This is a genomic window from Pseudomonas sp. BF-R-24 (genome assembly GCF_019947335.1).
Taxonomy (GTDB): Bacteria; Pseudomonadota; Gammaproteobacteria; order Pseudomonadales; family Pseudomonadaceae; genus Aquipseudomonas; species Aquipseudomonas jessenii.
In genome coordinates, this window is the sequence record NZ_JAGYGG010000045.1 from 1 (window position 1) to 41,492 (window position 41,492).

At 58.9% G+C, this 41,492-nt stretch carries 41 protein-coding genes and 1 tRNA gene; 12 read left to right on the forward strand and 30 right to left on the reverse strand.

Annotated elements, in window-relative coordinates; all coding sequences use genetic code 11:
* Positions 1-107: 107 nt before the first annotated feature.
* From nadA to KGA98_RS25015, 18 genes are all read right to left on the reverse strand, one after another.
* Positions 108-1,166 (reverse strand): quinolinate synthase NadA, encoded by a 1,059-nt coding sequence (gene nadA / locus KGA98_RS24930; protein ID WP_007995624.1) that lies wholly within the window; start codon positions 1,164-1,166, stop codon positions 108-110.
* Between the two features lie 270 nt (positions 1,167-1,436).
* A tRNA-Lys gene (locus tag KGA98_RS24935) sits at positions 1,437-1,512 on the reverse strand.
* Positions 1,513-1,575: 63 nt separating this feature from the next.
* Positions 1,576-2,268 carry a 7-cyano-7-deazaguanine synthase QueC gene (gene queC / locus KGA98_RS24940; protein ID WP_090457445.1) on the reverse strand — a complete coding sequence of 231 codons (693 nt, stop codon included), beginning with the start codon at positions 2,266-2,268 and terminating at the stop codon, positions 1,576-1,578.
* Between the two features lies 1 nt (position 2,269).
* Positions 2,270-2,917 (reverse strand): 7-carboxy-7-deazaguanine synthase QueE, encoded by a 648-nt coding sequence (queE, locus tag KGA98_RS24945; protein ID WP_007995628.1) that lies wholly within the window; start codon positions 2,915-2,917, stop codon positions 2,270-2,272.
* 166 nt (positions 2,918-3,083) lie between these two features.
* Positions 3,084-3,917 (reverse strand): tol-pal system protein YbgF, encoded by an 834-nt coding sequence (gene ybgF / locus KGA98_RS24950; RefSeq protein WP_223504277.1) that lies wholly within the window; start codon positions 3,915-3,917, stop codon positions 3,084-3,086.
* Positions 3,918-3,923: 6 nt separating this feature from the next.
* Positions 3,924-4,421 carry a peptidoglycan-associated lipoprotein Pal gene (gene pal / locus KGA98_RS24955; protein ID WP_003178634.1) on the reverse strand — a complete coding sequence of 166 codons (498 nt, stop codon included), beginning with the start codon at positions 4,419-4,421 and terminating at the stop codon, positions 3,924-3,926.
* A 52-nt stretch (positions 4,422-4,473) separates the two neighbouring features.
* Complete coding sequence (tolB, locus tag KGA98_RS24960) at positions 4,474-5,754, reverse strand: Tol-Pal system beta propeller repeat protein TolB (protein WP_167362903.1); 1,281 nt, start codon at positions 5,752-5,754, stop codon at positions 4,474-4,476.
* Positions 5,755-5,771: 17 nt separating this feature from the next.
* Positions 5,772-6,851, reverse strand: coding sequence for a cell envelope integrity protein TolA (gene tolA / locus KGA98_RS24965; protein WP_056726036.1), 1,080 nt, complete (start codon positions 6,849-6,851; stop codon positions 5,772-5,774).
* Complete coding sequence (gene tolR, locus KGA98_RS24970; protein ID WP_162135951.1) at positions 6,851-7,303, reverse strand: protein TolR; 453 nt, start codon at positions 7,301-7,303, stop codon at positions 6,851-6,853. The genes tolA and tolR overlap by 1 nt, the downstream gene beginning before the upstream one ends.
* A 23-nt stretch (positions 7,304-7,326) precedes the next feature.
* Positions 7,327-8,022, reverse strand: a complete 696-nt coding sequence (gene tolQ, locus KGA98_RS24975; protein ID WP_007897030.1) for a protein TolQ — start codon at positions 8,020-8,022, stop codon at positions 7,327-7,329.
* A complete protein-coding gene (gene ybgC, locus KGA98_RS24980; RefSeq protein ID WP_057713518.1) occupies positions 8,012-8,479 on the reverse strand; it encodes a tol-pal system-associated acyl-CoA thioesterase in 468 nt (155 codons plus the stop codon). The genes tolQ and ybgC overlap by 11 nt, the downstream gene beginning before the upstream one ends.
* A gap of 127 nt (positions 8,480-8,606) precedes the next feature.
* Entirely contained in the window at positions 8,607-9,668 is a 1,062-nt protein-coding gene (gene ruvB, locus KGA98_RS24985) for a Holliday junction branch migration DNA helicase RuvB (protein ID WP_057713517.1), read from the reverse strand.
* Positions 9,669-10,277 (reverse strand): Holliday junction branch migration protein RuvA, encoded by a 609-nt coding sequence (ruvA, locus tag KGA98_RS24990; protein WP_008052450.1) that lies wholly within the window; start codon positions 10,275-10,277, stop codon positions 9,669-9,671.
* Positions 10,278-10,390: 113 nt separating this feature from the next.
* Positions 10,391-10,915, reverse strand: a complete 525-nt coding sequence (gene ruvC, locus KGA98_RS24995) for a crossover junction endodeoxyribonuclease RuvC (RefSeq protein ID WP_008015799.1) — start codon at positions 10,913-10,915, stop codon at positions 10,391-10,393.
* Positions 10,916-11,073: 158 nt separating this feature from the next.
* On the reverse strand, positions 11,074-11,820 hold the full coding sequence (locus tag KGA98_RS25000; protein ID WP_007995641.1) for a YebC/PmpR family DNA-binding transcriptional regulator: 747 nt from the start codon (positions 11,818-11,820) through the stop codon (positions 11,074-11,076).
* A gap of 129 nt (positions 11,821-11,949) precedes the next feature.
* Complete coding sequence (gene aspS / locus KGA98_RS25005) at positions 11,950-13,725, reverse strand: aspartate--tRNA ligase (RefSeq protein WP_007995642.1); 1,776 nt, start codon at positions 13,723-13,725, stop codon at positions 11,950-11,952.
* 118 nt (positions 13,726-13,843) lie between these two features.
* Positions 13,844-14,065, reverse strand: coding sequence for an FmdB family zinc ribbon protein (locus tag KGA98_RS25010; RefSeq protein ID WP_032829812.1), 222 nt, complete (start codon positions 14,063-14,065; stop codon positions 13,844-13,846).
* Positions 14,066-14,201: 136 nt separating this feature from the next.
* Positions 14,202-14,537 carry a ribbon-helix-helix domain-containing protein gene (locus KGA98_RS25015; RefSeq protein WP_090457447.1) on the reverse strand — a complete coding sequence of 112 codons (336 nt, stop codon included), beginning with the start codon at positions 14,535-14,537 and terminating at the stop codon, positions 14,202-14,204.
* A 513-nt stretch (positions 14,538-15,050) separates the two neighbouring features.
* On the opposite strand from KGA98_RS25015, the gene KGA98_RS28590 reads away from it, so the two are divergent.
* The gene (locus KGA98_RS28590) at positions 15,051-15,653 is read left to right on the forward strand and encodes a cold-shock protein (RefSeq protein ID WP_317849046.1); all 603 of its coding nucleotides are present in this window, start codon (positions 15,051-15,053) and stop codon (positions 15,651-15,653) included.
* Positions 15,654-15,717: 64 nt separating this feature from the next.
* Here the strand turns inward: KGA98_RS28590 and KGA98_RS25025 are convergent, their stop codons facing one another.
* The gene (locus KGA98_RS25025; RefSeq protein WP_008052459.1) at positions 15,718-15,924 is read right to left on the reverse strand and encodes a SlyX family protein; all 207 of its coding nucleotides are present in this window, start codon (positions 15,922-15,924) and stop codon (positions 15,718-15,720) included.
* A 3-nt stretch (positions 15,925-15,927) separates the two neighbouring features.
* Entirely contained in the window at positions 15,928-16,353 is a 426-nt protein-coding gene (locus KGA98_RS25030) for an HIT domain-containing protein (RefSeq protein ID WP_223504300.1), read from the reverse strand.
* Positions 16,354-17,261: 908 nt separating this feature from the next.
* On the opposite strand from KGA98_RS25030, the gene KGA98_RS25035 reads away from it, so the two are divergent.
* Positions 17,262-18,608, forward strand: a complete 1,347-nt coding sequence (locus KGA98_RS25035) for an OprD family porin (protein WP_150813304.1) — start codon at positions 17,262-17,264, stop codon at positions 18,606-18,608.
* A gap of 144 nt (positions 18,609-18,752) precedes the next feature.
* On the opposite strand, the gene KGA98_RS25040 is transcribed toward KGA98_RS25035, so the two are convergent.
* Complete coding sequence (locus KGA98_RS25040) at positions 18,753-19,595, reverse strand: mechanosensitive ion channel family protein (protein WP_154909418.1); 843 nt, start codon at positions 19,593-19,595, stop codon at positions 18,753-18,755.
* 136 nt (positions 19,596-19,731) lie between these two features.
* A complete protein-coding gene (locus KGA98_RS25045) occupies positions 19,732-20,217 on the reverse strand; it encodes a YajQ family cyclic di-GMP-binding protein (RefSeq protein WP_007990750.1) in 486 nt (161 codons plus the stop codon).
* Positions 20,218-20,352: 135 nt separating this feature from the next.
* Between KGA98_RS25045 and KGA98_RS25050 the strand changes: the two genes are divergently transcribed.
* The 3 genes from KGA98_RS25050 to KGA98_RS25060 are packed head-to-tail and all read left to right on the forward strand — an operon-like array spanning position 20,353 to position 23,936.
* Positions 20,353-21,270: a putative 2-dehydropantoate 2-reductase gene (locus KGA98_RS25050; protein ID WP_223504279.1), complete on the forward strand. Its 918-nt coding sequence runs from the start codon at positions 20,353-20,355 to the stop codon at positions 21,268-21,270.
* A gap of 45 nt (positions 21,271-21,315) precedes the next feature.
* Positions 21,316-23,352 carry a sensor histidine kinase gene (locus KGA98_RS25055; RefSeq protein ID WP_218494504.1) on the forward strand — a complete coding sequence of 679 codons (2,037 nt, stop codon included), beginning with the start codon at positions 21,316-21,318 and terminating at the stop codon, positions 23,350-23,352.
* 2 nt (positions 23,353-23,354) lie between these two features.
* A complete protein-coding gene (locus tag KGA98_RS25060) occupies positions 23,355-23,936 on the forward strand; it encodes a cob(I)yrinic acid a,c-diamide adenosyltransferase (protein ID WP_223504282.1) in 582 nt (193 codons plus the stop codon).
* Positions 23,937-24,071: 135 nt separating this feature from the next.
* Here the strand turns inward: KGA98_RS25060 and KGA98_RS25065 are convergent, their stop codons facing one another.
* From KGA98_RS25065 to secA, 4 genes are all read right to left on the reverse strand, one after another.
* Positions 24,072-25,016, reverse strand: a complete 945-nt coding sequence (locus tag KGA98_RS25065; protein WP_223504284.1) for a Nudix family hydrolase — start codon at positions 25,014-25,016, stop codon at positions 24,072-24,074.
* Entirely contained in the window at positions 25,013-25,645 is a 633-nt protein-coding gene (locus KGA98_RS25070) for a glutathione S-transferase family protein (RefSeq protein ID WP_223504287.1), read from the reverse strand. Before KGA98_RS25070 ends, KGA98_RS25065 begins: the two co-directional genes overlap by 4 nt.
* A gap of 179 nt (positions 25,646-25,824) precedes the next feature.
* Complete coding sequence (gene argJ / locus KGA98_RS25075) at positions 25,825-27,042, reverse strand: bifunctional glutamate N-acetyltransferase/amino-acid acetyltransferase ArgJ (protein ID WP_056726069.1); 1,218 nt, start codon at positions 27,040-27,042, stop codon at positions 25,825-25,827.
* A 120-nt stretch (positions 27,043-27,162) separates the two neighbouring features.
* Positions 27,163-29,898 (reverse strand): preprotein translocase subunit SecA, encoded by a 2,736-nt coding sequence (gene secA / locus KGA98_RS25080; RefSeq protein WP_057713507.1) that lies wholly within the window; start codon positions 29,896-29,898, stop codon positions 27,163-27,165.
* Between the two features lie 307 nt (positions 29,899-30,205).
* On the opposite strand from secA, the gene KGA98_RS25085 reads away from it, so the two are divergent.
* A complete protein-coding gene (locus KGA98_RS25085; protein ID WP_154860429.1) occupies positions 30,206-30,661 on the forward strand; it encodes a DUF721 domain-containing protein in 456 nt (151 codons plus the stop codon).
* A gap of 121 nt (positions 30,662-30,782) precedes the next feature.
* Here the strand turns inward: KGA98_RS25085 and KGA98_RS25090 are convergent, their stop codons facing one another.
* Complete coding sequence (locus KGA98_RS25090) at positions 30,783-32,261, reverse strand: helicase HerA-like domain-containing protein (RefSeq protein WP_223504290.1); 1,479 nt, start codon at positions 32,259-32,261, stop codon at positions 30,783-30,785.
* 188 nt (positions 32,262-32,449) lie between these two features.
* Here KGA98_RS25090 and KGA98_RS25095 point away from each other — a divergent pair, with 188 nt between their 5' ends.
* The 4 genes from KGA98_RS25095 to KGA98_RS25110 all read left to right on the forward strand — a co-directional run bounded on the left by KGA98_RS25095 (position 32,450) and on the right by KGA98_RS25110 (position 37,422).
* Positions 32,450-34,339 carry a methyl-accepting chemotaxis protein gene (locus KGA98_RS25095; RefSeq protein ID WP_223504292.1) on the forward strand — a complete coding sequence of 630 codons (1,890 nt, stop codon included), beginning with the start codon at positions 32,450-32,452 and terminating at the stop codon, positions 34,337-34,339.
* Between the two features lie 209 nt (positions 34,340-34,548).
* Positions 34,549-35,661, forward strand: a complete 1,113-nt coding sequence (locus KGA98_RS25100) for a glycosyltransferase family 4 protein (RefSeq protein ID WP_057713504.1) — start codon at positions 34,549-34,551, stop codon at positions 35,659-35,661.
* Positions 35,654-36,430: a DUF2334 domain-containing protein gene (locus KGA98_RS25105; protein ID WP_223504294.1), complete on the forward strand. Its 777-nt coding sequence runs from the start codon at positions 35,654-35,656 to the stop codon at positions 36,428-36,430. The genes KGA98_RS25100 and KGA98_RS25105 overlap by 8 nt, the downstream gene beginning before the upstream one ends.
* On the forward strand, positions 36,427-37,422 hold the full coding sequence (locus KGA98_RS25110; RefSeq protein WP_154909431.1) for a YbhN family protein: 996 nt from the start codon (positions 36,427-36,429) through the stop codon (positions 37,420-37,422). The genes KGA98_RS25105 and KGA98_RS25110 overlap by 4 nt, the downstream gene beginning before the upstream one ends.
* On the opposite strand, the gene KGA98_RS25115 is transcribed toward KGA98_RS25110, so the two are convergent.
* Positions 37,409-37,585, reverse strand: coding sequence for a hypothetical protein (locus KGA98_RS25115; RefSeq protein WP_173677941.1), 177 nt, complete (start codon positions 37,583-37,585; stop codon positions 37,409-37,411). The genes KGA98_RS25110 and KGA98_RS25115 overlap by 14 nt on opposite strands.
* An 86-nt stretch (positions 37,586-37,671) precedes the next feature.
* On the reverse strand, positions 37,672-38,520 hold the full coding sequence (purU, locus tag KGA98_RS25120) for a formyltetrahydrofolate deformylase (RefSeq protein WP_057713501.1): 849 nt from the start codon (positions 38,518-38,520) through the stop codon (positions 37,672-37,674).
* Positions 38,521-38,856: 336 nt separating this feature from the next.
* Here purU and mvaT point away from each other — a divergent pair, with 336 nt between their 5' ends.
* Positions 38,857-39,234, forward strand: a complete 378-nt coding sequence (gene mvaT, locus KGA98_RS25125; RefSeq protein WP_007933316.1) for a histone-like nucleoid-structuring protein MvaT — start codon at positions 38,857-38,859, stop codon at positions 39,232-39,234.
* A gap of 99 nt (positions 39,235-39,333) precedes the next feature.
* On the opposite strand, the gene sbcB is transcribed toward mvaT, so the two are convergent.
* Positions 39,334-40,764: an exodeoxyribonuclease I gene (gene sbcB / locus KGA98_RS25130; RefSeq protein ID WP_223504296.1), complete on the reverse strand. Its 1,431-nt coding sequence runs from the start codon at positions 40,762-40,764 to the stop codon at positions 39,334-39,336.
* 200 nt (positions 40,765-40,964) lie between these two features.
* Between sbcB and KGA98_RS25135 the strand changes: the two genes are divergently transcribed.
* A partial coding sequence (locus KGA98_RS25135) for an RDD family protein (protein WP_223504298.1) occupies positions 40,965-41,492 on the forward strand: 528 nt, incomplete at its 3' end.

A 41,492-nucleotide genomic window follows, 5' to 3' on the forward strand; every position in this document is an offset into this window, starting at 1 on the left:
GGCTTGCTCGCGAAGGCGTGGTGTCAGCTGATATCAATGCTGCCTGACACTACGCCTTCGCGAGCAAGCCCGCTCCCACAGTTTTTGCTACCAGCTGACAGATGATCTCAGGCGTTACCGGCCAGCTTCATCCGCGCCGCCTGGGTGAAATCGAGCATGCGCTTGAGCGGCCGAATCGCCTGCGGGATCAGTGCCGGATCGACAAAGATCTCGTTCGCCCCTTCCTTCAACGCCTTGAGCGTGCGCTCAAGGGTGTTCATGGCCATCCACGGGCAATGTGCACAACTGCGGCACGCCGCGCCGTTACCCGCCGTTGGGGCTTCGATAAAGACCTTGTCCGGGCACAACTGCTGCATCTTGTAGAAAATGCCGCGGTCGGTCGCAACGATCAGTGTCTTGTTCGGCAGGCTCTGTGCCGCCGCGATCAACTGACTGGTGGAGCCCACGGCGTCCGCCAACTCGATCACCGAGGTCGGCGACTCCGGGTGCACCAGAATCGCCGCATCCGGGTACAGCGCCTTCATGTCTTCAAGCTGCTTGGACTTGAACTCTTCGTGAACGATGCAGGCACCGTCCCACAGCAGCATGTCGGCACCGGTCTGGCGCTGGATGTAGGTCCCCAGGTGCTTGTCCGGGCCCCAGATGATGGTCTCGCCGTTGTCCATCAGGCTTTCGACGATCTCCAGCGCACAGCTTGAAGTCACCACCCAATCCGCTCGGGCCTTTACCGCAGCCGAAGTGTTGGCGTACACCACCACCGTGCGCTCCGGGTGTTGATCGCAGAACGCAGAAAATTCGTCCACAGGGCAACCCAGGTCGAGCGAACAGGTTGCTTCGAGCGTCGGCATCAGCACGCGTTTTTCCGGGTTGAGGATCTTGGCAGTCTCACCCATGAACTTCACGCCGGCGACGACCACGGTCTTGGCCGGATGGGCGTTGCCGAAACGGGCCATTTCCAGCGAGTCGGAAACACAACCGCCTGTCTCTTCGGCCAGCGCCTGAATGACAGGGTCACAATAGAAGTGGGCCACCAGCACCGCGTCCTGAGCCTTGAGCTCGGCAGCGATGGCAGCACGGTAATAAGCCTCTTCATCGGCAGTCAGCGGCTTGGGCTGTTTGGCGTCGAGGTGGGCTTGAACCAGAAGGCGTTCGGAAATTTGCGTCATGTTCGCAAGACCTGCAGGCGCATTCGCGCGAAAGTCGAGTATACACCCGGCTCCGGACCCTACGGGGTACCGCCGGGAAAGTGAGTATTCATCAGGCACGGACAGCGTTGAAGCTGCGCAAGGCTACAGAATATCCGATGGATGCAAAAGGTGATTCTGATCTGCGTCATGGGCAGCAGCCCGCAACGAGGCGGACCTGAATCGCGGGCAAAAAAAAATCCGGAAATCCTCACTTGCGTGGGCCTTCCGGATTTTCTAAACCGCCAAAAATGGTGGGTCGTGTGGGATTCGAACCTACGACCAATTGGTTAAAAGCCAACTGCTCTACCAACTGAGCTAACGACCCGCTGTGTGGTGGCGCGTATAATACTGATTTTTAAGGACTATTCAACACCTATTTTGAAATAAATCAAAAATAAGGGGTTGGATCGCTGATTCCGGCCGCTGCAAAGCCTTCCGCACGCAGTCGGCAGCTGTCGCACTTGCCGCACGCACGGCCTTCATCGTCGGCCTGATAGCAGGAAACGGTCAGCCCGTAGTTCACGCCAAGCTTCACGCCCGCCTGGACGATCTGCGCCTTGCTGAGGTTTTGCAGCGGTGCCTGAATACGGAAGCCATTGCCTTCAACACCGGCTTTGGTTGCCAGGTTGGCCATGCGCTCGAACGACTCGATGAACTCGGGACGGCAGTCCGGGTAACCGGAGTAATCCACGGCGTTGACACCGATGAAGATGTCCCGTGCGCCGAGTACTTCTGCCCAGCCCAGGGCCAGGGACAGGAACACCGTGTTACGCGCAGGCACGTAAGTCACGGGAATGCCTTCACCGAGCTCCTCTGGAATATCGATGCTGCTGTCGGTCAGGGCCGAGCCGCCCATGCCGTTCAGGTTCAGGCCGATCACCTTGTGCTCGACCACACCCAGGTCCCGCGCCACACGCTCGGCGGCGTACAGTTCGGCGTGAGAGCGCTGGCCGTAGTCGAAGCTCATGGTGTAGCAGCTGTAGCCTTCGGCGCGCGCCATGGCCACGACGGTCGCCGAGTCCAGGCCACCGGACAGCAGGATGACCGCACGTTTTTCAGCAGTATTGAGTTGTTCAGTCATTTCAGCGCCCCGGCTCGTCATTCCATAGATATTTATGCAGCTGCAATTGCAAACGCACTGGCAGGTTGTCCGCCACCACCCAGTCCGCCAGATCCCGGGCATTGAGATCATGGTGACTTGGCGAGAACAGGACTTCACCGGCGCGCTGGTCCAGACCGTACTGGATCAGCTTGGAAACAGACCAGTCATAGTCCTCTCGCGAACAGATGACAAACTTCACCTGATCGTTGGGCGTGAGCAGCTCAATGTTTTCGTAGCGGTTGCGGTGCGCTTCCTTCGAACCCGGGGTTTTCAGGTCGACAACGCGACTGACCCGGGAATCTACTGCCGAGATATCGATGGAGCCACTGGTTTCCAGTGACACTTCGTAACCGGCGTCACACAAGCGCTTAAGCAAGGGAATGGCGTTGGGCTGTGCCAGGGGCTCGCCGCCCGTGACGCAGACGTAACGCGGGCGAAACCCTGCGACCTGCTCGAGGATGTCGTCGAGCGTGCGAATGGTCCCGCCGGTGAACGCGTAGGCACTGTCGCAGTATTGGCAACGCAGAGGGCAACCGGTCAGGCGCACAAAAACAGTGGGCAGGCCGGCAGTCCGCGTTTCACCCTGCAACGAGTAGAAAACTTCGGTGATTCTCAATGTGTCTTGCATAGTCGCCACGGGCGTAACAGCTAAACAGGCTGTCCGCCTCCGTCAGGCACTTGAAGGAACCCCGGCAAAGCGCAGGCCCCCAAAAGCGTGTTTCATAAAAAGGGCGTGAATTCTAACGAAAAAACCCGCGACAAGCGCGGGTTTCTTTGAAACGGGTCAAGCAGGCTTACATTTTTTGCAGATCGCGCTGGGCCAACTGAGCGGCGGAAGTGCCCGGATATTGGGAAACCACCTGCTGCAGAATGCCTTTGACTCGGTCGGTATGCCCCAAGCGGCGCTCTACATCAGCGAGCTTGTACAGCGAGTCCGGCACTTTGGCGTGCTTGGGGTACAACTGCGAAACCTTGGCAAATGCCTGACCTGCGCCTTGCAGATCGCCTTTGGCCAGGTTCACTTCGCCCAACCAGTATTGGGCGTTGCCCGCGTACTGGCTGTTCGGGTATTTGCGCAGGAATGCGGCAAAAGCCTGACTGGCCTTGTCGAAATCCTTGGCTTTGATCAGGTCGAAGGCAGCATCGTAGTAGAGCTTTTCCTTCGCCGGATCCGCCGGTTCGCTACCTGCGGCCGGTGTCTGGGCGGCAGCTGCCCCTGCACCTGCTGCTGCACCGGGGACGTTCAAATCGCCACCGGTGGAAGAATTTTCAGGAGTCGCGGCTGGTGCAACGCCGGTTCCTATGCGCCGATCAAGATCCTGATATCGCTCCAGGTTTTCCTGCTTCATGCGCGCTACATCATTTTGCAGAACTTCAATCGCACCTTGCTGGCGTTCAATCTGTTGCTGCATTGATTGCAGTTGGTTGAACAGCTCGCCCTGTGCCGAGACAGGGGCCGAAACCCCTCCCCCGGCATAGGCGCCGTTCGTACCGTAACCTGCAGGCGGATAACTGCTCCCGCTATTGTTATAGCCGGAGTCGTTATCGACCACAGGAACCGCAGCCCACACCGCAAGCGGCGCGAGGCTGAGAGCCAGAACAGTTACAGCACGACGGCACGTTCGCATGACGAATTACTTACGCAGTTCGACGCGACGGTTTTGAGCCCAGGACTGCTCGTCGTTGCCGGTAGCAACTGGACGCTCTTCGCCGTAGGAAACCAGTTCCAGCTGAGCTGGGGAAACACCTTGCAGTACCAGGTAGCGCTGAACGGCTTTCGCACGACGCTCGCCCAGTGCCATGTTGTACTCACGAGTACCACGTTCGTCGGTGTTGCCTTCCAGAACAACGCGAGCGCCGTTTGCTTTCAGGTCTTTGGCGTGAACGTCCAGAGCGCGCATGGCTTCTGGCTTCAGGTCCGAGCTGTCGTATTCGAAGTAGAAAGTGGTGATAGCGCGCAGAGCAGCTTCTTCGCTCAGGGAGCCGTCAACTGCACCAGTGTTTGCGCCGTAACCAGCGTTTGGATCTACCGCGCCTTCACCGGCATTGTCGCCGCCTTTGGACGAGCAACCTACAGCTACAGCCATGGCCAGTGCCAGCGCAGCAAATTTACCAAACTTCAGCATTTCCATCGTGAAACTCCTAATGAACCCCAGTGTGTTAAGTACAACGTATAGCGCCGCGTCAGTTCAGGTAAGGGGACCAGGAAGGTTCTCTGACTTCGCCTTGTGCGGTAGGAAGCGGGAGCCTTACGCGTCCATTGATGGACACGAGCATCAAGACTCCCCGGCCCTGCTGGCGGGTGGCGTAGATTACCATGGTGCCGTTGGGCGCGACAGTAGGCGACTCGTCCAGAGTGCTATCAGTGAGGATTTTTACACTACCGCGCTGCAAATCCTGGGCCGCCACCTTGAAATTGGTGAAGCCATCCTGACGGTGAATCATGACAAGCGTCTTTTCATCAGCCGACAGTTTAGGGTTGGCGTTGTAGTTACCGACGAAAGTCACGCGTTCGGCACCGCCACCACCGGCACTGGTCTTGTAGATCTGCGGTTTGCCGCCACGGTCGGAAGTGAAGTAGATGGTCGAGCCATCCTTGCCCCAGAACGGTTCGGTGTTGATGCCAGGACCGTTGGTGACGCGGCTGATCTGACGCGAACCCAGGTTCATCACATAGATGTCCGGGTTGCCGTCTTTCGACAGTACGAACGCCAGGCGATTGCCATCCGGCGACCAGGCTGGCGCACCGTTCAGGCCTTCGAAGTTGGTGATCTGCTCACGGCGACCGGTGTCGATGTTCTGCATGAAGATGCGTGGACGCTTCTGCTCGAAGGAGACATAAGCGATGCGCTTGCCATCCGGTGCGAAACGCGGCGACAGGATCGGCTCGCGCGACTGCAGCAGGGTCACGGCGCGAGCACCGTCGTAGTCCGAACGTTGCAGGGTGTAGCGAGTGTTGTTCTCGGAGAAACGCTCGGCCGTTACGTACAGCAGGCGAGTCGAGAAGGCACCCTTGATACCCGTGAGTTTTTCGAACGACTGGTCGGAGATGTAGTGCGCCATGTCGCGCAACTGATCGACGCCGCCGGACACGCTGCCGGTCAGCACTTGCTGCTCGGTGGCCACGTTGAACAGTGCGTATTGCACCTGCAGGCGACCGCCCGCCGGCACAATGCTGCCGACCATGACGTACTGGGCGCCCAGTGCCTTGAAGTCACGGAAGATGATTTCGCTGGCCTGGCTCGGCTGGCTGATCATGTTCTGCTTTGGAAGCGGCGAGTAGTAACCCGAATTGCGCAGGTCGTTACCAATGATTTCCGCCATGTCGTCCGGCAGCACGCTACCGCCCTGGAAGCCGAACGGCACGACTGCGATCGGGGTCGCCCGATCGCTGCCGCTGGTAACCAGAATGTTTTTCTCATCTGCCATCGCCATCCCTGCCATGCAGCAGATAACGACCAGCATTCCTCGAAGAAGGTTTCTCACAAGGCTAGATCCTCAGGTGTGAATGTCATCTTGAATGAACGATACGGAGCGAAATCACTCGGCTTCATTCCCTGCATTTCTGTCAAACGTCCAATATTCTTCACCGCTGCAACAGCCGATGCGTCAAACGGACCGTCGCCACTGGACTTGGACACGCTGACCGAAGTCACCGTACCGTCCGGCAACATGCCGATTTGCAACACGACCGTCATGCCTTTGCGTGCTGAAGGTGGACGAGCCCAGCCTTCCGCTGCACGCGCACGAATCAGGTCATCGAAACTGCCGGCGACTTCGTCGCCCTGCTCATCGGCCAAGGCCTGCTGACGCTGCGGCGTGTCTGAAAGCAAATCTGCCAGGGCCTGGGCCTTTTTGTCTTCGGCGGATTTACGTGCCGCGTCCTGCGATTTCTTCTTCGCAGCATCGGCAGCAGCTTTCTTCTTCGCTTCCTCGGCGACTTTCTTCTTCGCCTCTTCAGCTTCAGCTTTCTTCTTGGCGTCTTCCGCGGCTTTCTTCTTCGCGTCTTCGACGATCTTTTTCTTGGCTTCTTCAGCGGCCGCTTTCTTGGCCTCTTCTTCAGCAGCCTTCTTGGCTTCTTCTTCAGCTTTCTTCTTGGCTATATCAGCCAATTGTTTCTCTTCTGCCTTCTTGGCTTCCGCGGTTTTCTTCGCATCGTCGGCTTTCTTGGCTTCATCAGCCTTTTTCGCCTCGTCCGCTTTCTTCGCCTCGTCGGCCTTCTTGGCTTCTTCGGCCTTTTGAGCCGCCTCTTCTTTCTTTTGTTCCGCAGCCTTCACCGCTTCCTGCTCGACCTTTTTCTGTTCCATCTGCTCGACTTCGGTCTGACGCGCAGCAGATTTCTGCGCCTCACCGGCAATCTTCTGATTGGTCTGGGTGGTGGCCCGACTTTTCGATTTCAGCTGGTACAAGGTCGCCTGGACAATCGGCTTGGCCGGCGGCAGTTCCGGGGTAAAGGCAAAGCTGACGAACAGCATGCCGAACACCAGCACGTGCAAGCCAATCGCCCAGACACTAGGCCAGAAGTAGCTTTCCGAGGCGGACGGCTCTCGCTGTTGCTGCATCAGGGCGCCTCGGTAATCAAGCCAACATTACCGACCCCGGCTTTCTGCAACCCGCCCATGGCGCCCATTACGGAACCGTAATCGACACTCTTGTCGCCGCGAATGAAGACCTGGGTACGCTTGCCGCCTTCGTTGCCGACGCGAATGATCTTGGTCACCGCGTCAGTCATCTGCGGCAGGGTCATGGCCCGATCCTGCTGTTTTTCGGTGTCGACTTCGCTACCAAGGTTCCAGTAGTAGGTCTTGTCGGATTTGATGGAAATGGTCAGGACCTGGGTGTTGTTGTCCTGCGGCAAGGCTTCGCTGGAAACCTTGGGCAGATCAACTTTCACGCCCTGATTGAGCATCGGCGCGGTCACCATGAAGATGACCAGCAGCACCAACATCACGTCGATGTAAGGCACCACGTTCATCTCGGCGACCGGCTTGCGCTTTTTGCGAGCTCGAGCGATTAAAGCCATTGGAAATTACCTGCTTATTCTTCGCTGGTGTGCACTTTGCGGTGCAGGATCGCCTGGAACTCGTCGGCGAAGGTGTAGTAGCGGCCCAGCAGGGTTTCACTGCGCGCAGCAAAACGGTTGTAAGCGATAACGGCTGGAATGGCAGCGAACAGACCGATCGCGGTGGCAATCAGTGCTTCGGCGATACCCGGGGCCACAGTGGCCAGGGTCGCTTGCTGGGCGGTCGCCAGACCGCGGAAGGAGTTCATGATCCCCCAGACGGTACCGAACAGACCGATGTACGGGCTGACGGAACCAACGGTGGCCAGGAAGGGCAGGCTCTGCTCAAGCTTTTCTTCTTCGCGGGAAATGGCAACGCGCATGGCACGCGCCACGCCTTCCATGACCGCTTCCGGGTCAACGCCTGACTGCTGGCGCAGACGGGAGAATTCCTTGAAACCGGCACGGAAGATTTGTTCGACACCCGAGTCGGGGTCCGGATTGCTGCCGGCCTGACGGTACAGCTTGGACAGGTCGATACCCGACCAGAAGCGCTCTTCAAAGCTCTCCAGGGCACGTCGACCGGCGCGCAGCAGGTTGCTGCGCTGAAAGATCATGATCCACGAGGTCACCGATGCGGCTACCAGGATCAGCATTACCAGTTGCACCACGATACTGGCATTGCTGACCAGGCTCCACATGGAGGAATGGTCGACGACGTTAGCTTCCACGCTTTATCTCCTGCTTTGAGTGTGTACCCGCGCCGCTCACGTCGGCAAAGGCCGCTCGTAGAGCTTCGGGAATGGCCCGGGGTTTTAAACTTTCAGTGCGCACACAGGCCACCAGAAACTGCCCTTCGCAGAGCAGTGCATTATCCGTTGCTCGCCTGACCTGCTGCTTGAAGCGCAGGCTGGCACGGTTCAATTCGATTACTTCAGCGCTTACCAGCAGCTCGTCGTCCAGTCGCGCCGGCGCGTGATAGCGCGCTTCGCTGGAATGCACGACGAACAACAGGTCCTCCCCTGCCAGCTGCGATTGGGCAAAGCCCAGATCTCGTAGCCGCTCGGTTCGAGCCCGTTCCATAAACTTGAGGTAATTAACGTAATACACGATGCCGCCCGCATCGGTGTCCTCGTAATAAACGCGACAACGATGTGCGAAAGGCTCAAGCCCGTTTTGCGCGCGCATACTCTAGTGCTTACTCCTCAGGTTGCCAATCCGGCATGGCAACTGTTTTTCATTGTTCTGCGGCTTTCACGTGAAAGTACGGTCCTGGGACCCTACATTGCCCGAAAAAATCAGCACGCAATGTTAATTAATCGTCAGCGGCTTCAAGAAACTCGTCTACCACGGGCATTTCGCCCAATCGTGACGGAATGTTTAAGCCGAAATGCAGGTAGGCATGCCGCGTCACCACCCGCCCCCGTGGCGTGCGCATGATGTAGCCCTGCTGGATCAGGTAAGGCTCCAGCACGTCTTCGATGGTGTGACGTTCTTCACTGATGGCGGCGGCCAGGCTGTCGACCCCGACTGGCCCGCCGTCGAACTTCTCGATCATGGTCAACAACAGACGCCGGTCCTGGTGATCGAAGCCACGTTCGTCGACGTCCAGCAGGTTCAGCGCCAGGTCGGCAATCGGCTTGGTGATATGCCCCTTGGCGCGAACTTCGGCGAAATCACGCACCCGGCGCAGCAGCCTGTTGGCGATCCGTGGCGTGCCACGGGCACGGCGGGCGATTTCGAAGGCGCCTTCCGGGTCCAGCGGCAAACCGAGGATGCTCGCCGAACGACTGACAATCGTCGACAAGTCGGCGTTGTTGTAGAACTCAAGACGCTGAACGATGCCGAAACGGTCACGCAACGGGTTGGTGAGCATACCCGCCCGCGTCGTTGCGCCGACCAGGGTGAACGGTGGCAGATCCAGCTTGATCGAACGCGCGGCCGGACCTTCGCCGATCATGATGTCGAGCTGGAAATCCTCCATGGCCGGGTACAGCACCTCTTCAACGATGGGCGACAGGCGATGGATCTCGTCGATAAACAGCACATCGTGGGGTTCAAGGTTGGTCAACAGCGCCGCCAGGTCACCGGGGCGCTCCAGCACCGGCCCCGAGGTGCTCTTGATCGATACGCCCATTTCCTGGGCGATGATGTTGGCGAGGGTGGTCTTGCCCAGGCCGGGCGGCCCGAAGATCAGCGTGTGATCCAGGGATTCATTACGACCGCGCGCAGCCTGAATGAACAATTCCATCTGCTCGCGAACGGTCGGTTGGCCAATGTATTCGGCCAGGCTGACCGGGCGAATGGCTCGGTCCTGGACTTCTTCGCGCTCACGCGGACTGTGCGTGGCAGCGATCAGACGATCAGCTTCAATCACTTAGATCATTCCCTTCAAGGCGCGGCGGATCATGTCTTCACTGCTCAAATCTTTCTCCTTGATCGCAGACACCGCCTTGCTCGCTTCCTGGGGCTTGTAGCCCAGGGAAATCAAGGCGCTGACGGCGTCAGTCTCGGCAGTGTTCACCGGGGCCGGTCCATCCGGCTGGTTCGGCACCAGGGCGAACATGGCCGGTACGGTTTCCCAGGCCTTGAAGCGATCCTTGAGTTCCACCAGCAAACGCTCGGCGGTTTTCTTGCCGACGCCCGGGACCTTGGTCAGCGCCGACGTGTCCTGTGACTGTACACAACGAACCAGTTCGTCGACTTCCAGGCTCGACATCAAGGCCAGGGCCAGTTTCGGCCCGACGCCATTGAGACGGATCAATTCGCGAAAAAAGTCGCGTTCACGCTTGCCGACAAAACCATAGAGTAACTGTGCGTCTTCGCGCACGACCAAATGCGTGTGCAAGGTTAGCGGCTCACCGACCGACGGCAAGCGGTAAAGGGTCGTCATGGGCACTTCAAGTTCATAGCCCAGGCCATTTACATCCAGGATCAGATGGGGAGGCTGCTTCTCAGCCAGGGTGCCGCGCAAACGTCCAATCACGTTACAAATCCTTGAGCGTTGGCCAGCTCATGGCCAGCGACTGACAGAGCGAGGAATACCGCCGACAACACAGGCGGAATGCCCTCACTCCATGAAAATGATTGCTGATGCTATCAGAGACGCAGGCGCCCGCCACGACTGCGTGCAGCTCCCAGACCATGGGGCAACAGACTGGAACGGGTATGAGCGTGGCAGATGGCAATGGCCAGGGCATCCGAAGCATCGATCTGCGGTTTGCTGGTGAGTTTGAGCATGTGCATGACCATCATCTGCACCTGTTCCTTGTTGGCCGCACCGGTGCCGACGACCGCCTGCTTGACCTGGGTTGCAGTGTATTCGGCAATTTCCAGGCTTTCCTCGGCTCCCGCCACGATCGCGGCACCACGGGCCTGCCCCAGTTTCAGGGCGGAATCGGCGTTACGGGCCATGAACACCTTTTCGATCCCCATGGTCACCGGGTGGTAAGTCTGAATGATCTCCCGCACCCCGCGGTAGACAATCTGCAGTCGCTCATGCAACTCGCCGGCACCGGTGCGGATACAACCGGAGGCAACGTACTCACAGCCACGGCCGGTATCGCGAACCACACCGTAACCGGTGATGCGCGAACCGGGGTCGATACCAAGAATTAAAGTCATAACGCCTGCGGGTTAAGAAAAAACACGATCTTCAGCTCAGCGAAAAATAAATGTGGGAGCGGGCTTGCTCGCGAATGCGGACTATCAGACAACATCGTTGCTGAATATTAAACCGCTTTCGCGAGCAAGCCCGCTCCCACATGGGACATTGTTGCCCTTTAGCCGAGCTGTGCGGCCACCGACTCCGGAATCTCCGCGTTGGAATAGACGTTTTGCACGTCATCCAGGTCTTCGAGCATGTCGATCAGCTTGAGGACTTTCTCGGCGCCTTCCAGATCCAGCTCGGCACTGGTGGTCGGCAACATGACGATTTCCGCGTCATCACCCTTGAAGCCCGCCGCTTCCAGTGCGTTACGCACGGAATAGAACCCGGCAAACGAGGTGAAAACGTCGATCGAACCGTCTTCGTTGGTCACCACGTCATCGGCGTCGGCTTCCATGGCGGCTTCCATCAGTGCGTCTTCGTCAACGCCGGCAGCGAAGGAGATCTGCCCCTTGCGCTCGAACAGATAGGCCACCGAACCGTCAGTCCCCAGGTTGCCACCGCATTTGCTGAATGCGTGACGAACAGCGGCTGCGGTGCGATTACGGTTGTCGGTCATGCATTCGACCATCACCGCCACGCCGCCCGGACCGTAACCTTCGTAGGTCAGTTCGACCACGTCGTCCGTGTCGGCAGCGCCGGTTCCGCGGGCGACGGCACGATCGATGATGTCGCGGCTCATGTTCGCACCCAGGGCCTTGTCCAGGGCCAGGCGCAGACGCGGATTGGAGCCTGGATCACCACCACCCTGACGGGCAGCTACGGTCAGCTCACGAATCCACTTGGTAAAGATCTTGCCCCTCTTGGCATCCTGACGTTCTTTGCGGTGCTTGATGTTCGCCCACTTGGAATGACCTGCCATAACTCGCTCCGAATTCTCTTTGAAACATTGCCCGCCGCGCTGCATTGCGCCGGCCGGCAAACAAAAATCTTGAACTGCTCTGCCTATAAAGGAAAGGGCGCATCCACAGATGCGCCCTTCAGGTCAGCCTTACTCGGCCTTAGGCGTTTCGCGCAGACGAATGTGCAGCTCGCGCAATGCCTTGGCATCCACCTGGCCCGGCGCCTGAGTCATGACATCCGCCGCGCTCTGGGTTTTCGGGAAGGCGATCACTTCACGGATCGACTGGGCGCCGGTCATCAGCATGACCAGACGGTCCAGACCGAAGGCCAGGCCACCGTGCGGTGGCGCGCCGTATTTCAGGGCGTCGAGCAGGAAGCCGAATTTCTCTTCCTGTTCCGCTTCGTTGATGCCCAACAGACGGAACACCGACTGCTGCATCTCTTTACGGTGGATACGGATCGAACCGCCGCCCAGTTCGGTACCGTTCAAGACCATGTCGTAGGCACGGGACAGAGCGCCAGCCGGGTTGGCCTCCAGCTCTTGCGGGGTGCACTTCGGCGCGGTGAACGGGTGGTGCAAGGCGGTGAAGCTGCCGTCGTCGTTTTCTTCAAACATCGGGAAGTCGACGACCCACATTGGTGCCCACTTGCAGGTCAGCAGGTCCAGGTCGTGGCCAAGCTTGATCCGCAGCGCGCCCAGGGCTTCGCTGACGATCTTCGCCTTGTCGGCGCCGAAGAACACGATATCGCCGTCGACCGCACCGACGCGATCGAGGATCACGTTGAGGTTGTCTTCAGGGATGTTCTTCACGATTGGCGACTGCAGGCCTTCAACGCCCTTGGCACGCTCGTTGACCTTGATGTACGCCAGGCCCTTGGCACCGTAGATGCCGACGAACTTGGTGTAGTCGTCGATCTGCTTGCGCGGCATGCTCGCCCCGCCAGGTACGCGCAAGGCAGCGATACGGCATTTAGGGTCATTGGCGGGGCCGCTGAACACCTTGAAGTCGACTTCCTTGAGCTGATCGGCCACGTCCACCAGTTCCAGCGGGTTACGCAGGTCTGGCTTGTCGGAACCGTAGCGGCGCATGGCTTCTTCGAAGGTCATGTGCGGGAACTCGCCGAATTCCAGGCCCAGCACTTCCTTGAACAGGTTGCGGATCATTTGTTCGGTCAGGCCCATGATCTCTTTTTCATCGAGGAAGCTGGTCTCGATGTCGATCTGGGTGAATTCCGGCTGACGGTCGGCACGCAGGTCTTCGTCACGGAAGCACTTGGCGATCTGGTAGTAACGGTCGAAGCCGGCCACCATCAGCAGTTGCTTGAACAGCTGCGGCGATTGCGGCAAGGCGAAGAACGAACCGGCATGAGTACGGCTCGGTACCAGGTAGTCGCGTGCGCCTTCCGGGGTGGCACGGGTCAGGATCGGCGTCTCGACGTCGAGGAAGCCGTTCTCGTCCAGGAAGCGGCGGATGCTTGTGGTCATGCGCGAGCGCAGACGCAGCTTCTCGGCCATTTCCGGGCGACGCAGGTCGAGGAAGCGATAGCGCAGGCGGGTTTCTTCGCCGACGTCGGAGAACTCGTTCAGCGGGAACGGCGGAGTTTCCGACTCGTTCAGTACTTCCAGCTCGTAGCCCAGGACTTCGATCATGCCCGACGCCATGTTGGCGTTGGTCGCGCCGGCCGGACGCAGGCGAACCTTGCCGGTGATCTTCACGACGTACTCGCTGCGCACGCGATCGGCAGCGGCGAAGGTTTCAGCACGGTCCGGATCGAACACGACCTGGGCCAGACCATCACGATCACGGATATCGAGGAAAATCACCCCACCGTGGTCACGGCGACGGTGGACCCATCCGCAAAGGGTAATTTCCTGGCCGTCCAGGCTTTCGTTCAGTTGGCCGCAATAATGGCTGCGCATCATGGTCGTGTTTTCACTTCTCGTAATTCGAAATTCGGTGGAGATCCTACAGCAGCCCCGCCTTTAAAAAGTCGTCGGGTGATGCAAGAGCACGCGTGTCGTTCAACTCAGGTTCCAGACCTTAGTCAGCTTTGTCGCCGCCGGCCAGGTTCTTCTTGGAACCGGTCTTGAAATCGGTTTCGTACCAACCCGTGCCGCTGAGGCGGAAGCCCGGCATGGACAGCAACTTTTTAAGCTCTGGCGCCTGACAGGCAGGACAGTCGACCAGCGGTGCATCGCTGATCTTTTGAATGGCTTCCAACTGATGACCACAGGAAGCACATTGATAATCGTACATCGGCATGGAGGTTGTCTCGGCGATCAGATTGCTACCGCGAACGCAGGGTTTTGCGGCAAAGAGCGGGATTATATCCATTAAATGCGGCCTGTGCAGCCGTAAGACTGCACGGACCGACACTCTGCTGTTTTCGCCACCCAGACTAGGCCGTTGCGATGCAACCCCCTTCCTTGAGACTGTGCACGACACAAACAACCCGCACCAATCCACTGAAGTTCCTTACCCCGCCGTGACGCAAGTGAACTTCGCGATCCACATGAGACAACAGGTTGTTGACCGAGCAACCATTGACCCGGGCCATCTCCCCCAAAATATCCCAATAAACCTGCTCGAGCCGCAAACAGGTGGCGAAGCCATTCAATCGCACGGAGCGGGACAAGGGCTGGGCCAGCCCCATATCGAACTCGCGAACAAACGGATCAACCTTTACATCCTTGTGCGAACCGTATCGCCCCTCTTCCTGCCTTTCATAAACCATAACGCTGACACTCCTTTGCCATCCTGGTTTCTTTAAGTGCAACTGTCTGTCGACTTATAAAAACGCAGGTGCAAAGGTCTTTTCCAGCCGACTTTATGACCCTCGACGTAGGATAAGCCAACAACGCTTGGCAGACCCTGGAGAGCGTCCTACTCCGGACATTTTCCCACGCAGCGAAGCGATACCCCCTTCAGAAACACCTAATGGAATGGCGTAGGAAAGAAGAGCGCGAACAGCACTTCAAGGCGCCTGACAAAACCCGCCGTTGTGCCGCAGCCCCGGAACTTCGGGCAACCCGTGGCAAATCCTCCCCCAAAAGTGCCGCCGGACGCGCTGATTTGAGTAGCCTGCGGCTTTGCTGTTAAATAGACAGCGTGTCGCCAGCGCCCATTTTTACCGGGCTCGGCGCATAGGCTGATACCGGGTACGTGTCCAACGCCTCTTTATTATCTTGAAGCGAACCGTGCGCCATCAGCTCTTCCTTGTGAGCTGTCTTAACGTGAGTTAATCAAAATGTTGAAAATCGTCCATCTGTTGATAGGCGCAGCGGCCTTGCTGCTGTCCTTCATCCCTAGCCTGCAATCCGAAGCCTTACCTTACCTGCAACAACCCGACGCGCTGTACCTGGCCTTTTTCGGTCTGCTCAACCTCACACTTGCGCCTGTCATCCCTTACTGGAACAAAGGCCCGCGTCACCAACTGCAAAACCTGGTCAGCGCCCTGCTGGTTCTGAGCGTGGTCCTGCAGACCCTGACGCTGATCGCACCGATGCCCGTCATCGCCGGTCAACCCGCCGTACTGTTCAGCCTGGTCGCTGCCCTGATCGCCGTTACCCTGCACCTGGGCATCAGCTTCTACAAGTCGTCACCAGCCGCCACCTCGCCAAACTACGACATGAGCAACCGCGATACCGGCACCGTCAAGTGGTTCAACACATCCAAAGGCTTCGGCTTTATCTCCCGCGACTCCGGTGACGATATCTTCGTCCACTTCCGAGCCATTCGCGGCGAAGGCCACCGTGTCCTGGTCGAAGGCCAGCGCGTGGAGTTCTCCGTCATGAATCGTGACAAGGGCCTGCAAGCCGAAGATGTGATCGCCGCACTGCCGCGCCGCTGATTCAAGGCTAAAAAAAACCGCGCACAGCCGAGCTGTCCGCGGTTTTTTCACGCCTGCGACACTCTTAATAGTGCGGCGGCGGCGCCTCTTCTTCGAATGACTCGAACTGCCCGACCATTTCCTCCTGCCGCTTGAGCAGCGCAGCCATTTGCAGCTGCAGGCGCTCGACCACCCGCTGCTGCGCCACCAGCACATCGTTCAACGCCTGGATGGTGTCATCCTGAAACGCCAGACGGCTTTCAAGCTCGGTAACGCGCTCTTCCAGGCTCATGCTTCAGCCCTCCAGAAACGTAAATTCATCGGTCAAAATCAAGCGCAAACGTTCGCGAATCGCGGCGATCTGCTCCGAACTGTAGGGTTTCGCCGGATGTTTACCCCAAACCGGCGCTGGCCAGGCGGCATCTTCGCGCTTGCGCACTATCACATGCATGTGCAACTGACTCACGACATTGCCCAGCGCCGCCACATTCAACTTGTCCGCATCGAACGCGTCCTTGAGCACTTGCGACAGCACTGTTGTTTCCTGCCAAAGCTGTTGCTGCTCTACGACATCCAACTGAAATATCTCGCTGATAGCCTCGCGACGAGGTACCAGGATGAACCAGGGATAGTTCGAATCGTTGGACAGCAGCAACCGGCAGAGCGGAAAGTCCCCGATCGGTAACGTGTCTTGTTGAAGTCGTGGATCTAAAGTGAACACTGCGCGTACTCCCGCCGGGCCATCATTTTTCAGCTTAGCGCCCATCCAGAGGGACAGCGCACCAAGCGACCGGACGGCAGCATACCTGCGAACGGCGCAGGCTTCACGGCGAACCTTGCATCGAAGCCACGAGCGCCAGTGGAAAGCTGACAGCCGCCCCCGAATGGGACAATTTTCGCTGCCGCGCACCTTTACAGAACCGAACGACAGGCAACAAACGCCGAAATGACTGATCAACAAGGAAAAGTTCGCTTCAGGCAAGCGGCCGACAGAGATGAATTCAGTACAGGGCTAAAATTTTTTGCACCAAAACCGCACAGTGGGTCTACGCTGAACGCTTCGACATCCGCCATTTACTCAGTGGTGGGGTGAACCGGTAACATTTTTGGTTGCCAGACTGTCGACCAGAAGGCCGCAACATGATGTCAGGCAAGGCGTCAAGCCCAAACCAAAAGCGCTTGAACCCCCCGGTTTTATGAGGTTTTTACAGCACCTGGCAGCCAACAAGAAAAAAATCGAAAAAAAGACGATTTTGTGCACGCTTGTTGCATTCATACCCAACATCGCCCGAGTCGCACCCGCTGGAAGCGGAGGCCCTCAGGCAAAAAAAACAGTGGCAAGGTAGCCCGATGGAGATTCAAACGTTTCACCAGGACTCTTTTTACCGACGACAAGGCGCAAAAAACAGCATTAAAGTTGTCCGCCCGGTTGCGTCGGAGCTGGAAATTTGCGACATCTACCACGCTGTTTGCGACAGGGTCGTAAAGAAGGCGAAAGGTTAGATGCGCAAGTATCGCCAACATTGTCGGCGTGATATAAGTTTGCGCCGACACAAAAAGAAAGAGCCGCCCAGATAATAAAACAGGTGGGACGGCAGTACTCTTCTAAAACCAAAGGAGCAAATCACGATGCGCGTGATGAAGTGGAGCATGATCGCACTGGCAGTTGCAGCAGCAGCCAGTACCCAATTGGCTACGGCCGCCCCTTTCGTAAGTGACCAGGCTGAAGCCAAAGGTTTTGTTGAAGACAGCACGCTGAACTTGCTGGTTCGCAACTACTACTTCAACCGTGATAACAAAGACGGTGGCCGTGACCAGAAAGACTGGACCCAGGGCATCTGGGCTAACTACAGCTCCGGTTACACCCAAGGCCTGATCGGTGTCGGCGTTGATGCGTACGGTTACCTGGCAATCAAGCTGGACGGTGGTGACGGCACTAGCGGTACCGGCAACATGAGCCGTAGCGACACCGTTAACGCCAACGGTTCTCGCGATGTCAACGACAGCCAGGGTAAAGCCGGTGGCGCCGTTAAATTCCGCGTTTCCAAAACCGAGCTGAAAGTCGGCGACATGCAGCCAAGCACTTCCCCAGTGTTCGCTGTGGGCGGCTCCCGTATCCTGCCGCAAACTGCCAGCGGTATCCAACTGCAGAGCAGCGAGATCAAAGACCTTGACCTCGAGGCCGGTCACTTCTACTCGGGTAGCAGCCAGGACAAAAACGCCCGTGACGGCGACCTGTTTGCAACCTACGCCGGCGTTTCCGCCAACAAGATCGACTACTTCGGCGGCAAGTACGGTTTCACCGACAACCTGAGCGCATCGCTGTACGGCGCCAAGCTGGAAGACATCTGGAACCAGTACTACGCCAACCTGAACTACACCATCCCGTTCACCGACACCGAGTCGCTGAACCTGGACGGTAACATCTACAACACCAAAGACACTGGCGATGCCAAAGTCGGCGATATCAGCAACACCACGTTCTCCCTGGCGGCTGCTTTCTCGTTCCTGAAAGCACACACCATTACCCTGGGCTTCCAGAAGGTCAACGGTGACACTCCGTTCGACTACATCGGTATTGGCAAGAACAACCGTGGCGGCGACTCGATCTTCCTCGCCAACTCCATCCAGTACTCTGACTTCAACGCTCCGAACGAGAAGTCTGCCCAGGTTCGTTACGACCTGAAAATGGCCGAGTACGGCGTTCCAGGTCTGAGCTTCATGACCCGTTACGTTAAAGGTTGGGACATCGACGGTACCAACACTCCAGCCAACAGCGCTTACGCTGGTCTGTACGGTGCAGATGGCAAGCACAACGAAACCAACTTCGAAGCCAAGTACGTTGTTCAGTCTGGCCCGGCAAAAGACCTGTCCTTCCGTATTCGTCAAGCATGGCACTTCGCTAACGCTGACGAAGGTGAAGGCGACGTGAAAGAGTTCCGTTTCATCGTCGACTACCCGCTGTCGGTTTTGTAATCGCATCCAGTTAGTTTGCGGTAACAAAACAAAAGGCCCATCTTCGGATGGGCCTTTTTTGTTGGCTGTCGCCTGACTGCTTTAACGACCTGCCCCTTACAGAACATGCCTGACCAAAGAGTCAGACAATGTTCAAATGACCTGTTACTGCACCGCAGACTCCTGAACCACACGAATAACCCGCTGTGGAAACGGAATATCGATGCCGGCCTCTCTCAGGCGATCACGGGATAGTTCGTTGAACATGAACAACACATCCCAGTAATCGGCAGTCTTTACCCAGACACGAAGCGAAAGCGTGATCGAACTGTCACCCAAGGTAGAAACAACTGCCTGTGGTTCCGGATCTGTCAATACTCGCGGGTCCCTGGCCAATTCCAGTAAAACTTCACGGGCTTTCTGAAGGTCCGCTTCGTAATCAACGCCTACATCAAACACGACTTTACGAGTCGGCTGACGGTTTGTGTTAGTGATGATGCCATTCGACAGATTGCCGTTCGGCACGATGATGGTCTTGTTGTCACCAGTACGCAGTACGGTATGGAAAATCTGGATGCTGTCGACAGTACCGGCGATACCCTGAGCCTCGATCCAGTCGCCGATGCGAAACGGACGGAACAGCAAAATCAGCACGCCACCGGCGAAGTTCGCCAGGCTGCCCTGCAAGGCCAGGCCAATGGCCAGGCCTGCCGCACCAATCGCCGCCACAAACGAAGTGGTTTCCACACCGATCATCGAAGCCACGCTGACGATCAGCAGGATCTTGAGGATGATGTTCGCCAGGCTGCTGATAAAGCCTTGCAGCGCCAGGTCGGCATTACGTAATGCAATCAGGCCGCCGAGCTTTTTCGTGACCTTGTTGATCAGCCACCAGCCGATGGCCAGGGTGATGACCGCCAGCAGTACACGGCTGCCGTATTCCATGATCATCGGGATCCAGCTTTGGGATACCTTGACCAGATTGTCTACCTCGGCATTTAAGTCCATCTACATTCTCCTGTTTTCCGGCTACCCGGCATGCGTAAAAAAGCGGCAGAAAGATCTAACCGCGACGGGCTCAATCGTTTCTGCCGTTGCTGGGGTCTGCGACGTCGCAAACGCCAAGAGGTTCCCGCTTTCAAGGTCAGTCGCGGAAGTTGTTGAACTGCAGCGGCATACCGAATTCCTTGGCCCGCAGCACTGCAATGGCTTCTTGCAGGTCATCACGCTTTTTGCCGGTGATGCGAACCTGCTCGCCCTGAATGGCCGCCTGGACCTTGAGCTTGGCGTCTTTGACATGGGCGACGATTTTCTTCGCCAGCTCCTTGTCGATGCCTTCCTTGAGGACGGCGTCCTGCTTCATCAGCTTGCCCGACGCGAACGCGTCCTTGACTTCAAGGCACTGCACGTCGATTTTGCGCTTGACCAGCGCCAGCTTGAGGATCTCAATCATCGCTTCGAGCTGGAAATCCGCTTCGGCGGTCAGGTTGACGGTCAGGTCTTTTTCCTTGAACTCGAAGCTGCCTTTGCCTTTCAGGTCATAACGACGATCGAGTTCCTTGACGGCGTTCTCGACCGCGTTGGTGACTTCGTGTTTGTCCAGTTCGGATACCACGTCGAACGACGGCATGTAATCTCTCCAAATTTAAAGGCGCACTGATGGAGCACGCCTGGCTTGCGGTTAAAATCCGCGCTGATTATAACGGGTCTTTCCCATCATTCACTGCGAGCTGCCGATGCACGCCTTAAACAGAGCAAAAAGCTGATGTCCACCACCTGGCATGTACTGGGCGCTGGCAGCCTCGGCACATTATGGACGACACGTCTGGCACGGGCTGGAATGCCGGTCAGGCTGATCCTGCGGGACACCGCGAGACTGCAGGCCTATGAGGCGGCCGGTGGATTGACACTGGTGGAACACGGCGAGGCGCAACACTATGCCGTGCCCGCCGAGACAGCCGACAACCCGCAACCGATCCACCGCCTGCTGGTGGCGTGCAAAGCCTACGATACCGAAAGTGCGGTGGCTCGATTGGCGCCACGCCTGGCCCCAGGCGCCGAACTGATCCTGCTGCAAAATGGCCTGGGCAGTCAGGACGCGGTAGCCGCACAGGTTCCTCAGGCTCGCTGCATCTATGCCTCGAGCACAGAAGGTGCCTTCCGCGATGGCGATTGGCGCGTGGTGTTTGCCGGGCATGGCTTCACCTGGCTGGGAGATGCGAGCCATCCGGTGGCGCCGATCTGGCTCGATGACCTGAGCGCTGCCGGCATTCCCCACGAGTGGAGCACGGAGATTCTGACCAGGCTGTGGCGCAAACTCGCCCTCAACTGTGCGATCAATCCGCTGACGGTGCTGCACGATTGCCGCAACGGCGGTTTGCAGCAACATCAATGTGAGGTCGCCACCCTGTGCGGCGAACTGGCGGAGTTGCTTGAGCGTTGTGGTCAGCCGGCAGCCGCCGAAAACCTGCAGCAGGAAGTCGAACGAGTGATTCACGCCACCGCAGCCAACTACTCCTCGATGCATCAGGACGTCACAAGCCAGCGTCGCACGGAAATCAGCTACCTGCTCGGTTACGCCTGCAAAGTGGCCGGGCGTCATCAACTGAACCTGCCTCACCTCAATCAACTTGAGGCAAGGTTGATCGCTCGCCTGCAAAGCCTTGGATTGCCCAGCGACTGAGCAGCGGCTACGCTGGCCACTTGTTCCTTGTCTGCGATGAATCCGATGCCATTGCGCCAGCGCCTTGAAAACCTGCCCGTCGGCCAGAAACTGCTGGCCGCCCTGCTGGTACTGATGGTCACCGTCCTGCTGGTTGCCAACCTGACCTTTATCAGTGCCGCCTACTACATCTCCCAGGAAAGCATGGCGCCCCAGGCTCTGCAGACCATCGGCCGCCTGATATCCAACCCGAGCCTGGCCTCCGAAGCCCTGGCGTCACCGCAAAGCGCCGAGCGCCTGCTCAATGAACTCAACAGCTATTCGCCGTTGCGCGCGGCGGCCCTGTATGACGGAAAGGGTGAGCGATTGGCGCAATTGCAGCATGGCGACAACCTGGAACTGCCGAAGCGTTTCCGGCATATCGAAGACTGGCAGGCCACCGAGTTTCGTACCAACCAGGTCATCCCCCTGGCCCGCACCGGTGCGGCACCAGGGCACCTGCTGTTGGTGGCCACGAGCGAACTGCCAGTGGCGTTCTACACCGGGACCCTGACGGCCAGCCTGGGGATTCTGATCTTCAGCGTGCTGCTGTGGCTGATCATTGCCCGCCAGATCAAGCGCTTGATTACCCGGCCGATCCACCAACTCGAGGAGTTGTCCCGGCAGGTAACCCGCGAAGAAAACTATGCACTGCGTGCTTCGCGCGGAAACCACGATGAAATCGGCAGCCTCGCCGAGGCGTTCAATACCATGCTTTCGCGGATCGAGGCCAGGGAGCAGCAACTCAAGCGGGCCAGGGACGACTCCCAGGCAGCCTACGACCAGGCCCAGGGTCTGGCAGAGGAAACCCGCCATACCAACCGCAAACTGGAGCTCGAAGTCCAGGTGCGCAGCAAGATCGAGAAAAAGCTCACCGGTTTCCAGAACTACCTCAACAGCATCATCGACTCCATGCCGTCGGCGCTGATCGCACTCGACGAACAGCTCTACGTGACGCAATGGAACCAGGAGGCCAGTGCCCTGTCCGGCACGCGTCTCGATGAAGCCCTGAACCAGCCTATCTTCCTCGCCTTCGAACCGCTCAAGCCGTTCTTGCCGCAACTCAAGGAAACGGTCGAACAGCATACGGTGGCCAAGATCGAACGTGTCACCTGGCTCAAGGACGATGAGCCCCGCCACTACGCCCTGACTTTCTACCCGCTGATGGGCGGTGCCGGGCGTGGCGTGGTAATCCGGATCGATGACATCACCCAGCGCCTGTCTCTGGAAGAGATGATGGTGCAGTCGGAGAAAATGCTTTCGGTGGGTGGTCTGGCCGCCGGCATGGCCCACGAGATCAACAACCCGCTGGGCGCGATCCTGCACAACGTGCAAAACATTCGCCGGCGCCTGTCACCCGATTTGCCGAAGAACCTCGAAGTGGCTGAACAGGCCGGCATCGAACTGACGACGGTCAACCAGTACCTGCAAGTTCGCGAGGTGCCACAGTTGCTCGACGGCATCCAGCAGGCAGGTGCCCGGGCGGCGAAAATCGTCACCCACATGCTCAGCTTCAGTCGTCGCAGCACCCGCCAGATGGCCCCTTGCGACCTGCCCGCCCTGATCGACCAGGCGGTGGAGATCGCCGGTAACGATTTCGACCTGGCGATCGGCTTCGACTTCAAGGGCCAGGCCATCATTCGTCAGTTCGATCCCGCACTGGGACCGGTCCCCGGCACCGCCAACGAACTGGAGCAAGTGCTGCTCAACCTGTTGAAAAACGCTGCGCAAGCCATCCACCAGCGCGAAGATGACAGCGAGCCTGGACGGATCATTCTGCGCACCAGGCTCAATCCGCCATGGGCGGAAATTCAGGTCGAGGACAACGGCATCGGCATGAGCGAAAGCGTGCGCAAACGGACCTTCGAACCATTCTTCACCACCAAGGAAATCGGCCAGGGCACCGGGCTTGGCCTGTCGGTGTCGTACTTCATCGTCACCAATAACCACAAAGGGCAGATGGAAGTGCAATCGACGCTTGGCCAAGGCACCTGCTTCACCTTGCGCCTGCCCCTGGCGAGCACGCCGCCTGTCTCGCAACAACTCAATCTGCTATCGAGGTAACCATGGGCTTTCGTTTGTCGAAGATTTACACCCGCACTGGCGACAAAGGCGAGACCGGGCTGGGCGATGGTCGTCGCGTGCCCAAGGATCACCCGCGGATCGAGGCCATTGGCGAAGTCGATACGCTGAACAGTCAGGTGGGCGTGTTGCTGGCCGGGTTGGCAGCGCAAACGGGTCAGTTTCCGGACTTGAACGAAGTGATCGAGGTATTGGCCCCCTGCCAGCATCGGTTATTTGATCTGGGTGGCGAACTGGCGATGCCGGTGTATCAGGCGTTGAATGCAGCGGAAATCGAACGACTGGAAGCGGCGATCGATCTGTGGAATGAAGAGCTGGGGCCGCTGAAAAACTTCATCTTGCCCGGCGGCTCGATGCTGATTGCCCAGGCCCATGTCTGCCGCAGCCTGGCACGCAGCGCAGAACGGCGATGTCAGCAGCTCAACGCGATTGAACCGTTGGCCGGGGTTGGCCTGGCGTACATCAATCGGTTGTCGGATTTGTTGTTTGTGGTGGCGCGGTTGATTGCCAAGCGTCAAGGAGTGGCGGAGATACTTTGGCAGCCTGCGGCGAAACCTGAGGTTTAATCGGCGCCTGTCAGGGCCCCTTCGCGGGCAAGCCCGCTCCCACAGTGTTCAAGGTGAAACACAGATTGTGTGAACACCAACAATCCCTGTGGGAGCGGGCTTGCCCGCGAAGGGGCCAGTAGGCTCGCTAGAGAATTAACTTTCAGGCCAAAACGCCCGAATCCCCGCCACACCCTGCGCACCCGTCGCCCAGGCTTTCTCGACTTCAGCCGGGCCGACCCCGCCAAGCAGGAACACCGGCTTGCTGAAGCCCTCGATCAGGCTCGATGCCTGCTCCCAACCCAACGGCTCGGCGCCAGGGTGAGTCAGGGTCGGTTGAACCGGCGACAGGGTCACGAAATCCACCCCCATCTGTTCGGCCAGCGCCAACTCTTCAGCGTTATGGCAAGACGCCGCCAGCCAGCGCGATGCCGGTAGCGGTCGGCCAGCCGCTGCGTATTTGCGCAGTTGCGCGGCGGTAATGTGCCAACCGGCGGACGGGAAGTCGCCCAGCCATTCGAACGGCCCCTTGATCATCAATTGCGCCTTGCCAGCACACAACCCCACAGCATCCACTGCCAGGTCGCGGTATTTCGGGTCGTAGCCGTTCGGTGCACGCAACTGGATCAGCTTGACGCCGCCGGCAATGGCCTTCTGAATACCACGCAGCAACGCGGGGGGTTCCAGGTCTTCCGGGGTGATCAAGTACTGCTCGGGTAACCGTGCGGCCGCGACGATCGGCCGGTTGGCTTCAGGGAACTCATAATCCGACAGGTCGCGGGGTGTCACCCAGGCCAGCGGCTGTCCCTCGGCACCGTGGGGCTCGCCGCTAAACGCCGAGACTTCCCAGACATCCAGCAACACCTGCTTGTCCGGGTAATCGTGCCGGACCTTGATCAGCGGGCGCGCCGCGCCGACCACGATGCCCAGTTCCTCATGGAGTTCGCGGGCCAGTGCGGTTTCGACCGACTCGTCGGCCTCGACCTTGCCCCCGGGAAACTCCCACAGGCCACCTTGGTGCTGGGTATCGGCACGGCGGGCGATAAGGATCTTGCCGTTGTTATCACGGATAACGGCGGCGGCTACATGAACTCGTTTCACCGCTCGATTTCCTCCAGTCCGGCCTTCTGCCAGGCCTTGAACGCTGGCCATTGGTAGAGGGTTTCAACATAGGCTTCGTCAGCCGCGGACAGTTTCACCCGATAGGTGCGCAGGCGCACGGCGATGGGTGCAAAGAACGCGTCGGCCAACGTGATGCGGCCAAACAAGTACGGACCGCTCTCGGTCGCAGCGACACGACACTCGGCCCACAACGCTGACATGCGCTCGATGTCCGCCTGGACATCGGCCGGGACCGGCGACAGCGCTGCGTCATGGCTCAGGTCGAACGGCATGTTGCCGCGCATAGCGAAAAAGCCACTGTGCATCTGCGCGCACGCCGAACGCGCCTGGGCACGGGCGGCAGTGTCTTTGGGCCACAGGTTCGCGTCGGGAAACTGTTCTGCCAGGTATTCGGCAATCGCCAGGGAGTCGGCGATGGTGCCGTGTTCGGTTTTCAGCAGCGGGACCTTGCCGGTCGGCGAATGCTTGAGCAGACGCTCACGGGTGTCCGGCTGATTCAGCTTGATCAGTTCTTCGGTGTAGGAGGCGCCGGTCAGATCGAGAGCCAGGGCGCCGCGCAGGGACCAGGAAGAAAGCAGTTTGTCGCCGATGATCAGGTGCAGGCTCATGTTCGGGGTGCCTTCTCGTCAGGGTAACAAGCAAGAATATCCAGCGTCTGGTCGTCAGCCTTCGCGAGCAAGCCCGCTCCCACAGTTGATCGGGCAGTACTCACATTTTGTGTTCACTGAAGATCTCCTGTGGGAGCGGGCTTGCTCGCGAATGGGACGACTCGGTCTTTAACCGTGTATCAAGTACGGTACTCGGCGTTGATCTTCACGTACTCGTGGGACAGATCGGTAGTCCAGATGGTTTCACTGCAATCGCCACGACCCAACTCGATACGGATGGTGATTTCTTCCTGCTGCATCACCGCCGCGCCCTGGGCTTCGGTGTAGGTCGCCGCGCGCGCGCCACGGCTGGCGATGCACACGTCGCCGAGGAACACGTCGATCTTGCTCACGTCCAGGTTCGGTACACCGGCACGGCCGACGGCCGCCAGGATGCGGCCCCAGTTCGGGTCCGAAGCAAACAGCGCGGTCTTGATCAGCGGCGAGTGGGCCACGGTGTAACCGACGTCCAGGCACTCCTGGTGATTGCCGCCGCCGTTGACTTCAACGGTGACGAATTTGGTCGCGCCTTCACCGTCGCGAACGATGGCCTGGGCTACGTCCATGCACACTTCGAACACCGCTTGCTTGAGCTTGGCAAACAGTTCGCCTTCGGCGCGGGTGATTTCCGGCAGCGCAGCCTGACCGGTGGCGATCAGCATGCAGCAGTCGTTGGTCGAGGTATCACCATCGATGGTGATGCGGTTGAACGACTTGTTGGCGCCATCGAGCATCAGGTTTTGCAGCACATCGCGGGAGACTTTGGCGTCGGTGGCGATGTAGCCGAGCATGGTCGCCATGTTCGGGCGAATCATGCCGGCGCCTTTGCTGATGCCGGTAACGGTGATGGTCACACCGTCGTGCTGGAACTGACGACTGGCGCCCTTTGGCAGGGTGTCGGTGGTCATGATGCCGGTGGCGGCAGCTTCCCAGTTGTGGATCGACAGGTCATCGAGGGCCGCTTGCAGCGCGCCTTCGATTTTCTCGACCGGCAGCGGCTCGCCGATCACACCAGTGGAATACGGCAGCACTTGGCTGGCATCGACACCGGTCAACTCGGCCAGTTTCGCGCAAGTGCGCTCGGCGGCGGCCAGGCCAGGTTCGCCCGTGCCGGCGTTGGCATTGCCGGTGTTGGTCAACAGATAACGCACAGGGCCTTGTACGCGTTGCTTGGCCAGGATCACCGGTGCGGCGCAAAAGGCGTTCAGGGTGAACACGCCGGCAACCGTGGAGCCCTCAACACAGCGCATGACCACAACATCCTTGCGCCCCGGGCGCTTGATGCCAGCCGAGGCGATACCGAGTTCAAAACCGGCAACCGGGTGCAACGTTGGCAAAGGACCAAGACCAACAGCCATGAATGCGCTCCTTTATAAATGATGTCAGCACCGCTCAAGGGAAACGGTGGTTCGAATGGTAAAACGCCGCGACGGCAGAAGCCGGTCGCGGCGCGGGTATTTCAGCGATTGAAACGGGTTTTACTGAATCTGCCCGTGGCAATGCTTGAACTTCTTGCCCGAACCGCAGTAGCACAACTCGTTGCGACCCAGCTTCTGCTCGTTGCGAACCGGCGCGGCAGCGAGGGCAACGTCAATCTCTTCGCCCAACGCTTCCGGTTGCTCCAGGCCTGGAGCCTCTTCATGCAGGAACTGCATGCGAGCGGCCAATGCCTCGGCTTCCTGACGCAGGCGCTGCTCCTCTTCGATCGGGTCTTCGCGACGAACCTGAACGTGGGACAGCACACGGATCGAATCGCGCTTGATCGAATCCAGCAATTCGGAGAACAGGGTGAAGGACTCGCGCTTGTATTCCTGCTTCGGGTTCTTCTGGGCATAACCACGCAAGTGGATACCGTGACGCAGGTGATCCATGGTCGACAGGTGGTCTTTCCACAGGTCGTCCAGCACGCGCAGAACGATTTGCTTCTCGAAGGTGCGCAGCGCTTCGGCGCCCGCCTGGTCTTCTTTCTCGTTGTACGCCGCGATCAGTTCCTGCATCAGTTTCTCGCGCAGGGTTTCTTCGTACAGGTGGTCGTCTTCGTCGAGCCACTGCTGGATCGGCAGCGCCACACCGAAATCGCTCTGCAACGCGGCTTCCAGACCGGCCACGTCCCACTGCTCAGGCAGCGATTGTGGAGGAATGTGCGCGCTGACGGTGGCTTCGAGCACATCCTGACGGAAGTCAGCGATGGTCTCACCGATGTTGTCGGCGGCCAGCAACGTGTTACGCATGTGATAGATCACTTTACGCTGTTCGTTGTTGACGTCGTCGAACTCGAGCAGTTGCTTGCGAATGTCGAAGTTGCGGCCTTCAACCTTGCGCTGGGCCTTTTCGATAGCGTTGGTCACCATGCGGTGCTCGATCGCTTCGCCAGGCTGCATGCCCAGGGCCTTCATGAAGTTCTTCACCCGGTCAGAGGCGAAGATGCGCATCAGGCTGTCTTCCAGCGACAGGTAGAAACGGCTGGAACCGGCGTCGCCCTGACGACCGGCACGACCACGCAGCTGGTTGTCGATACGGCGCGATTCATGGCGCTCGGAGGCAATCACCTGCAAACCGCCCGATTCGAGCACTTGCTGGTGACGTTTCTGCCAGTCGGCCTTGATCTGGGCAATCTGCTCAGGGGTCGGGTTTTCCAGGGAAGCCACTTCCACTTCCCAGTTACCACCCAACAGGATGTCGGTACCACGACCGGCCATGTTGGTGGCGATGGTCAGCGCGCCCGGACGACCGGCCTGGGCAATGATCTCGGCTTCCTTTTCGTGGAACTTGGCGTTCAGGACCTTGTGTTCGATGCCTTCCTTAACGAGCAGGCTGGACATGTGCTCGGAGGTTTCGATGGTGGCGGTACCGACCAGGACCGGACGGCCCGCGGCCATGCTTTCCTTGATGTCGGCCACGATTGCCGCGTATTTCTCGTCGGCGGTCAGGAACACCAGGTCGTTGTAGTCCTTACGGGCCAGCGGCTTGTTCGGTGGAATCACCATGACCTGCAGGCCATAGATCTGGTGGAACTCGAACGCTTCGGTGTCGGCCGTACCGGTCATGCCGGACAGTTTGTTGTACAGACGGAAGTAGTTCTGGAAGGTGGTCGACGCCAACGTCTGGCTTTCGGCCTGGATGTTCAGGTTTTCCTTGGCTTCGATGGCCTGGTGCAGGCCTTCGGACAAGCGGCGGCCCGGCATGGTACGGCCGGTGTGCTCGTCGACCAGTACGACCTGACCGTCCTGCACGATGTATTCGACGTTGCGATGGAACAGCTTGTGTGCGCGCAGGCCGGCGTAAACGTGAGTCAGCAGGCTCAGGTTGTGGGCCGAGTACAGGCTCTCGCCTTCAGCCAGCAGGCCGATGCGGGTCAGCGTTTCTTCGACGTACTGGTGACCGGCTTCGTTGAGTTCGACCTGACGGGTCTTCTCATCGACGGTGAAGTGACCGGCCTGGGTCACTTCGCCTTCGACTTCTTCAACGTGCAGCTTGAGCTGCGGGATCAGCTTGTTGACCTCGATGTACAGCTTGGAGCTGTCTTCGGCCTGACCGGAGATGATCAGCGGGGTACGGGCTTCGTCGATGAGGATGGAGTCGACTTCGTCGATCACGGCAAAATTGAGTTCGCGCTGGAATTTTTCTTCCATGCTGAACGCCATGTTGTCGCGCAGGTAATCGAAACCGAATTCGTTGTTGGTGCCGTAGGTGATGTCGGCGGCGTAAGCAGCGCGCTTTTCTTCCGGCGGCTGGAACGGCGTGACAACGCCGACCGTCAGGCCGAGGAATTCATACAGCGGGCGCATCCAGTTGGCGTCACGGCGGGCCAGGTAGTCGTTCACCGTCACAACGTGCACGCCGTTGCCGGACAGCGCGTTGAGGTAAACGCCCAGTGTTGCCACCAGGGTCTTGCCTTCACCGGTACGCATTTCCGCGATCATGCCTTCATGCAAGGTCATGCCGCCGATCAGCTGGACATCGAAGTGGCGCATGCCCATGACACGCTTGCCGGCTTCGCGGGCGACCGCAAAGGCTTCTGGCAGCAGTTTGTCGAGGGATTCCCCTTTGGCGATGCGGGCCTTGAACTCGCTTGTCTTGGCACGCAATTGATCGTCCGAAAGGGCCACCATTTGCTCTTCGAAGGCATTGACGAGTTGCACCGTCTTGAGCATGCGTTTGACTTCACGCTCGTTCTTGCTTCCAAAAAGTTTCTTTAACAAAGGCGCAAACATATCGGCAGGATCTTCCACACTAAAGGGATGGAGGGCGGCCCCGTGAGTCGCCCGTGCAGCCCTCATGGCCGCATGCGAACGAGCATTCTACCCGGAAACGATGGAGAGGAAAGTGGCGATATTCCACGATGCTGGCACAGCGCTTTGACGGGGCTCACTTAAAATAAGGGCGTTTTGCTCAACTTCAAGCCGTTCAAGGCAGAAGTTAGTTGTTGATTTAATGGGTAAAGCGCCCATAAAAGCAATGGGCGGGTGCACTCGGTGCTTTCTGCTACCATGGCGCCTCTGTTACTTCAGGTGTCTGATCATGGCATTTCGCCCACTTACGGCCAAAGTACCTGCCGTTCTACTACGCGAAGCCAAGCCGCTGAAGGCCATTCTCGGCCACGCTCAACGCCTGGGTCATCTGCAACGTTTGCTCGAAAGCCAATTGCAACCCGCCGCTCGCGAGCATTGCCACGTGGCTTCCTGGCGCGAAGGCAGTTTGTTGCTGATTGTCACCGACGGTCATTGGGCAACCCGCCTGCGTTACCAGCAAAAGCGTTTGCAGCGGCAATTGCAGATGTTCGATGAGTTCGCCAATCTGACCCGGATCCTGTTCAAAGTTCAACCGCCGACCGTTCAGCAAGGTGCGGCCGGGCATACCATGGACTTGTCCAACGACGCGGCAGCGACCATCCAGGCCACGGCCGATGGGATCAGCGACCCGAATTTGCGGGCAGCGCTGGAGCGACTGGCGGCGCACGCCAAATCCAAATCCTGACACAGAACCCATGTGGGAGCGGGCTTGCTCGCGAAGGCGGTGTGTCAAACAACATAACGTTGACTGACATGCCCCCTTCGCGAGCAAGCCCGCTCCCACAGTTAGATTGTGGTCGCTCAAGCTAGCGGCGTTTTTTGCTGCCTAGCAACGAACCCATCAACCCGCGCACCAACTGTCGGCCAATCTGGTTCGCCGCCTGTTGCATCGCCGATTTCAGTGCCTTCCCTGCCGCGGTGCCGAGGAACTCTCCCGCCTGTTCGGTGAAGCTCGGTTCCTGTTTACCCTGCTCCGCTTCGGGCTCAGGCGCCAGGCCCTTGCGCCCCATCAGCACCTCATAGGCCGAGTCACGGTCAATCGGCTTGTCATAACGCCCTTGCAAAGGTGAACCGGCAATCAACGCCGTGCGCTCGGCGGCGGTCAAAGGCCCGATCCGCGATTGCGGCGGCGCTACCAGCACCCGCTGGACCATCTCCGGCGTGCCTTTTTCCTGCAGGGTGCCGACCAGCGCCTCCCCGATCCCGAGCTCGGTCAGCACCGACAACGCATCAAACCTCGGGTTCGGCCGGAAACCCTCGGCCACCGCGCGCAGGGACTTCTGTTCCTTGGCGGTGAACGCACGCAGACCGTGCTGGATGCGCAAGCCCAACTGCGCCAGCACATCATCCGGCAGGTCTCCCGGCGACTGGGTGACGAAATACACCCCTACGCCTTTCGAACGAATCAGCCTCACGACTTGCTCCAGACGATCACGCAATGCCTGGGGCGTACCGTTGAACAACAAGTGAGCCTCGTCGAAGAACAGCGCCAGCAACGGCTTGTCGGCATCGCCACGCTCCGGCAACTGTTCGAACAGCTCGGCCAGCAGCCACAGCAGGAACGTCGCGTAGACTTTCGGCGCTTCATGCACCAGGCGGCTGGCATCCAGCAAATGAATGCGACCACGCCCGTCCGCCGTGGGCTGGAGGATGTCTTCGAGTTGCAGCGCCGGCTCGCCGAACAAGGCTTCGGCGCCCTGTTGCTCCAGGGTCGCCAGACGTCGCAGCAATGCCTGGCTGGAGCCGGTGGTCATCAATGCCGCATCGTCGCCCAGCAACTGGGGGTTGTCCCGCAGGTGATTGAGCAATGCCTTCAGGTCCTTGAGATCGAGCAACAACAGGCCTTCGCGGTCCGCCACCTTGAACGCGGCGTACAGCGCCGACTGCTGGCTGTCGGTCAGCTCCAGCAGACTGCCCAGCAGCAGCGGCCCCATTTCACTCAAGGTTGTGCGTAAAGGATGACCGGACTGACCGTGTATGTCCCACAACGTCACCGGATAAGCCTGAGGCTTGTGGTTGAGCCAGGGCATCCCGGCAATCCGCTCGGCGATCTTGCCCTGGGGATTGCCGGCGGCGCCGAGACCGCACAGGTCACCCTTGATGTCCGCGGCGAACACCGCCACGCCGGCATCGCTGAAGGCTTCGGCCATTCGTTGCAAAGTGACGGTCTTGCCGGTGCCGGTCGCGCCCGCGATCAATCCGTGGCGGTTCGCCAGGCGCATGGCCTGGGCAATCGGCCGCCCTTCTGGATCGGCGCCGATAACGAGTTGCAATGAGTCAGGCATTTGGTCACCCATGATTAATCTTTGGTCCTACACGGCCGATAGAGATAACGACAAAGCAGTCAGACACGACCTGGTCGGAAATTTCCCTAAGGAGAGTCGGAAAATTCACTTGCTTTCAACCTTGCCCGTCGTGCGTCCCTTTATAAAAGCACGCGCTGGACATTAAGACCTTAGCGGAACCCCAAGCCATGAACAAAAATCTGCGTTTCAGCCATAAAATCCTGCTTGCTGCCGCCCTCATTGTGATTGCTGCCTTCGCCTCCTTTACGCTGTACAACGACTACTTGCAGCGCAATGCCATCCGCCAAGACCTGGAAAATTATCTGCAGGAAATGGGCGCGGTGACCGCCAACAATATCCAGACCTGGTTAAACGGGCGCAGCCTGCTGATTGAAAACCTGTCACAAACTGTCGCGCTCAACCCCGATGCCGACAACGTTTCCAGCCTGCTTGTACAAAAAGCCGTGACCTCGACCTTCATGGGCGCCTACCTCGGCAGCAAGGATGGCTCTTTCATCATTCGCCCGGACAGCAAGATGCCCGATGGCTACGACCCGCGTGCACGTCCCTGGTACAAGAGCGCGCAAGGCAGCAGCGGTTCGGCATTGACCGAGCCTTATATTGATCTGGCCTCCGGCCAACTGGTGATTTCCATTGTCGACAGCGTTATCAAGGACGGCCAGAACATCGGCGTGGTCGGTGGCGACCTGAGTTTGCAGGTGATCGCCGACAGCCTTGGCAAGCTGGATTTCGACGGCATGGGTTATGCGTTCCTGGTCAGCTCCGACGGCAAGATCCTGGTACATCCCGACAAAGCGCTGGCGATGAAGACGCTCAAGGATGTCTACCCGCAAGACACGCCGGCCATCAGCAGCGCCATGAGCGAAATCCTGGTCGACGGCAAAACCCGCATCGTGACCTTCACCCCGATCAAAGGCTTGTCATCGGTCAACTGGTACATCGGTCTGTCGGTCGATAAGGAAAAAGCCTACTCGATGCTCAGCGAATTCCGCGCCTCGGCTGTGGTTGCGACCATCATTGCCGTGGCCATCATCATCGCCCTGCTCGGCATGCTGATTCGCATCCTGACCCAGCCGTTGCACGTCATGACCCGCGCCATGGCCGACATCGCCGACGGCGAAGGCGACCTGACCAAGCGCCTGACCATCCAGAACAATGACGAATTCGGCACTCTGGGCACTGCGTTCAACCGTTTCGTCGAGCGCATTCACGGCTCGATCCGCGAAGTGTCTTCGGCCACCGGCCAAGTCAACGAAGTGGCATTGCGCGTAGTGGCCGCCTCCAACTCGTCGATGTTCAACTCCGACCAGCAAGCCTCGCGCACCAGCAGCGTCGCGGCCGCAATCAACCAGCTCGGCGCCGCCGCCCAGGAAATTGCCCGTAACGCCGCTCAGGCTTCGAGCCAGGCCAGCGATGCCCGCAGCCTGGCCGAAGACGGCCAGCAAGTGGTGGACCGCAGTATCGTGGCGATGAATCAATTGTCGAGCATGCTCAGTGCGTCGAGTTCCAACATCGAATCGCTGAACAGTAAAACGGTGAACATCGGGCAGATTCTCGAAGTGATCACCAGCATTTCCCAGCAAACCAACTTGCTGGCGCTCAACGCCGCCATTGAAGCCGCCCGCGCCGGTGAAGCCGGTCGTGGATTTGCCGTGGTGGCGGACGAAGTGCGCAACCTGGCACATCGCACGCAGGAATCGGCGCAACAGGTGCAAACCATGATCGAGGAGCTGCAGGTCGGCGCCCGGGAATCGGTCAGCACCATGAGCGACAGTCAGCGCCACAGCCAGGACAGCGTGGAAATCGCCAACCTTGCGGGTGAGCGCCTGAACAGCGTGACGCTGCGTATCGGTGAAATCGACGGCATGAACCAGTCGGTGGCCACCGCGACCGAAGAACAGACCGCCGTAGTGGAGTCGATCAACGTCGACATCACCGAAATCAACACGCTGAACCAGGAAGGTGTGGAAAACCTGCAATCGACATTGCGCGCGTGCTCGGACCTTGAGCAGCAGGCGGCGCGGTTGAAGCAGTTGGTAGGTAGCTTCAGGATCTAAGGCAACCTCACCGGCCTCATCGCGAGCAAGCTCGCTCCCACAGTAGATCTATAGTGCGACAAAGATTCCTGTGGGAGCGAGCTTGCTCGCGATAGCGGCCTGCCAAACGATACATCCCCCCGCCGACATCCCTCCCGCAAACCCCAACCGAACATCTATCCTTCATATAGGTCAACCAAAGGAGAAACAGGACCGGAGGATCGTTCATCGTGCATATCGCGGACATCACCATGTTCTACGCCCCTGCCAGCGGAGGCGTGCGCACTTATCTGGATGCCAAGCACCGTCGCCTGGGCATCAAGCCAGGCATTCGCCACAGTTTGCTGATCCCCGGATCGTCCTTTGGAGAGCAGGATGGCATCTTCACAGTTCCCGCCCCTGCCCTGCCCTTCGGCAAGGGCTATCGCTTTCCTCTGCGTCTGGCGCCCTGGCGCAATGTCCTGCAAGACTTGCAACCCGACCTGATCGAAGTCGGCGACCCCTACCTCACCGCTTGGGCGGCGCTGGATGCGCGGCGCCAACTCGATGTGCCGATCATCGGTTTTTATCACTCGGACCTGCCCCTGCTGGTCAGCAACCGCATGGGCAACTGGGTGACCAACAACGTCGAGGCCTATGTCAGCAAGCTCTACGGCAACTTCGACAGGGTCCTGGCGCCCAGCCGGGTCATGGCCGACAAACTCACCGGGCTTGGGGTCAGGAATGTCTTCGTGCAGCCGCTCGGCGTCGACCTGCAAACCTTCAATCCCGATGCCAGAGACCCCGGGCTGCGGGCCGAACTGGGTCTGGACGAAAACACCCACCTCTTGATCTTTGCCGGGCGCGGTTCCAAGGAAAAAAACCTGCCGGTGCTGCTCGACTGCATGAAACGCCTGGGCCGACGCTATCACCTGCTGCTGGTTGGGTCGTCGATGCCCACGGCCGTGCCCTCCAACGTGACGGTGATCGACGAGTTCTGCCCGGCGGCGCAGGTGGCCCGCCTGATGGCCAGCGCCGACGCCTTGCTCCACGCTGGCGATCAGGAAACCTTCGGCCTGGTGATACTCGAAGCCATGGCCAGCGGTATTCCGGTGGTAGCCGTGGCGGCCGGGGCTTTCGAAGAAATCGTCACCGAGGACTGCGGCCTGCTCTGTGCGCCGAACAATCCCGCCGCGATGGCCACCGCTGTTCGAGAACTGTTCGGCTCGGGCAGCGTAGCGCTGGGCCAACAGGCGCGATTACATGTCGAACGACATTATGCCTGGGACACGGTGGTCACCAGTTTGCTGCGCCACTACCACGCCGTGCTCGGCAGCCAATGGCCGCTGACAGCCAATGGTTGAGCCCATGAACAGTCCCGCTTTACTGCTGGTACTGCACGACGTGGCGCCGCCCACCTGGGCCGATTACCAGCCGTTCGTCAAAGCCGTCGACGCTTTGGGTGGCGTACCGATCACCTGGCTGGTGGTGCCGGATTTGCACAAACACAACAACCTGGACGCCCATCCGCAGTTTTGCCGCCAGCTCAGTGCCAGGGTCGCCCGGGGCGACGAACTGGCACTGCATGGCTATTTCCATTACGACGACGGGCCGATGACCATCAATCCCAGCGACTGGTTCATGCGCCGGATCTACACCCACGAAGGCGAGTTTTACCGTTTGTCGCAGGAAGATGCCCTCGCCCGCCTGCGTTCGGGCATCGAGATGTTCCACCGCCATGACTGGCCGCTGGAAGGGTTCGTCGCCCCGGCCTGGCTGATGAGCCAAGGCACTCGCCAGGCATTGCGCCAATTGCCGCTGAGTTACACCAGCGACTCGCAACATTTATACCGGCTACCGGATTTCACCGCGCTCCAGGCGCCGGGGCTGGTCTGGAGTGCGCGCAGTGCCTGGCGCCGGGGTGTGTCGAAGCTCGTCAGCGACCGGCGTGAACAGCGCTGCCAGCACGCTCCGGTGATTCGCCTGGGCCTGCACCCGGTGGACATGCGCCATGAGTTCTCGCGCCGATACTGGCTAAAAACCCTTGAGCGCCTGCTCGACAACGGACGGGTGCCAATGACCAAGGCCCACTGGCTGGCGATGCAAAACGACCGACTGGGCCGTGCCGCATGAGTCGCGCACTGCTGTTGCTCGTCGGTCTGCTCGCGGCAGTGCTGATTCCATTACTGTTGGGCGGCAGTGAAATCTGGTCTCGGCTGACCGCCTTTCCGCTGCCGTGGTTGCTGGTCATGTTCGGCATGATCCTGTTGTGCTGGGGGGTGAACACCCTGCGTTTGCGCCTATTGCTGGGGGATCAATGCGACAAGGTCGGCCGGCTCAGGAGCCTCGGCATGGTGATGGCCGCCGAATTCGCCTACTGCGCCACGCCCGGCGGCAGTGGCGGGCCTCTGACGATCATGGCTTTGCTGGCGCGTCACGGTGTGCGTCCAGCCAGGGGCAGTGCGGTGTTTGCCATGGATCAACTGAGCGACTTGCTGTTTTTTCTCTGTGCCCTGAGCGGGATTCTGATTTACGCCCTGTTCCAGCACCTCAGCCAGCGTATGGAATGGATGCTGATGGTCAGCGCCGTTTCGCTGTTCGGCGGCCTGGTCAGTTGCGTCATGGTGGCGCGCTATCACCGATTATTGATTCGCCTGAGTGGTCGTTGGCTCGCACGACTCAATGTCAAAGCGACCACTCGAATGCGCTGGGCGCGCAAACTCCTGCAGTTTCTGGCGGCGTTTACCGACACGTTGAAGTTGCCCGTGCAGACCTTGATCAAGGTATTCGCCCTGACCTGTGTGCATTGGGGCCTGCGCTACAGCGTGCTGTACCTGGCGTTGCGCGGGCTCGGCGCGGATTTGCAGTGGGCCTGGAGTTTTCTGATCCAGATGCTGGCACTGAGCGCCGGGCAATTCAGCCTGCTGCCGGGCGGAGCCGGGGCGGCTGAGCTGACGTCCGCTGCGCTGCTGGCGCCCATGGTCGGGAAGTCAACGGCAGCCGCGGCGATCCTGATTTGGCGGGCGGTAACCTATTACTTCTACTTACTGGTCGGTGGGCCGGTGTTTCTGCTGATGCTGGGTCGGCCGCTGCTGAAGAAGTTGATGAAACTCAGGCAGGCTTAGGTTTGTCCTCGGGCTCTTGCTGCAACTGTTCCCACAACTGCGCGGCGTCGGGAAACTCCGTACCGGTTTCAGGCCCCATGTCATCCGGGTCGTAGCGGCTCAGGCAACCCTCGCCCAGCGTGGCGGGAGCCTTGGAAGTGGCTTTGTCCAGTGGATCGGCCATGGTCATGTCCTCGGTGCAAAAACGGCGAAGGGCCTGAAGCGATTGAACGCCCAGGCCCTTCGAATTTCAACTGTGACGTACGTCTGTCAGAAGACGACGGTCTTGTTGCCGTGCACCAGCACGCGGTCTTCCAGGTGATAACGCAAGCCACGGGCCAGCACCATTTTCTCGACATCGCGGCCGAAACGCACCATGTCTTCGATGCTGTCGCTGTGGTTGACGCGCACCACGTCCTGCTCGATGATCGGGCCGGCATCCAGCTCTTCGGTCACATAGTGGCAAGTCGCGCCAATCAGCTTCACGCCGCGCAGGGAGGCCTGGTGGTACGGCTTGGCACCGACGAACGACGGCAGGAAGCTGTGGTGAATGTTGATGACCTTGTGCGCGTATTCGCTGCACAACTCAGGCGGCAGGATCTGCATGTAGCGGGCAAGTACCACCACTTCGGCATCGTGTTGCTTGACCAGGCGCGAAACCTCGGTGAAGGCTGGCTGCTTGTCCTGCGGATTGACCGGGACGTGGTAGTACGGAATACCGTGCCACTCCACCATGCTGCGCAAGTCATCATGGTTGGAAATCACACAGGAAATTTCGCAGTCCAGTTCATCGCTGTGCCAGCGGTGCAGCAAATCGGCCAGGCAGTGCGACTCGCGGCTGGCCATCAGGACAACGCGCTTCTTTTGCTCGGTATCGGTGATGCGCCAGTCCATCGAGAACTCTTCGGCGATCGGGGCAAAGGCTTCACGAAACGCTTCGATACCAAATGGCAGGGAGTCGGCACGGATTTCGTGACGCATGAAGAACCAGCCACTGAGATTGTCCGAGTGATGGCTCGCTTCAGTGATCCAGCCATTGTGTGATGCCAGAAAGTTACTGACTTTGGCAACGATGCCAACACGGTCCGGGCAAGAAATCACCAGACGAAAAGTGCGCATGAGGGGGGAACTCCAGAACTTCGCAAAGGCCGCCATTCTAGCGATTGCGCAACAAAACTGCAGTATTGTTGACGTTTCGCCCTGCCGGAAGGTCAGTGCGGCAGGGCGGACACCAGCAGTGCCTGCTTGCACAGATGCTCTTGCGGTGCCGGCCAATTGTTAATTTATGTATATCTGACAGACCGGGACCACACTAATAATCGCACTACCAATGCGCGCAAAAACCCCGGCAATTAAATTAAATAAACTTGCCTTAAATGTTTACTTGATGAAACACCGTGACTATTATTGCCGCACTGTCATCTGCCATCCAGCGCACAACATAAGGTAGTCCACATGTCCTTGATCAACGAATATCGCGCCACCGAAGAAGCTATCAAAGAGCTGCAAGCCCGTTTGAAGAACCTGTCCCAAGACGACAAACTGCAAACCGAGCTGGAATTCGAAGGCAAACTGCGCACCCTGATGGGTGAATACTCCAAGTCCCTGCGCGACATCATCGCGCTGCTGGATCCAGAATCCAAAACCAAGGCACCACGCGGCGGTGCAGTGAAAACTACCGGCACCAAGCGTGCTCGCAAAGTTAAACAATACAAAAACCCGCACAACGGTGAAGTCATCGAAACCAAGGGTGGCAACCACAAGACTCTGAAAGAGTGGAAAGCCAAGTGGGGCGGTGACGTGGTGGAAGGCTGGGCTACCCTGCTGGGCTAAGCCTCAGAGCTTGTCGCAGATGGATCCGTGACAAAAAATAACGCCAGCAAATGCTGGCGTTTTTTTATGCTCGGCGTTTAAGCCCTGGCATGTTCGATTTCAAAGACTCAAACGCTGGCGCAGTCCCTGGACATAATCCTGCCAATCACCGAGCACCCCCTGCTGAAACGCAGTAGCACTAACGCTCAATTGGGCCGCGGCTTCTACAAAACTTTCAAGGGTATTTGGCGCACCCCATTCAGGGTCTGACAAACGTTTCTGACAGAATATTCGCCAGCGCTCTTGCTCTTCTGAATTCAACGTGTCGGGAAAGTTGCGTGCGCGATATCGAAACAGCAATTCAGGCAAACGTTCGTCATCGAAAGGCCACTGCTCTTGTGCCAATTGCATCGGGTCAACGGTCCTGACTTGTTCACACAATCGCCGATCCCGATCACCGATAAATCCATCGTATAACTGTTGCTCCGGATCCTGGCTCTGGGAAAAGTCTTCGCGGGCATAAATCGCCAGGATTTTATCCAGCCAAACTTTCCGGGCGTCATTGAGCTGCGACACCCTCTGCTGATACAGCGCCATATCCAGCCCCAGACGCTGCTGATCTTCCTGGCGAAGTACCGACAACGGTGCCACCACCGGACACTTGTTGATGTGAATCAGCTTCAACGGCACCGGCAACTCGCCTTCGGCCAGTTCGTCGCGGCGGGTATACAAGCGCTGGCGCAAACTTTCGGCATCCAGGTCGAGCAGGCCCTGGGGATCCAGGTGCAGGTCACAGACAATCAGGGCGTTCTTGTTGCGCGGATGCCAGGCCAGCGGCAACACCACCCCCACATAGTTGCGCGCGGCCGAAAAACGTCCGGAAACATGCACCAGCGGTTGCAGCAGGCGTATCTGGTCCATGACTTTTTGCTTGCTGCGCAGTTGAAACAGCCAGTCGTACAGCTTTGGCTGTTTTTCCCGTATCAGGCGCGCCAGGGCGATCGTCGCGCGAACGTCCGACAGTGCTTCGTGGGCATTGCCATGATCGATGCCATTGGCAGCGGTCAGGCGTTCGAGCTTGAGCGTGACCCGCCCCTCGTCATCGGTCGGCCAGACCAGGCCATCTGGGCGCAAGGCATAGGCGGCACGCACCACATCGATCAGGTCCCAGCGGCTATTGCCGCCCTGCCACTCCCGCGCATAGGGGTCGAAAAAGTTTCGGTACAGGCTGTAGCGGGTCATCTCGTCATCGAAACGCAAGGTGTTATACCCCGCACCACAGGTACCGGGCGCCGCGAGTTGGGCATGCACCCGGGTCATGAAATCAGCTTCGCTCAAGCCGTGCTCTTGCAGTTGCCCGGGGGTGATTCCCGTGATCGCGCAAGCGGCAGGATGCGGCAGGATGTCGTCACTGGGCTGGCAGTAAAGATTGACCGGCTCGTCGATTTCATTGAGATCGAAGTCGGTGCGCAGGCCGGCCATTTGCAACGGACGGTCACTACGGGGATTGATGCCAGTGGTTTCGTAGTCGTACCAGAAAATGGAGGTCACGGGCGATTCCTGAACTGAAGATCGGCAAAGTCTAGGCGTTCACCGCCCGCCCCGGCCAGTAGTCTTGTCATTCAAGCACCTTGCGCGACTCACCATGCAATACATAGTTATGTCGTTTCCCCCAGCCCCCGCCCCTCGAATAGGCTGCTAGCATCGAATGGATACACAATCCCGAATAAGGCCACATCATCAGGTTGCCCATGCTCAAGACCACAGCACAGCCACGGAATGCGCCGCTGTCACCGCCGCTGGATACGCGGTATCAGGTTGAAACGCCGGAGGGCGTCGACCTGCCACTGCGCCCGGCCGGGTTGATGGTCCGTGCGCTGGCATTCTCCATTGATCTTGGTTTACGCGGCCTGGTCCTGGGCGTGCTGTTCATTGTGCTGGCGATGCTCGGCAAACTCGGAGCCGGGCTCGGCTCGATCCTGCTGTTCGTGGTGAGCTGGTGGTACATGGTGCTGTTCGAGGTGCTGAATCACGGTCGCTCGCCGGGCAAGCAATGGATGGGCCTGCAGGTGGTGCACGACGATGGCACCCCGGTCGGCTGGTCGGCGTCGCTGTTGCGCAACCTGCTGCGCGTTGTCGACCTGCTGCCGTTCGGTTACTTCCTCGGGGCCATCAGTTGCCTGCAACATCCCCACTTCAAGCGCCTCGGCGATATCGCCGCCGGGACCCTGGTGATCTACCGCGAACGACCGCACACCCGCCCCCAGCTCCCCGAAGCC

Coding starts and splice junctions, on each gene's coding strand:
- ruvC (WP_008015799.1), bottom strand. CDS start 10,915: ATGACTTTAATTCTTGGTATCGACCCCGGTTCGCGCATCACCGGTTAC.
- KGA98_RS25095 (WP_223504292.1), top strand. CDS start 32,450: ATGAACAAAAATCTGCGTTTCAGCCATAAAATCCTGCTTGCTGCCGCC.
- KGA98_RS25025 (WP_008052459.1), bottom strand. CDS start 15,924: ATGAGCCTGGAAGAGCGCGTTACCGAGCTTGAAAGCCGTCTGGCGTTT.
- KGA98_RS25055 (WP_218494504.1), top strand. CDS start 21,316: ATGCCATTGCGCCAGCGCCTTGAAAACCTGCCCGTCGGCCAGAAACTG.
- KGA98_RS25085 (WP_154860429.1), top strand. CDS start 30,206: ATGGCATTTCGCCCACTTACGGCCAAAGTACCTGCCGTTCTACTACGC.
- tolB (WP_167362903.1), bottom strand. CDS start 5,754: ATGCTGGTCGTTATCTGCTGCATGGCAGGGATGGCGATGGCAGATGAG.
- argJ (WP_056726069.1), bottom strand. CDS start 27,042: ATGGCTGTTGGTCTTGGTCCTTTGCCAACGTTGCACCCGGTTGCCGGT.
- KGA98_RS25015 (WP_090457447.1), bottom strand. CDS start 14,537: ATGGTTTATGAAAGGCAGGAAGAGGGGCGATACGGTTCGCACAAGGAT.
- KGA98_RS25105 (WP_223504294.1), top strand. CDS start 35,654: ATGGTTGAGCCCATGAACAGTCCCGCTTTACTGCTGGTACTGCACGAC.
- queC (WP_090457445.1), bottom strand. CDS start 2,268: ATGACTGAACAACTCAATACTGCTGAAAAACGTGCGGTCATCCTGCTG.
- KGA98_RS25110 (WP_154909431.1), top strand. CDS start 36,427: ATGAGTCGCGCACTGCTGTTGCTCGTCGGTCTGCTCGCGGCAGTGCTG.
- ybgC (WP_057713518.1), bottom strand. CDS start 8,479: ATGCGCGCGCAAAACGGGCTTGAGCCTTTCGCACATCGTTGTCGCGTT.
- KGA98_RS25050 (WP_223504279.1), top strand. CDS start 20,353: ATGTCCACCACCTGGCATGTACTGGGCGCTGGCAGCCTCGGCACATTA.
- KGA98_RS25090 (WP_223504290.1), bottom strand. CDS start 32,261: ATGCCTGACTCATTGCAACTCGTTATCGGCGCCGATCCAGAAGGGCGG.
- KGA98_RS25035 (WP_150813304.1), top strand. CDS start 17,262: ATGCGCGTGATGAAGTGGAGCATGATCGCACTGGCAGTTGCAGCAGCA.
- queE (WP_007995628.1), bottom strand. CDS start 2,917: ATGCAAGACACATTGAGAATCACCGAAGTTTTCTACTCGTTGCAGGGT.
- KGA98_RS25060 (WP_223504282.1), top strand. CDS start 23,355: ATGGGCTTTCGTTTGTCGAAGATTTACACCCGCACTGGCGACAAAGGC.
- mvaT (WP_007933316.1), top strand. CDS start 38,857: ATGTCCTTGATCAACGAATATCGCGCCACCGAAGAAGCTATCAAAGAG.
- ybgF (WP_223504277.1), bottom strand. CDS start 3,917: ATGCGAACGTGCCGTCGTGCTGTAACTGTTCTGGCTCTCAGCCTCGCG.
- KGA98_RS25115 (WP_173677941.1), bottom strand. CDS start 37,585: ATGGCCGATCCACTGGACAAAGCCACTTCCAAGGCTCCCGCCACGCTG.
- aspS (WP_007995642.1), bottom strand. CDS start 13,725: ATGATGCGCAGCCATTATTGCGGCCAACTGAACGAAAGCCTGGACGGC.
- KGA98_RS25045 (WP_007990750.1), bottom strand. CDS start 20,217: ATGCCGTCGTTCGACGTGGTATCCGAACTGGACAAACACGAAGTCACC.
- pal (WP_003178634.1), bottom strand. CDS start 4,421: ATGGAAATGCTGAAGTTTGGTAAATTTGCTGCGCTGGCACTGGCCATG.
- purU (WP_057713501.1), bottom strand. CDS start 38,520: ATGCGCACTTTTCGTCTGGTGATTTCTTGCCCGGACCGTGTTGGCATC.
- KGA98_RS25010 (WP_032829812.1), bottom strand. CDS start 14,065: ATGCCGATGTACGATTATCAATGTGCTTCCTGTGGTCATCAGTTGGAA.
- KGA98_RS28590 (WP_317849046.1), top strand. CDS start 15,051: ATGTTGAAAATCGTCCATCTGTTGATAGGCGCAGCGGCCTTGCTGCTG.
- nadA (WP_007995624.1), bottom strand. CDS start 1,166: ATGACGCAAATTTCCGAACGCCTTCTGGTTCAAGCCCACCTCGACGCC.
- KGA98_RS25070 (WP_223504287.1), bottom strand. CDS start 25,645: ATGAGCCTGCACCTGATCATCGGCGACAAACTGCTTTCTTCCTGGTCC.
- tolA (WP_056726036.1), bottom strand. CDS start 6,851: ATGCAGCAACAGCGAGAGCCGTCCGCCTCGGAAAGCTACTTCTGGCCT.
- secA (WP_057713507.1), bottom strand. CDS start 29,898: ATGTTTGCGCCTTTGTTAAAGAAACTTTTTGGAAGCAAGAACGAGCGT.
- KGA98_RS25040 (WP_154909418.1), bottom strand. CDS start 19,595: ATGGACTTAAATGCCGAGGTAGACAATCTGGTCAAGGTATCCCAAAGC.
- KGA98_RS25000 (WP_007995641.1), bottom strand. CDS start 11,820: ATGGCAGGTCATTCCAAGTGGGCGAACATCAAGCACCGCAAAGAACGT.